The following is a 50,113-nucleotide window of genomic DNA, read 5'->3' as shown; positions in this document are numbered from 1 at the left end:
ATTTTATTTAAAACGTGGAAGCCATTCTTTCAAATTTGGGTCCCCCATGCCCTTAAAGTTAAGAAAAGCAAATACCTCCAAAACGGAAATTTTGTACATTTTGCTCGTTTTTATTATTTTGAGGTAACTAGTTCTTTTAGCTTGATGGGCAAGGGGTCCCCATGTCCAAAAAGAAAATTGTACGCTTAGACACAAATAAACATGTTTTCTGTACGTTAAGTATGCAACTTTTTGTTGGGGAAATACGCTTAATATCCAAGAAGTAAGGCTTACGCTTACGTTTTAACAAACTAGTCTTACTAGTTTTCAAAAAATAAATTCCTCTTAAAAAAAGATTTTATATAAGGTTCGTTTGCTAAGGGTGAGGCGGGATCCCTGGTTGAAATCTATTCTTTTTTTAGGGAATAGAGACGATGTTTATTACTTAAAAAAGTTAAAGTAAGTTCATTCATCAATTATTTAGAGTAGCTACATAAGAGTAGACCTTATTAAGGTTCTATATACTATTTAAAAATAGATGTGATTTTTTAAATAGGAAATTTCTTATATAGAAATTTCCTATATCTTTATAAAAACTTTAATTTATCTTTCTTTTAATTTAAATAATCTACTTTAAACTCAAGGAGAATTATGAAAAAAGGGCTGACAAAGAATTTATTAAAAAGATTAAGCAATGCGAACAAATCATTGCTTAAACATAGATTTTTTTAGGCGTATTAAATTTACGGAGGTAATAAAATGAAACAGAAAGTATTCGTACTATATGGAGGTAAATCTGCTGAACATGAGGTCTCATTAGAATCAGCTTTAAATGTATTAAACGAATTAAATAAAGATAAATATGATGTATTTGCTGTATATATTACGCCAGAAGGAAATTGGAGCAAACCAAGACTAACATGTAATGGGGAAATATTGAAATCTCAATTAATCGTAGATACAAAGGACAACTTGGGACAATCAATGTGCAGATTTTTACAGGAACTAGATGAAAATAGCATTGTGTTCCCAATGTTACACGGTACCTATGGAGAAGATGGGAAGTTGCAAGGAATGTTAGAAATGTTAAACATCGCATATGTTGGAAACGATGTATTAACATCCGCCGTTGGAATGGACAAAGTTTGGTCTAAAAAAGTATTTGCTCAACATTTGATTCCACAAACACCTTACGTATATTTCAATACAGAACAATATAATCACAATAAAAAATATTGTGTAAAGGTTGTTGTTACACAGATTGGATTGCCATGCTATGTAAAGCCTTCAAACATGGGTTCTAGTATAGGGATTAGCTATTGTAAAACTGAAGAAGAATTAGTACAAGCTATTGAAGTAGCCTTTTTATATGACAAAAAAATTCTTATTGAAAAAGAAATAGTAGGTAAAGAAGTAATTGTTGGTGTAATTGGAAATGAGAAGCCACATTGCTCTTTAGCAGGAGAATGGAAAAGAGAACAAACTTTCTTTAATTTTGAGGATAAATATGAAGATGAGCATTTAACACCACAAATTCCAGCACTTATTCCGGATACAACATATTTAGAATTGTGTAAATATGCAAAAGAAGCCTATACAGCTTTAGAGGGTTCAGGACTGATGAGAATAGATTTCTTTGTTACGGAGAGTAATACTATTTATTTAAATGAAGTTAATACACTTCCGGGATTTACAAAGCATAGCATGTTCCCTCTGTTATTCGATAAAACTGATGGTATGAAATATTCCGAGTTGTTAGATCACTTAATTCAATTAGGTTTATTAAAACACAGTAATAAAAATAATATTCAATTTAGGAGAGCAGAATTATGATTACAAGAACCATATCAGAAGTTACTAATATGATCAAAGAAAGTTATTTCACGGGTAAAAATGTTGTAATTAAAGGAGTTTCAATTGATTCGCGGAATCTGGTAGAAGGTTCTTTATTTATCCCAATTATTGGTCCAAATAGTAACGGGCATCATTTTATTCAAGGAGCTATTAAAAACGGAGCTGCAGCAACATTATGGAAAAAGGGGGAACCTAATTATCCTACTAATATTCCTGTCCTTTTTGTAGATGATACAACAGTAGCGCTACAGCAATTAGCAGCTTCTTATCGTCAACAACTAAAAGCTACTTTTATTGGTATAACGGGTAGTAATGGAAAAACATCTACAAAAGATATTCTGCATAGCATTTTATCTACTAGTTATAAAACCCAGAAAACTCAAGGGAATTACAATAATGAAATTGGTGTTCCATTAACCTTGCTGCAGTTAAATGAAGATGTAGAAATGGCGGTAATTGAGATGGGGATGGGACGTATAGGCGATATTACATTTCTAAGTAAAATGGTCCAACCAAATATCGGCATTATCACAAATATTGGTCATGCACATTTAAGTAATCTTGGATCACTAAAGAACATTGCATCAGAAAAAATGAAAATAATGATTGGACTAGATCCAGAAGGCATACTTTTTTTCAATGGTGATCATTCTTTACTAGTTGAAGAGGCGAAAAATTATCCGCATAAAAAATGTACTTTTGGGGTAGGAGAGATCAATGACATCTATCTAACTTCATGTAGAACATCCTCATCTTCCATAGTATTTACAGCTTCACAGAGTAGTGCACAGTATCGTTTACCACTTATAGGGGAACATCAAGCGGTTAATAGTTTAGTAGCCATCAGTGTAGCGAGATATTTTAATATGACAGATAAATGGATCCAACAGGGGTTAGATAATGTAATTTTATCTTCACAACGTAATGAAGTAATTCAAATTGGTAACATAACTATTATTAATGATACGTATAAGTCCAATCCAGAAAGTGTAAGAGTAGCTATAGATACCCTTGCTTCATTAGATGTTAGCTCTAGAAAGCTTTTTGTGATGGGTGATATGTTAGATATGGGAAGTCAGGATAGAATGCTACACGAACAAGTTGGTGAGTATGTAAAAAGAGCTAAGCTAGATACAATTTTTGGATATGGCGAATTAACATATCACACGATTGCTAGGGTACAAAAGGGATTTCTGCCAAACCAAGCCATACATTTTAAAGAAGAAACAGAATTAATTGAGGGTATTTTGGAGTATACAAAAGAACCAAGTACAATTTTATTTAAAGCTTCAAGAAATTTGCGATTTGAAAAATTAATTGAACTGTTAGAGCAGCGGGTGACCCAATGAAGCCTCAATTACAAATAAATATAAATAAAGTAAAGAAAAATGTATCAGAATTGGTCAAAAAAGCACACCAGTATAATATATCTATCGCAGGTATTACGAAAGGCGTTTGCGGTAATGAAGATTTTGCTAAAGCATTAATGGAAGCTGGAGTCGATTTATTAGCTGATTCTCGAATTGAAAATTTGAAAAAGCTTAGTCACTTGCCAATTGAAAAAATGCTATTAAGATCACCAAAATATAGTGAAATTGATGAGGTTATACAATATGCTCATTGCAGTTTAAACTCTGAGCTGAAAATAATAGAAAAGCTTTCAGAAGTAGCAGAACAACATAACAAAAAACACGACGTTATCCTTATGATTGATGTCGGTGACCTTAGAGAAGGGATATGGTATGAAGATGAAAAAAAGATTCATGATACCATATCAAAAGTTTTACAAATGAAAGGGATTAATCTAACTGGAATTGGGACGAATTTAACTTGTTTTGGTGGAATTATTCCGACAGAAGAAAATTATGGCTTCATAGCGGATCTAGCACAAAAAATTCGTGATAAATACAATATACCATTACCAATTGTATCAGGTGGAAATTCTAGTAGTTTACAAATGCTATATGATGGAATGGTTCCAAAAGGTATTACTAATTTACGAACTAACCAATCTATATTTTTAGGGAGAGAAATAGCATACGGCCAAAAGTTAGATAATTGGGAAACGGATGTCATCCGACTTCGCGCAGAAATTATCGAACTTCAAACTAAGCCATCATTACCTCGAGGAGCACGAGCTTATATGAATGCATTTGGAAAGCCTATTTCTCCAAGTGATAAAGGTCTACGTAAAAGAGCAATTGTTGCTATTGGAAAGCAAGATATAGATATCAATGGTTTAAAAGCTATGGATGAAAATATTACTGTTGAGGGTGGAAGTAGTGATCATTGCATTATAGATGTTACAGATAGCTCGCAAAACTTTGCTGTTGGCGATTGGGTGGAATTTAATATTATTACGTATAGTGGTGTTTTATCAGGAATGGCTTCTAACTATATAGAAAAGGTTTGTATAAATGAAACAGTATGTTGCAATTGATATAACACGAGTTATTGCAGCAATTTTAGTAATTACTGTTCACACGGACCCACTTTATCATTACTCACTGGACGGTAATTATTTTTTAGTTTCGGTATTAGCTCGTATAGCCGTTCCATTTTTCTTTGTAACATCTGGATTTTTTTTCGCCCAAAAGGTCCGCATAAACCATTCGTTTAAAGATGACTTACCACAAGTAATACCAGTGATAAGTAGACTCATAAAGCTTTATATTATATGGACACTCATATACTTCCCAATCCAAATGTATATTTGGATTAAGAGTGGAGAGTCATGGAGGTATTGGTTAGTATATTTACAGAAAGCATTCTTTGAAGGTAGTTACTATACACTTTGGTATCTATCTGCCCTAATTTTTGCAATGGCTTTTTCATTTGTGTTGTTTAAATTATGTAAACCTAAGATGGTGTTAGGAATCACTCTTATGCTTTTTGTTTGTGGTACCCTTTTACAATCTTATTTTGATATATTTCAATCAAAAAATTTCATTTCTTGGTACTACACTATATTTTTAACAACAAGAAATGGCTTATTTTTTGGTAGTTTTTTTGTAAGCCTAGGAATGTACATTGCTTATTCGAAAAAGAAAAGTTCACAAAAATATAATTTAGGTTGTTTATTTCTATCATTTGTGTTACTAACATTTGAAGCATTTAATGTGCAACATTTAGCCTTTACTAAAGGAAATGGCATGTGGTTTATGCTAGTACCAACTGTTCATTTTCTATTTATGACATTATTGAATGTGAATTTAGAAAATCATTCGAGTTATCACATTTTACGACCATTGAGTTTTCTCATGTATGTGTCACACGGATTATTTTTAATCCTTTTCTCAAAATTATATCGTATAGATTCTTTGTTGTATTTTATAGTTATATTATTGGGAACATGCATTTTTTCAATAGTATTATTGTCTGCTAGTAAAAAAATACCGTGTTTAAAAAAATTATATTAACTAAAATTTAGAGGTTTTTGGTTCAAATAAAAATTTCTTGTTATACAACGAAAGTATATATGAAAACAGCATGCGATAGAACGAGCAGAATTTCCTTATTCACCCAACTTCAAATCTGTTCTAATTATGAAAGGAATCTACTAGAAAGGTAGGTTCCTTTTTAATAGATAAGTGATTAGAATTCTATTGCAAAGCTAGTTTAAATGAATTACATGATGAAAAACCATTCATTATTCCATCTAGGGGTCTCACCACACATCCATCAAGAGGACAATAAAGATTGTAATCCACGTAATCAAGCTAATACATGGATTTTCTAAATCAATTTGTACATGTGAATTTTAATATAATCAGTTGTGCTATTCGGTATTTGAAAGGCTTTAATTCGATCATATTCTAATACAATTATCACTCTCTGTGTACCTATACCTTTTCTTTTATCAATCTTTATAAAATCTTTATTTTATCTTTCTTTCCTATTAAATATTTTGTTTTAAATTAATTATATAAAGAAATGGAGGCTAGAAAATGAAATTTTTAAAAAAATTCAAGTACCTTTTTATTGCGCTTATCCCTATGTATATAGTTATTCTTTATTTTCAATCGAATAAAAGAAAGCTAGGTATTCGAAAAAAAAGTGCGCTTTTAATGGATGTACCATATGGAGAAAACTCTCCCTTACAACAGTAAATGCGCCAAAAGTGATAAAAGCGGATGTTATATAGAAAGGAACCACGAATAATTACAATAAAAACCGCTACTTAATATAATAAAAACGGCATTTTTTCATTGCCACCTTTGTAAATTTAAATTTATATATATTGCATATATAACAAATGGAGAGAGAAATAATGAAACTATTAAAAAATAATAAAAAGAGAATATTTAAGACCGTACTATCATTAGGAATTCTTCTAACAACAGCATTTTTAGTGTACTTTACAATAGGTAAATTCAATTCTCCTTCTGCAATAGCGGGAGTTAAAGAAAATAATAAACAAGCTATAGAAAAACCAAAAGAGAAAGAAAAAATAGAGCATACAAAAAAGAAAAAACCTGATGGAAAGCTAGAAGGAAAAGTAGTGTATTTAACATTCGATGATGGACCGAGTACATTGACAGGTCAATTTTTAGATGTATTAAAAGAGCAAGAAGTCAAAGCAACATTTTTTATGATAGGAAAAAACCTACAAAATACGGGATTCCAAGAAAATGTTAAACGAGCGATAAAAGAAGGTCATTATATCGGTGGACATAGTATGACACATGATAGTAAGAAGTTATACACTAATGGACAATTTGTACCAGAGATGAAAGAAGCATTAGCGCTTATCCGTAATATTACAGGAACAAATCCTACATTGGTGCGTCCTCCATATGGCTCAGCACCGGGATTGAAAGACCAACAAACTCGGGACCAAATTGTAAAGGCTGGTATTAAAGTTTGGGATTGGACAATTGATTCTCATGATTGGGAGCTAAAAGATAATCCTAACCAAATTGTAGAAAATATTAAAAAGGGAACAACAGATGACGTGGAGGTCATTCTTGTGCATGAAAAGCCGCAGACATTACAAGCACTTCCAGAAATCATCAAATTTTATAAAGAAAAAGGATATGAGTTTGGTGTTTATCAGGATGCTGACCATTTTCACCTGAATTTCCAAAAAGACGCACGCTTGTAGGCTGACAATAATACAGAAGCTCTGTGCTAACAGGACTCTCTATTTATTTGATGAAGGAGATTACGATAAAGTCATAACAAATAGTAATGTAAAACCGGCTGGGGGTAGCAGTAATTAATGAAAAAGAGAACCATCAAATGATTAACGATTACGAGTTAATATCCCCCAAAAATATGATTATTAGTGACAATATTTGATACGAACAAGCGAGGTGATCTGGATGAGAGGAACATTAATAAAAATTGGAGTATTTATTTTGGTTTTAACAGTAGGGATATACATTTTTAAATACGCATATGACCAACATACCACTCTAGCTAAAGTAAGAACCACGATTAAACAAATATCAATAGAATATGGTATACCATCATGGATTCCCCTATCTATTGCATTTCATGAAAGTAAGTTTGATCCAAATGCAGTCGGAGATCAGGATACATCATTTGGACTATTTCAACTCCATCGAGGTGGATTAGCACCTGAGGATTTAACGGATGAAGAGTTAAAAAATGCAGAAACCAATACACGAATTGCGATATCTAATATGACAAATGCATATAACCGTGGTTTACAGCAAAAATTAAAAGGACTAGAGCTATTAAAACATGTTGCTAATACCTCAGGTTGGCCTGGGAATAAGGGTGTTCAATGGACAGAGAAACAGACAGACTATAACAAGGGATTAGAAAACAGTTTTAAAATGTTTTCTAAACGAATACACGATTTTATAGATTGAACTACCCCCACTTAACACTCGTACGAGATGTTTGAAGTGGGGGATTCCTGCGAACATGGATGTGTCCACCAAGTTATCGTAGCAGGCACTGCCCGTAGTTCCTACGGTGAGAACTGAAGTGTCTTATACGTTGACTCACCACGCTCCCTACTTTTGCTTGGTTTTCTCAACCTCGGCAAGCGTGGGACGATAGAAGGATAAAATTTTTCAGTAGAAGTAACTTTTACATGATTTAGGATTATAAACTTTTAACAATTTATATTAAACAAAACTGTAGGAAGGGTGTAATTGTATGAAGACGAAAATTTTAATTGTTGATGATGAAGCTGATATAGTACAGTTAATCGATTTATACCTCCGAAATGAAGGGTATACGATTCATACGGCTTCTAATGGTATAGAAGCATTAGATATCATGAAACACGAACAAATTGATTTAATGATACTAGATATTATGATGCCACATATCGATGGCATAGAAGTATGTAAACAAATAAGAAAATTTAGTGATGTTCCTATTCTTATGTTAAGTGCAAAAGCTGAAGATATGGATAAAATAATAGGATTAATGACAGGGGCTGATGACTATATGATCAAGCCTTTTAATCCTTTAGAATTAGTTGCTCGAGTAAAAGCTTTATTAAGAAGATCTTTTTTGGAAAATACTTCCAACCAAAATGTTGAAAAAAATATTATACAAATTCGATCACTTGTAATTAATAAGGAAAATCATATTGTTACAATTGGAAATACTATCATAAAATTAACGCCTATTGAATTTGAAATTTTATATGTATTAGCATCTACGCCTGGAAAAGTCTATAGTTCCGAAGAGATTTTTGAGCGGGTTTGGAAAAATGTAGCGTGTGATTCAAATAAAACCGTTATGGTTCATATTAGTAATATCAGAGAGAAATTAGAAAATGTTTTAGAAGGGGAAAGGATAATACAAAATGTATGGGGAGTGGGATATAAAATTGAAAAATAGTTCTTTACAAATTCTTAAATCCATTCCTATATGGAAAATATGTATATATGTTTCTCTTGCAATATGTCTATCCTATGGAACCCTTTATATAATAAATGTGATTTATTGGGGCTTAGATGCTACGTCAAGTACGTTTCATACGGTGCGTAGAGAAATTTCACAGGCTTATGGACCTAGGCATTTAGAACAGCTGTATGCTAATCTTTACTATCTCTTAAATTTTGTATTTATTTTATTTTATATTTCACTATGTTATGTTTATGAAAAAAGAAAATATTTCAAAAAATATTTCAATCAAATTTTAAATGAAATCAAGCATATTGGAAACATCAATTTTGAACATGAAATTATCATTATACCTGATACTCCACTAGGGGAACTGGCAAAAGAAATTAATAACATAGTAAAGCAATTAAAAACATCTATTGAAGAAGAACGTTTAATAGAGCAGACAAAAAAAGATTTGATTACAAATGTTTCACATGATTTACGGACACCGTTGACCTCAATTGTTGGATATTTAGCTTATATTCAGCAAGATAAATATAGGGATGAAATAGAATTACGTTATTATATAGAGATTGTATATGATAAGGTTTTAAGATTAACTACTCTAATAAATGATCTATTCGAATATACACGTTTTCAAAATAAAGGGACACACTTAGAAAAAACTAAAATCGATATCACTGAAATGCTTGAACAATTAGTAGTGCAATTTCGGTTTGAAATAAAGCAGGCCAACATGAATGTTCGGCTATCTATATTATCAAAAAAATTAAGTGTGCTTGCAGATGGTGACAAATTAGTAAGGGTGTTTGAAAATCTAATTACAAATGCAATTAGATATGGAAGTGATGGGAAATATATAGATATTGTAGCACGTGAAGAGAATAAATTAGTTGTGATAGATATTATAAATTACGGTAGTTCTATACCAACTACAGAATTACCTTATATATTTGAACGTTTTTATCGAGTTGAAAAATCTCGGTCTCTTCAGACAGGTGGTTCTGGGCTTGGTTTAGCAATCGTCAAAAGTATTGTGGAATTGCATGATGGAACAATTGAAGTATACAGTGATATAGAAAAAACAACTTTCTCAGTAAAGTTACATTTATTTTCAGAGGAAACTTCTTTATAAGAAGCTTCCTCTTTCTTTATTAAATCTTTATTTTTTCTTTTCTTCCAATTAAATATTTTATTCTAAACTAATTTTACACAAGAAAAAAGGAGATTAGAAAATGAAGATTTTAAAGAAACAGATTTATATTCCTATACTATGTATCTCAGCGATTATATTCCTCTATTTTTTTCAAACACATAATAATGAGCTGAATATTCAAGCAAAGGCTGCGATTCTAATGGATGCCGAATCAGGAAAAATCATCTATAAAAAAAATGAAGATATGCCTTTTGCACCAGCGAGTATGTCGAAAATGATGACAGAGTATATCGTATTGGAGCAAATCGAAAATGGCAGCATAAAATGGGATGATTCTGTTACGATTAGCTCGAAGGCTGTGAATAGCGAAGGTGTAAAAATTTATGTAAAAGATGGAGATCGTTTAACTGTTAGAGAATTATTTCATGCGATGGTAATATCATCAGCGAATAATGCTGCAATTGCATTAGCTGAACATATTTCTAAGAGTGAGAAGGATTTCACACTGCTTATGAATGAAAAAGCAAAGCAATTACAATTATCAACTCAGACGCACTTTGTTAATGCAACCGGCCTTGCCAATGAAAAAAATGAAGAATCCAAAATGACTGCATTAGATGCAGCAAAATTAGCACAACATTTGATAAAAAGTTATCCGAATATATTAGAAGTAACCAAACTTACATCTTTTAACTTACGTGGAACCACTGTAAATACAACCAATAAAATGCTTTATCCTTCTAATAGAAGATTATATTTTAAAGAAGTTGATGGATTAAAAACTGGATTTACAGATGCAGCAGGATACTGTTTTACAGGAACAGCAAAACAAGATGGTAAAAGGTTGATTTCTGTTGTAATGGGTACTAGTAATGGTTCTCAGCGTTTTATAGAAACCAAGAAACTATTCTCATATGGATTTGATAAACTTTATATACCTTTTCTTTAATAGGGTACCACCATATGCGTGGCACACTGGTTTGATTTTTTTGTAAATGTGGAACAAATGTATTACTTAGATTGTCTATTCAGTGTAATCCTAAAAAATATGAAAGTACGGTTCATTTCGAAAAATACAAGGATATTAAGAATAGGGATGTGTGTGGAAATACTGAGTGTTAATCTTACAAGGGTAAAACTTTTTACAGGTGAACCATTGCAGGCAAACGCAAAAAAGCTGAGAAAACTAAACTTGAAAATCATTCGATTCATCGAGAATTCGCTCAATTCAAGAAAAAGTTTGACGCTAGACTGGGTGCCTATACTATTGATACCGATACCGTACAAATCGGTAAGCGACTGTCCGATTTTATGAGCGCTTTCACCTATATGGTTTGGCTGCGGGAGTATAAAGTAAAATTCAATTGACAAACTTGATGAATTTATAACCTTCACGAAAGATGACTTAGTTGAATATTCACTAATCATAAAAAATACGTGGATATCGGTATGACTCTTGAAGAATTTGCAGGGACCGCTATTCGTTAAGGTAATAAAACTGCAGGAGACTAACTGATTCGTGTTAGCGCCTAAAATATTGAGATGAGATGGTCTATTTAAAAACGATCCTAATGTCATATATGTATATAGGATTTGATAACACTGTCTATTTTTTGGCGGATTATGTTAGAATAACGGTTTTTTGAGTACAAAGATATTGGAGGTAACAGAAGTGAAAGGTATGTTTTGCAAGAGATTCATTGTAATAGTAACAGTGCTTACACTATTTTGTAGCATGTTTGTTACATATGGAAGTGTATCAGCAGAAAAAGGATCTGCTTTAAATATTGAAGCAGGTGCAGCAATATTAGTAGAAGCAGATTCCGGGAAAATTTTGTATCAAAAAAATGCGGATGAACTATTAGCGATTGCTAGTATGACAAAAATGATGAGTGAGTACTTAGTTAGTGAAGCTATAGCTAAAGGGAAACTTAAGTGGGATCAGAAAATTAAAGTTTCTGAATACGCACACGAAATTTCACAAGATCGCTCATTATCAAATGTGCCTCTAGAAAACGGTGGTTATTATACGGTAAGAGAGCTATACGAGGCAATGGCAATTTGCTCTGCCAATGGTGCAACAATTGCTTTAGCTGAAGCAATTGCTGGAAAAGAAGTCGATTTTGTAAAAATGATGAACGATAAGTCGAAAGAGTTTGGATTGAAAAATTATAAATTTGTAAACTCTACAGGCTTAACAAACAATGATTTAAAAGGACAGCATCCTGAAGGGACAACTCCAGACGAGAAAAATAAAATGTCTGCAAGAGATTGTGCGATTTTAGCACAACGTCTTATTCAAGATTTCCCGAAAATATTAGATACAGCAAAAATCTCGAAAAAAACATTCCAAAAGGGCGGCAAGTATCCAATTGATATGGCGAACTCGAACTGGATGTTAAAAGGGTTAATTAAGCAATATGAAGGTGTAGATGGCTTGAAAACAGGAACAACTCCAGAAGCTGGGGATTGTTTCACTGGCACAGTAGAAAGAAACGGTATGCGTCTAATCTCTGTAGTGATTAAAGCAAACTCTCATACAGCACGTTTTGATGCAACAAAGAAATTATATGATTATGGATTTGCGAATTTTGAAGTGAAGAAGGCCTATGAAAAAGATTCAGCAGTAAAAGGGCATGAAACAGTGCGGGTAGAAAATGCAAAAGATAAAGATGTAGCAGTTCAAACGAAGCAAGCTGTTGCACTTCCAATGCCAAAGGGCAGCAAAGACGGTTATAAAAAAGAATTTAAAGTATTAAATAAAGAACAAGAAGCGCCTATTAAAAAAGGTGTAACAATTAGTCAAATGATTATATCACCTATAGATAATAACGATCCTGGGTTCTTATCAGGTAAATCATTACAAGTAGACCTTGTAGCAAAATCTGATGTAGGACAAGCTAATTGGTTTACACGTTTTATGCGTGAAATTGGATCTTTCTTTAGAGGTGTGTGGAATAGTGCAGTTGATATAGTAAAAGGTTAGTTTAATAAAGTTACATGATGAAAAACATTCATTATTCCATCAAGTGACAATAAAAATTGATACCTGGTACTTATTTCTGTTATCAAATTTTATAAAAATTTAATAAAATTTTTTCTTTCTATTAAATATTTTGTTTTAAAGTAATTACATAAAGAAATGGAGGCCAGAAAATGAATTTTTTAAAGAAATTTAAGTATCTCTTTATAGCGTTTATCCCTATGTATATAGTTATTCTTTAATTTCAATCGAATAAAAAACAAGGTATTCGAGAAAAAAGTACGGTTTTAATGGATGTACCCAAATGGAGGGACCCCCCTAATAATTTCACTTAAAAATTGGTAACTAATGAAACAAAGAATAATCAAATGATACACGTTTACGAGTTGATATATCGAAAAGATATGATTACTAGTGACAATTTTTGATACTGACGAGTGAGGTGACGTCGATGAGAGGGACATTAATAAAAAGTGGAGTATCTATTTTGGTTTTAACAGTAGGGCTATATCTTACAAAATACGCATATGACCATCATACTAACCGAGCTAAAGTAAGAGACACGATTCAACAAATATCAATAGAGCATGGTATAGCACCATGGATTCCTTTATCTATTGCATTCCATGAAAGTAAGTTTGATCAAAATGCAGTCGGAGATCAGAGCACATCATTTGGATTGTTTCAGCTCCATCGAGGTGGACTAGCACCTAAAAATTTAACGAACGAAGATTTGAAAAATGCAGAAACGAATACTCGAATTGCAATATCTAATATGACAAATGCATATAACCGTGGTTTACAGCAAAATTTAAAAGGACCAGAGCTATTAAAACATGTTGCTAATACCTCAGGATGGCCTGGAAATAAGGGTGTTCAATGGACAGATGAACAGACAGACTATAACAAGGGTTTAGAAAACAGTTTTAAAATGTTTTCTAAACGACAATACGATTTTATAGAATGAAATTTCTTTTTTCTTTCTATTATTATATTACTTACGCCTAAATACGAAAGTTCCCTTAAACAGATACATAGATTGACTTTGTACTGCTTATATTAGGAATTTAAAGAAACAATATGTACAATTCTCCCACTACACTAGTATAGTGGCCTTTATTAACAGCAAAATCTACAATTTACAAGGAGAACATTTTATGAGTAAGAGAATAAAAGAATTAGATTCCATACGAGGGTTAGCGGCACTTACAGTGGTATTTGGACATTTTTGTTTAATGCTACCATCGTTGCCTAATTCTATTAAATTTTCCCCGCTTAGGTTTTTATGGGCGGGTGGAGAAGCTGTAATCGTTTTTTATGTACTAAGTGGTTTTGTGTTATCTATGGCACTTTATCATTCAAAAACAAATTATTGGGGATATTTAATTAAGCGATTTGTACGAATTTATATCCCTTATTATTTTTGGATAATCATTACCTTTGCTTTATTTATTTTGTTTTCGTCGTATGAAGTGGCAGGACTACGGGATTGGTTCTATGATAGGTGGCAAGGGTCTATAACAAAAATAGATATTATAAACCACTTTGTGCTTCTTAATAACTTCTTTACGGAAAATTATAATCCAGTTATCTGGTCATTGGCTCAAGAAATGCGTATATCTATTGTGTTTCCTTTGTTATTCCTTCTTTTTTATAAACTGAGTTGGAAGAAAACGATACTATTTGCTTTGAGCTTTTCTTTAATTAGTGTTTTCCTTAATATGTTGCATATTGGGAAAGCAGAGGGATTTTATAATGGTTATGCCGATACACTGCATTTCACATCTATGTTTATGGTTGGAATGTTACTTTTTAAGCATCAGGAAAGACTTATTTACTTATATCAAAATATGAAAAAATTTAAAAAAGGATTTCTTATTGCATTAGGGATAATTCTATATTTATATTCCATTTTAATTTATGGTTTTTCCCGTAATGATACTACTTTCTTATTACAAGATTGGGGTGTCGTAATTGGTGTTAGTATATTTATTATCATGGCCATGAGTAACCTAAAAGTAAAAGCATTTTTAAATAAGAGTGTATTTGTATACTTAGGGGAAATTTCATATAGTATCTATTTGTGTCATTTTCCAATCATGATGGTACTATTTAAACTTTTGTATACAAAGATACCTATCTTTTTCCTTCTTACTTTATGTATTACAATGACAATACTTTTTTCTATAGTATCGTATCATTTAATTGAAAAGAAATGTATCAATTGGGCAAAACAAAGAACAACAAATTCCCCTAAAAAAGTGTAATACTGGAAGGGATCTTATTTCTTTAGTAAATATACGAATATTACCGGTTCCTAAGTAGATTAGGAATCGGTCAATTATGGATTCTGTATAAACATACTAAAATTGAACAAATTTTTAATTTTATACTTAACTCCAAAAATCCTCTTACTAAAGAGAAGCTTCGTAACGTTTATCCAAACATAGCCGAAAGTACAACCAGTAAAACGTTAGTGATCCTATAATATCTTTCAAAGCAGGTGATACATTAGTCATTACAGATTATAATATAGGTTACTACGCTGATACAAAAGGCTTTTCTCAACCTATATATGTTTTTCAAGTACGATTAAATGATAATGACAAAGATAGTTGGTCTCAACCTATTTCCGCGAGAAAATAACGTGAATTTTCTTATATTACGCTGTGGGCTATTGTATAGTGTAGATATGAATAATAAAAAAGGGGGAATAGATATGTGGAAGCGATTTGTAGCGATTGGTGATAGTTTTACAGAGGGGATAGGGGATGAAGTTGAGGGAATAGCATTAAAAAGCTGGGCAGATCATTTTGTTCAACTGTGTGAAAACGATTTAAAGTATGCTAATTTTGCAAAACGTGGGTTAGTAACTAAAGAAATTCGCTCGCAACAATTGGGAAAGGCATTAACTTTTAATCCAGATTTGGTTAGTCTAATTGCAGGTGCAAACGATGTTTTAAAGGGAAGTTGGAATCATCATGCATATAAGAACGATATGGAATTTATGATAGATACATTAAGTAAAACAGGTGCTGATATTATTATAGCAAACCTTCCAGATTTTACAGTTAGGCTTCCTCTTTCTTATGAAAAAAAACAAGTATTAAGAGAACAATTATTAGAGGCAAATGAAGTTATACTTTCACTGAGTAGAGAGTATAAGCTTCATCATGTTGACTTTTGGAATCATCATTTAGTTAATGACAATACGCTTTGGTCTACAGATTTAGTTCATCCGAACTCAAAGGGATATTTAAAAGTTGCTGAATTGATTTTTAATAGTTTGCCTGTACATGGCTCTTCTAAATAAGTTGTAGAATGAAATATGATGATACCGTCAAAAACCCCTGTCGCATACAGCGCAGGGGTTTTTGATGCGAAAAAAAAGGATATAGAGCGCCTATAAATTATACTTTAAGTAATTCTTTTTATTGTTTATATTTTTGTTATTTTCTGTTGCAGAATCCTTATTATAAGGATTCCTTTTTTGTATCAAAAATCTACAAAGAAAAAAGATAAGATTTGCGAACAAGCACTAAAAGGTATTTTAAATAAAATTGTTAAAACAACACTAATAATGATACCGATTGCTAAATAGATTCGCTTCTTTTGTTTGTAAGAATCTTAAAATCTTCCCCTTCGAATGCAACTTAACCATAAATTTAATTTTTTTGTAAATGTGGAACAATTTCATTACCTACACTGTCTATTAAGCGTTAAAACATTTTTTATTTAATAAATTAAGAAAGGAATAATCATTTATAACTAAGGGAGAAGATTGAATTGAAAAAAATATGGATGCTGCTTTTCTTTTGTTTCGGAATTATGTTGGTAGGATGTAATAAAAACGAACCGCCAAAACAAGCATTTGAAGAATATATCAATTTATGGAATGATAAAAAATTTACAAATATGTATGATCGTTTATCAGAACATGCAAAAAAAACAATTTCTAACAAGGATTTCACAGAGAAATATCAAAAAATCTATGAGGGTATTGGAGTTAAGAATTTAAAAATTAAAACGAAGGGAGAGAATGCTAAAGATAAAGAACTTTTTCTTTTTGAAGTTAATATGGATACGGATGGAGGAACGGTTTCATTCATCCATGAAGCAAAACTCGTGAAAGAAAAGGAATCTTGGAAAATAGATTGGACACCAGACTTCATTTTCCCAGGTATGAAAAAAGATTACAAAGTACGTATGCAAACAGAGCAAGGAAAACGCGGAGAAATATATGATCGAAATGGAAAAGGGCTTGCAACGAATGGAAAAGCGACTGAGGTTGGAATTATTCCGGAGAAACTAGGCGAAACGGCGGCGCAAACAAAAGAAATAGTAGCACAATTACTTGATATGTCTACAGAAGAGGTCAATCAGAAGCTCACAGCGAAATGGATAAAACCAGATTCCTTTGTACCAATTGGTATTTTAAAAGAGGGAACCAGACAGAATGATTATATTGAATTAGAAGGAGTTTCATCTCGCCCAGTAAATATTCGTACGTATCCATTAGGAGAAGCAGCGGCACACTTAACGGGATATATAGGAAAGGTAAATGCAGAGGAGTTAAAATCGCTTCAAAAAAAAGGTTATCAAGCAGATGATTTAGTAGGTAAGACAGGTTTAGAGAAAGTATTAGAGAATAAATTGCGTGGTGAAAAGGGTGGACGCGTATTTATGGAAGATGAGAATGGGAAAGAGATTAAAAACGTAGCAAAAAAAGAAGCAAAAGAAGGGGAAAATGTTACGTTAACAATTGATGCTGCAATTCAAGAAAAAATCTTTAATGAAATGAAAAATGAAGCAGGATCTAGTGCAGCGGTCAATCCTAAAACGGGTGAAACAATCGCACTTGTAAGTAGCCCCGCTTATAATCCAAATATAATTGTTAGAGGAGCATCAAAAGCCCAACGAGAAGCATGGAATAACGACTCGAAACTGCCAATGATGAATCGCTTCACACAAGCATTTGTACCAGGTTCCGTATTTAAAACGATTACAGGTGCAATTGGTTTGGAAACAAACACAATAAATCCTAAGGAAGAATTTAAAATTCAAGGATTAAAGTGGACAAAAGATTCATCTTGGGGAAATTATTATGTAACACGTGTGAAGGATGCTAGTCCAATTGATTTTGATAAGGCAATGAAGTACTCTGATAATATTTATTTTGCTCAACAAGCTTTGAAAATGGGAAAAGATCAGTATGTAAGTGAATTTAAGAAGTACGGGTTTCATGAAAAATTACCAATCGAATACGAATTTCCTATATCAATAATTGCAAAAGATGGGATAAAAAATGATATTCAACTAGCAGACACGGGATATGGACAAGGACAAGTATTAATGACACCACTTCATTTAGCATTAACATATGCACCGATTGTGAATGAAGGGAATATTCCGTCGCCTCATCTTTTAAAAGAAGCAAAAGGAGCGGGGAATTGGAAAGAAAATGTGGTTTCTAAAAAGAATCAAGAGATATTAAAGAGTGCATTAATAAAAGTCATTAATGACCCTGATGGCGCGGGGAGAATTGCTAAAGTTGATGGTGTAACTCTTGCTGGTAAAACTGGTACAGCAGAACTGAAAGAGTCGAAAGAAGCAGACGGAAAAGAACTTGGATGGTTTGCAGCTTTTGATGCGAATGCGCCAGACATGATTGTTACTATGATGATTGAAGGTGTAAAAGGAAGAGGGGGGAGTAATGTTCCAGGCGAAAAAGTAAAACATGTTTTTCAGAAATAATACTTAATTAGAAGGTGAAATTTACTTCTTTAGTAAATATACAAACTTTACCGATTCAAGATTTATAAAGCAATTATAAAGTTATTGAATTTTGTTATGAAATATATAAGCCTTGCACATTTTATTGTAGCGTTGGTTTAGATTTATGATTTTAATAATCGTATTTAATTACGTGTTTTTTACACAATTAAATACGATTATTTTTTATTTGAAAATTATAAAACAAAAAGTTTAAAATGTTAAATTAAATAATTGAAATTTAAAAAATAAGAGCTATTATGCTTAACTTTATTTTCAGAAACATTACAAAGCTGTTAGTTTGAAGTAAGGTTATTCAATATAAGTAAGAGGAAAATTTCTTTATACTAAAAGATAAAAGTATATTTTATATTCTTACAGATAATAAACATATACTTTAACTAGTCCCACTTAACGACCTTGCGGCGTGTTTGAAGAGGGAGATTCCTGCGGACACCGATGTAACCGTGGATTGATCGAACGTTGAAGCTTTTACAATTTCAACGATTTTTCTGCAACCAACCTCATATCTTCTGTTTTCAAAGAAAAATTTGTACAACTAAATCGGAGCGAACATGTTGGCTTACGCCAACCGACATTTATCTCCCACCTATTTGCTGGTGCCATCACACCCTTATCCAAACTGAGAAGGGAGTCTTCTGTCGGAAAAGATAAATAAAAGGAGCTTAACATATGTATAAAATTATGATTGTAGAAGATGACCAAAAAATTTCTAAATTACTTCAATCCCATATTAATAAGTACGGATATGAAGGGAATATTACAGAGGATTTTGAAAATGTTTTAGATAACTTTGTGAAAATTCAACCTGATTTAGTTTTATTAGATGTAAATTTACCTAGTTTTGATGGTTTTTACTGGTGCCGACAAATTAGAACGCTCTCAACTTGTCCCATTATATTTATATCAGCGCGTAATGGAGAGATGGAGCAAGTTATGGCACTTGAACATGGTGCCGACGATTATATCACTAAACCGTTTCATTATGAAGTTGTAATGGCAAAAATCCGAAGTCATCTTCGAAGAATCTACGGGGAATATGCACCTAAAGCGGAAGAAAGAGTTGTTCAGCAATCTGGTTTAATACTTTATCCAGAAAAAATGGAATTAAAGCTAAATGATAGCATGTGTATTCTATCTAAAAAAGAAACTGTTTTACTAGAAACTCTCTTACGACAATCTCCTAGTATTGTTAGCCGAGAGAAAATCTTAGAAAAACTTTGGGATGACTATACGTATGTGGATGATAATACTTTAAGTGTAAATGTTACACGTGTCCGAAAAAAATTAGAAGAAATCGGAATAAAAAATGCATTAGAAACAGTTCGTGGTGCTGGATATCGTTTGAAAATAACTTGGAAGAATGATGAGGTATAATAATGAATTTATTTTTACGTGAACATATCCCTTTCATCTGTTTCTCAATTATTCAGCTATTTGTCGTTTTAACTGTTTATTGGCTGGATGGATATAATCACTTATCTACTGCATTATATAGTGTGTTTTTAGGAGGATGCTTTTTAATTGGGTATTTAGTTTATCGCTATTATAGCCATCGTAGATTTTATAAAAAATTATCCACTCCTTCAGAAACATTAGAGGAATCCTTAGAAGAACTGGATTCTACTCCATTATCAGTTGCACTTCAGCGAGTATTGGAAACACAATATAGTCAATATCATCAACAGTTAAAGACTTGGGAGTATAAACAAAAAGAACACCTTACATTTATTAATCAATGGGTGCATCAGATGAAAACGCCTTTATCAGTTATTGAACTGATCACACAAGAAGAGAATGGGGAGGTTTTTGAAAGTATTGTAGAAGAAGTAGATCAAATGCAGTATGGATTAGAAATGGTCTTATATATGGCGCGATTACAAACGTTTGAACAAGATTTTTATGTAGAAAGAGTTTTGTTACAGGAAATCGTTCAAGAAGTAATCCGTGAAAATAAACGTCTGTTTATCCGTAGTTATGTATATCCAGAAGTAAAAGTAAAACAAACTATTATGGTAGAAACCGATAGAAAGTGGCTTCGGTTTGTTATTCATCAAGTTATATCCAATGCCATTAAGTATTCAGCAGGAAGTAGAAAAAACGTTACTATTACTACATTAGAAAAAGAGCGCTCTGTAATCCTTGAAATACAAGATCATGGTGTGGGAATTCCAAAAGAAGACCTTCCGAGAGTGTTCCGCCCATTTTATACGGGAATAAACGGTCGAAAATTTAAGGAATCTACTGGGATGGGATTATATCTTGTGAAAAATATTATAAAAAGATTGGAACATAATATTGAAATAAATTCGGAAGTAGGAAAAGGAACAACAATCCGTATCATTTTCCCTTATGCAAATCGTTAGAATGTCGGTTATTACAACTTTTCAGAAAACTTACAGACCTGTTAGATACATGAAAGGTTAATCGATATGAGAAGAAGGGAAGCTTAGATAAACTAAGGTTATCAAAAGATAATAAGGAGAAAAATGATATGGAAATATTAAAAGTTTGTGAACTGAGTAAAATCTATACAGGAAAGGTGTCTTATGAAGCACTCTCCGACATTAATTTGAGTGTGAAAAAAGGGGAGTTTGTAGGAATAATGGGACCATCAGGAAGTGGGAAAACTACTTTGTTGAATATGGTTTCTACTATTGATTCTCCAACATCGGGAGAGATATTGATAAATGGAGAAAATCCATATCAATTATCTCAAAATGAACTGGCATTATTTCGAAGACGTGAATTAGGTTTTGTGTTTCAAGCATTTAATCTTCTTACAACATTAACTGTAAAAGAGAATATTGTTCTTCCTCTGACGTTAGATGGTACTAAAGTCGAGGAAATGAATCAGCGTGTAGAAGGTATTGCAGAAAAATTAGGCATTCAAGATATATTAAATAAACGAACATATGAAATATCGGGTGGGCAAGCACAAAGAACAGCCATTGCACGTGCTCTAATTCATAAACCAAAATTACTACTAGCAGATGAGCCAACGGGAAACTTAGATTCAAAAGCGGCTAATGATGTAATGGATTTATTAAAACGATTAAATAAAGAACAAGATGCAACAATGATGCTAGTTACACACGATCCAGTGGCTGCAAGCTTTTGTGATCGTGTTGTATTTATTAAAGACGGAAAATTGTATAACGAAATTTATAACGGAGAAAACCAACAAATGTTTTATCAAAAAATTATAGATGTACTTGCATTACTAGGAGGTCGTAAGCATGACTTTTCAAAGATTCGCTTTTAATAATATCATTCGAAATAAGCGGACTTATGCTGCGCACTTTCTAAGTAGCTCATTTTCAGTTATGGTTTTTTTCACATATTCACTCTTACTTTTTCATCCTGATTTACAAGGAGAACTAGTCTCCACGAGTAAAACAATGAGTCTTTTAGGAACAATGGGGATGCGAATATCCCAATATCTCATTTTTGTATTTTCATTCTTCTTTCTTTTATATTCAGTGAGTTCTTTTTTAAAAACAAGAAAAAAAGAATTTGGAATTTTAATCATGCATGGTATGACGCCGGCGCAGTTAAATAAATTAATTTTTTTAGAAAATATGTTAATCGGAATCGCATCTATTACGTTTGGTATCTTAGTTGGATTGATATTTGCAAAGCTCAATTTATTAGCAAGTGAAAATATATTAGCGATTGATAAGGGGCTTCCTTTTTACGTTCCTATAAAAGCTGTCTTTATGACAACTGGCGCATTTTTGATTCTGTTCCTAGTCATTTCGTTGTTTACTTCTAAGATGGTAAAAGGAAACAAGTTGATTGATCTGATGAAATCAGAGGAAAAGCCAAAACCAGAGCCAAAGGCATCAAAAGGATTAGCATTCCTTTCCGTAATCTTCATTGGATTAGGGTATGGATGTGTATTCTATTTCGTACTAGAAAGAAACTTCATTATGCCTTACTTACTTGGAGGAGTAGTCCTTGTAGTGATAGGGACGTATTTTCTATTTTCTCAGTTGAGCGTGTATGTAATACGCGTCTTGAAGAAAAAAGACAAAGTGTTTTTTAATAAAACAAACCTTCTTACTATATCTGAATTGGCTTATCGTATGAAGGATAATGCAACTATGTTCTTTATGCTAGCGACCGTTTCTGCTGTGGCCTTCACAGGGATTGGTACATGCCTAGCAATGGGAAATAAGGGATTAACCGAAATGACCAACCCATTTGCATTTACCTATACCTCGTTAGGAGAGAATCCACAAGAAGAAGAGCACATTTCAGAAATAAAAAAACAACTCACTCGCTCAAATTTCTCTTATCAGGTAGGGGTTACGAATCCTAAATTTACGGAAAATAATTTAGTGCTAATCAAAGTATCAGAGTATAACAAGTTTGCAAAAATTTTCGGGTATGAAATGGAAAAGATTGATAATGATCAAGAAGCGATCATAGTACCATCAATCGTTTCGCAAAAAGAAAAGTATGCAAGAGGAAAAGATATTCCTGAGAAAATAGATGTAGTACAGGAAAATATGGAGATGTCCCTTCGGGTCAAAAAGGCAGTCCCTTATATAGTTCTCCCAAATACAATTGGAGCTATTATTGTTGTTTCGGATTCTTTGTACGAAAAAATCCCTAACAGAAAGACGGAAGATGATTCTTACGTAATGAAAAGTCAATATGGTTTTGTCGTGGAAAATTGGGAAAAATCAAGAGCGGTTACCAAAAAATTAGAAGCAACAATGGGTAATAATAATTTGGTGGAAGCACATCATTATTTTGAAGCATTGTATTCTGAATGGATTTCTTCGAAACAAAAGAATGGTATTTTACTTATCGTCAGTGTATTAGTAGGTATCGTATTCTTTACGTTTGCAGCCAGCCTATTATATTTCCGACTATATGCAGATTTAGAAAGGGAACAACAACAATATGAAATGATTGCGAAGGTCGGTCTAAGTAGAAGAGAGCTAAAGAAAATCGTAACGCGTCAGCTTATGTTAATGTTCTTCTTGCCTTTAATTATAGCGATTATTCATAGTGGTGTCGCTTTTATAGCCTTGCAACAGCTAATTGACTTCTCTGTTTTAAAGATGTCCATTTTAATTATACTAGCCTTTATATCCGTTCAAAGTGTGTACTTTTTCACTGTCCGTTGGCGTTATTTACAACGGTTATATAAAAAAATCATGTAGCGTATTGATAAAACAAGCAAAGAGGAGAAAAAGAAATGAAAAAAGTAATGAAAGTGTGTATGTCAGGAATTGTATCCATTTCTATGTTAGGAGCTTGTTCTTTTGGAAAGAAAGAAGAACCAAGGAATGCCGCTTTATTGATTGGGGAAGAGCAATCATTAAAAGAAATAGTAAATCAACATAAAAGTGAAATTAAGACCAACGCTTTATATAAAGTGAAAAAAGCAGAAAGTGGTGGCAAACAAGTATTAATTATGGATCAAAAAACTGCGGAGAAAATGGTTGAGATAGGTGTGTTGAGAGAATCAGATAATGATAATGAAGTATGGAGTTCAGACCCAATTAAGTCAGTACCTTCAGTTCCAAAAGGTAAAGCTGTATTACTAGCTAGTAAGAAAAATAAAAAAATTAAGGAATTAACAATTAATGAAAAGAAAATAGATGTGCAGTATGCTAGCGATACTTGGTTTGGTCACTATCGTAATTCAAATTATGAGGAACTGATTGTAATTGTAGACAAAGCTACATTCAATCAAATTCCTGTAAATGAAACATCAATGGAGATTCTTCATTTTAATAAATCGTATGGTGAAGATAGACCATACAACGAAGATGATGTTAAGGCTGTACAAGCAGAAACGGAATGGAAAAAACTCACTAAAACTATGGGGAGTCAAGTAGATGTATTAGATCCAGTCTCTATTATAAAAAAATAATGAAAACATATTTAATACAGAAAAACCAGGGTGATTTTAAGAATTTATCCTGGTTTTTTTCATTATATCTCCCATCTTTACATTTTTTAAGAAAGAGTTTTCTATCGAAAAAAGATAATTAATGGAACAAATGAAACTTGCATCATGTCTATATATTGAAACCATAATAAAAGTGAGGGCAGTTTTATGTTTATTCAAATAAGTTTGAGGTGTGGAAATGGAGCAGAAGTTTATTGAAAAATGTAATCATGATGAGCTTGACTATGTTATAAAAGACTATTGGCAAGATGTATGGAATTATTCCTTTATTATTACGAAAGATCCACACTTATCAGATGACATCACGCAAGATGTATTTATAAAGGTTTTTAAACATTGGCATTCATTTCGAAAAGAGTCATCTATAAAAACGTGGATATTAAAAATTACAAGAAATACTGCAATAAACTATTTGAAATCCTCCTATTTTAAAAGGATATCTTTAATAGGATTTTTTAGTGACGATAAGCAATCTTTGTCGGCGGAACAAGAATTTTTTAAGCAAGAGGAAATGAATGATGTGTGGGAGGTTGTATTAAAACTACCTAAAAAACACCGTGAAATACTAATATTGGACGCAAAATATGAATTATCTTATGAAGAAATGGCTGAAACATTAGGAGTGTCAATTGGAACTGTAAAATCTAGATTAAGCCGAGCGAGAAGTAAGGTTTCAAAATTAATAGGGGAGGGTAGAAGTGATGAACAGTAAAAAAAATCCTGACTGGTATAGCAAATTAAAAAATGGACCAATGGAGGATCGTAAAGATGAAGAAGAATTTATTTATAAAATAAAGCAATCGATATACCAAAATAGTGAAGTAGATTCTGTAACACACAAGAGACCATTTCGTAAAAAAGCATTGCCTATTGTAGTTGTTTTGGCTTGTACAATGTTATTTTTTATTATTCAACAACCTTGGCTTAATGATAATAAATCACCGGTACAAAGTAGTACTCAAATTAAGCCTAAAACAAAAGATGAGTCTGCTCAAGATCCTTCATTAAAACAATTTATGAATGATTTATATCGAACTACAGATTTAAAAAATGAAAATGACCTGTATAGAGCGTTAAATGATGAAGTTCTATTTAAAGGGAAGATTTATAAGAGGGATGAATTGAAGTTTGATGAAGATATTTTTCATGAGTTGCAAGTTGCTCTTACAATGGGAGGAGAATTTGTGAATGATACAAAGCAAGTATACAAAGTACCAAGTGGATTAACAGAAAGTGATCAGTCAAAGCAAGAACATTTTATATATGCAACTGTTATTGGAAACAAAACAAAGATTTTAGCTGAACCAAAACTAGAATCACAAGTTTTATATGAAGTATCTAATGAAATGGTAAAAGCTTGGATTCCAGAAAAAGTGCAGAATGATGGATTTATAAAAATATCGACTATTAACGGTCATACTGGATTTGTACAAAAAGAGTATGTTTTAACTGATATTAAGTATACTTTTATGTTCGAAAAGAATCATGAAGGTATATGGAAAATAATGAATATAGATTCTATATGGTAAAAGAGGAAGGTTCACTTTAATGAACCTTCCTCTTTATCTTTATCCTCTTTTTGAAGAGTATTCCAGGAATCTAAAATTTCTGCTGTAACAAGAGCGGCACTATTCTTTTCTGAATTACCACCAGGAATAACAACAGAAATGGCGATTTGTGGATCCTTGGCAGGAGCATATGCAATGAAAAGAGAATGATTTATCACTCTTTCTTGCTCATTCGGAGAACCTGTTATACCCGTTTTACCTGCGACATGAAAGGGCAAGTTTTTAATCTCCTCTATATTGTGACTCATCCCACCTTGCACGACGCTCCAAAATTCCATAGGATAACGATTTGAACTTTCTAAGATTGGTTTAAACTTTTTTGAATCATTACCGTCATGAGCAATAATAGAACTTACGATTTGAGGTTTATATTTATCACCTTTACTTGCCAAAGTTGCTGCATATTGAGCAAGTTGAAGAGGGGTGTGTACTTCATTTCCTCCCCAAGAAGCATTTAATAAAGCAGAGACTCCATTTTCAAACTTACTAGATGGATGAAATTCATATTGTCCGTCTTCTTCAAAGGGTAAATCAATCCCAGTTTTAGAACGGAGGCCGAATTGCATTAAATAATCTGTCCATATATTTGCTACTTTTTCTATATTCCCATTATTTTGGTTGAATAATGGTAAAGCTACTTTTGCTGTCATAAATGTATTAGATGAATTAATGATAGCCTGACTCGGTGTAATTTCACCTGTTGGCGTTCCAGGTGCATTCGTAATGTTATTTTGATTATCATACTGAAAAGTACCTTTATCTAAATAAGTATCTTCAGGTTGAAAAAGCTTTTCGTTTAATCCAATTAAAATAGTAAGAGGCTTTATAGTAGAGGCCATATTTACATAAGATTTACCATACTTTAATTTTTGAATTGCTTTATTTTGCGAAAGTGATTTGATGTTTTCTTTTTTAGATGATACATGTGTATGTAATGTATTTGGATCAAAAACTGCCGAGTTGGCCATAGTTAAAATTGCACCAGTTTTTACATCGGTCACTACAACATAACCAGCATTAGCATCAGGTATTTTCTTAATTTGAGATCTTAATTCTTCCTCTGTTTTTTGTTGCAGCTTAGAATCTATAGCTAGTTGAACATCTTTTCCGTTTTGTACTTTTTGAATGTTCCAAAAGAACTTTTTATTATTTATTTTAAAAATAAGAGTTTTTCCTGGTTTTCCTTTTAAATCATTTTCATATTGAAGCTCAACCCCACTTTTTCCAACAGGTGCGTACTTTGAATTAAGGTCATTTTCTACATACCCAATTACTTGTGATGCAATTTCGTGCTTTGGATAATATCGAATCCATTCATCTTTGATTATTACATTATTGGGTTTGTTTTTGTTTATGAATGTAAGTTCATCCTCATTTATGTCAGAGTATAACGGTATATCATTCATAGTCTGCTTTTTACAAGATTGTTGTAATTGTGATTTTATGTCCTCTGCAGAAATATCATGTTGAAACTCGCTTGAAAATTGATTGAAAAAAGCTAATGTGTTTGATGTATCTTGATTCGATAGCTTTTCATCATTAGAAGTGCAATATAGAGACTTAACTTTCTTATTTGTAGCTAGTATTACACCATTTTGATCAAGAATTTTTCCTCTTTCAGATGTAGAGGTAGTGATAGTAAATGAAATGGAATCGATTCTTAGCAAGATTATTAGAATTAAGCTTAAAATGGAAATAACTGCCAAAAGTCTCCATCTTTTTATTTTTGCATGTAACATAAAACCCTCCCTTATTTAGCTTATTTCATCTTATAGTTAATTATTTTTTTTGTAAATGTGGAACAACTTTATTACTTAGATTGTCTATTAAGTATTACAGCATGAAGAAAGGAATAATTAGTATGAAAAGTTACTAGCAAGTCTATGTGTAAGTTTAATATGAGTCATTATACAGTTTAGCATTTTTAATGCAAGCGACAAAAAATAGAGAGAAAAACAGGAAAGGAGATTTATCAATTACGCGGCTAAACGAAAAGGAATTGACGCTTACAAGGATTTAGAAAAAAAGATAAGACACTATTTATAACTGAATGGTGGTTTCTAATATATAGGGAACGTATTTAGTATATTTATTTACTAAGTATTAGTGAAGAGTTCCGGAAGAATTATATGGAGGATTTATGAAAAAACAAAAAGAAAAGAAGCAGAAGACATATATATCTATTCGATTAAATATAATGTTCCTTTGCATATTTGTACTCTTCTCAGCTATTATTATGCAGCTAGGAAAAGTACAAATCGTTGAGGGAGAGGCTTATAAGAACCAAGTGGAAAACAGTCAAAATGAAACAACTAGTATACCAGTTCCACGTGGACAAATTCTAGATCGAGAAGGGAAAACAGTCGTTAATAATAAATCTCTTCGCACAATTACGTATACAAGGGTGAAGGGGATTACGAGTGAAGATATTTTAAAAACAGCAAAAGACTTGGCGAAAGTACTTGAAATGCCCGAACAAGATATAAATAAGTTAACCGATATCGATAAAAAAGATTTCTGGATGCAGTTGAATACGAAACGTGCGGAGACAAAGATTACTAAAAAAGATATAGAAAAGTTTAAAGAAAAGGGAATAGAGGGAAAAGAGTTAGATAAAAAAATTGAAGACTTAAGACGAAGTCGCGTTACAGAAGTAGAATTGGCAGAATTAACAGCACAAGATTTAAAGGTGTTAGCTATTAAAAGTAAAATGAGTTCGGGTTATCAACTGACACCACAAATTATTAAAAAAGATGTAACAGATCAAGAGTATGCGCGGATAAGTGAAAGGCTTGCGGAGTTCCCGGGAGTAGATGCAAAGGTTGATTGGGAACGTAATTATGTAAATGGTAATTTATTTCGTTCTGTGTTAGGTAATATTACAAGCAGTGAAGAAGGATTACCGAAAGAAAACTTAGATTCTTATTTGGTACGTGGATATAACCGTAATGATCGTGTAGGAAAAAGTTATATTGAACAACGATATGAAGATGTATTACACGGTACAAAAGAAGAAGTGAAAAACATTACTGATAAATCAGGAAACATTATAAACACAGAAATAATCTCTAAAGGAAAAAGTGGTAATAGTTTAACATTAACGATTGATATGGAATTACAAAAGAAAGTGGAAGAAAGTATAGAGAAAAATTTGAGAGCTTTTAAGAGTTCAGAGCCATTGATGGACCGAGCTTTTGTCGTCATGATGAATCCAAATAACGGACAGATTTTATCTATGGCAGGCAAAAAGATTGTAGAAAAAGAAGGGAAAGTAGAGATTGAGGATCTGGCATTAGGTAACATGACAACTTCGTATGAACTAGGATCAGCTGTAAAAGGTGCTACTTTATTAACTGGATACGAGACAGGGGCAATACAGCCAGGAGATCAATTTTATGACGCACCGATGAAATTTAAAGGTACACAAGCTAAGAAATCATGGAATGTATCCGGATTTGGTAATATTAACGATTTACGAGCTTTACAAGTATCTTCAAATGTATATATGTTCCAGACAGCATTAAAAATTGCGGGGGTTAATTACGTACCAAATGGTTCATTGGATATTAAACAAGAAGCATTTGATACGATGCGTTATTATTTTAAACAATTTGGTTTAGGAGTGCCAACAGGTATTGATTTACCGAATGAAATAACTGGACAAACTAGAAAAGTAGATAGTCAGCCTGGGTTTTTACTAGATTTCTCTATCGGTCAGTATGATACGTATACGCCATTGCAATTGGCACAATATATTTCAACTATTGCTAATGGCGGTTATAGAATGCAACCTCAAATTGTACAAGAAATAAAAGAACAATCAATAAAAGAAGAGGTTGGCAAAGTTATACGCTCCATAGAGCCGGTCGTATTAAATCGAGTTGATATGAAGAAAGAACATATTGATCGAGTAAAAGAGGGCTTTAGATGGGTATTTCAAGAAGGTGATGGAACTGGCGTGAAGTATTTCAAAAACGCACCATACAAGCCAGCAGGAAAGACGGGGACAGCTCAAACTGTATATGGTGGAGATGATCCAATTGGTAGAAATGCAAAAGGTGAACGTATGGAATGTTATAACTTAACATTAGTTGGATATGCTCCATATGATAATCCAGAAGTAGCATTTTCTGTAGTAGTCCCATGGCTTCATAATGATAAAAGTGGAATTAATTCTGTAATTGGAAAGGAAGTTTTAGATGTATACTTTGATTTAAAAAAGCAACGTATACATGGTGAAGCTACTAGTACAGATAGTCCTAATCAAAAGCAGTAAAATTTATGCACTTTTCTTAAGGGGAGAGCCCCTGTTTATATAAAAGTCTTTCTAAGTTAGAGAAAAAGTTAGATTTGAAATGAGAAATAGCAGCTATCATAGTTGCTATTTCTTATTGTTGTTAATACCTCTGTTATTATTTAAAAAGTTTTTTGAATGAATGGAACAAACTTGTTACTTAGAGTGTCTATTATATGTACGTATAAAAACAGGTGTTCAAATGGGATACAGTGTATTGAATTTAATATTTATTTTCAGTATTAAAAATTTGAAAGGAATGATATTTTTGAAAAACAAGAGGCTGCTAAAAATAGGGATTTGTGCTGGCATATTAGGCTTAGGTCTTTCAAGCCTAGAAATTTTTACAGGAGGGTCATTGCAAGTTGAAGCGAAAGAAAAGACAGGACAAGTTAAACATAAAAATCATGCGACTTATAAAGAATTCTCTCAACTTGAGAAAAAATTTGATGCTCGATTAGGCGTGTATGCAATTGATACTGGTACAAATCGAACAATTGCTTATCGACCTAATGAGCGGTTTGCCTATGCATCAACCTACAAGGCTCTAGCTGCAGGAGTATTGCTACAGCAAAACTCAATTAATAAATTAAATGAAGTTATCACCTATACTAAAGAAGACTTAGTGGAATATTCACCCATTACAGAGAAAAATGTAGGTACAGGCATGAAACTTGGGGAAATAGCAGAGGCTGCTGTTCGTTCCAGTGATAATACTGCAGGGAACCTTTTGTTTAATAAAATAGGTGGACCTAAAGGATATGAAAAAGCGCTTAGACAGATCGGTGATCGAGTTACAATGGCTGAACGCTTTGAGACAGAGTTAAACGAGGCTACTCCAGGAGACATTCGTGATACAAGTACAGCCAAAACACTTGCTACCAACCTTAAGGAATTTACGGTCGGAAATGCGCTTCCAGCTGACAAACGAAAAATTCTTACAGATTGGATGAAAGGAAATGCTACAGGAGACAAACTTATCCGTGCTGGTGTACCAACCGACTGGGAAGTTGGAGATAAATCTGGAGCTGGAAGTTATGGGACACGAAATGACATTGCTATCGTTTGGCCGCCGAATAGAGCACCTATTATCATCGCAATTCTATCCAGTAGAGATGAGAAAGAGGCTACCTATAATAATGAACTAATTGCGCAGGCTGCTGAAGTTGTAACAAATGCTCTTAGGTAATAAACTCTCAGTTTTTTCATTTCATTACCTTATGTAATCAAAAGCATAAAATTAGAAAACCGACTCTTTTTCGTGTGAAATGAATCGGTTTTTGTATGTAGGCAGAATCTTATGAGGGAAATAAGTGGGGAAGACTAGAGGTAAAAAAAGACATGTAATTAGGAAGGTATAAAATTATTTAAGAATAATAAAAAAATAAAACGGACAATCTCAAGTAAGCATGAATTTGTCCGTTTTATTTACTACTGATAATAAGGGATTATCTAAAGCAAATGTGAATATGGTCTACAACTATTTCAAGGTATACACAATTGTGCAATTTTATCTTAATTGTTTTCCGTTAAACTAGATAATTCAGCAGATTTTTGAGTACAACGTTTCATAGCTGAAATGATGGCTGTTCTCAAGCCTTTTTCTTCTAATGTTGCTACAGCCTCTATTGTCGTTCCACCTGGAGAACAAACCATATCTTTCAATGCACCTGGGTGTATTCCTGTCTCTAGTACCATTTTTGCAGAACCTAATACAGCCTGGGCTGCGAATTTATATGCTTGATTTCTTGGCATACCATCCAGTACAGCAGCATCTGCCATGGCTTCTATAAACATATATACATAGGCTGGCGAAGAACCACTTACAGAAGTTACAACATCCATTAATTTTTCATTTACTATCTCTGTTTGGCCAAAACTATTAAAAATGTGTAGTATATCTTCTAAATCTTTTTCTTTAACCATTTCATTAGGACATAATGCAGACATTCCTTCGCCAACAAGAGCTGGTGTATTAGGCATTACTCTTACAATCCTTAACTTTCTACCAAAAGCATTCTCAGTACTCATAATGCTTTTTCCTGCAGCGATAGTTACGACTATTACATCGTTTTTTATTTGCTCTTTTATTTCGTTAATTACTGATAAATATAGGTCTGGCTTGATTGACAAAACTAAGATGTCAGCATTTTTAGCTACCTCATTGTTGTCAGTAGTTATAGTTATGCCATATTTTTCACTAGCTTTCTTTAAATTAGTAACGTTTAAATCTGAACAAATTATTTTATCTGAAGACACTATATTTTTGTTTATCATCCCGCCGATCATAGCCATCCCCATATTTCCGCATCCGATGAATCCAATTTGTTTGTCCATAATAACTCGATCTTGCTCCTTTTATAATCAATTTTATCGGTTTGAAATTATTATTCTGAAAAAATTAAATAATATCCCATACAATATAAAGAAACATTTTAAGAGAGTATATTCCTTTTTGCAATACCAAAGATAAAGAAATTAATTTTATTTGATACTATATAAGTACATGCAGTATAATTAAATTTTTTGTATTATCTACCACCTGATAACATTAAAAATCATGTTGGATAATAGCAACACATTCTATTATTTATATAAAGGATTAGGAGAAGTTGGAGGATTTGTGACATGACTTGCTCTATTTGTTGCATGCTAAGAGATGTTTAGAAGGCTTTATGTTGATGAATAATCAATAAGGTATAGTTATATCAACGTTCTCTAGATATGATGATATTCATACAGTCTGTACATAATTTCATACTAAAATCTTGTCGCTCTATTAAATTTTCGAAATATCTCTTGACACAAAAACAAACTATATCGCATAATATATAAAAATTAAATTGAAAATCGTTGAAGGGAACTAGTACATATGTCTTCTTGCGAAAGAGAGTGGAATTCACCGGCTGAAAGATTCCTCGTATAGAAAGTATCGAACCTATCCCTGAGTCTTAAATGAAAGTTTAGGCGTACGCCTGCGTTATAGGCGCTAAGTGGATATATATGTGTATATCAATGAAGGTGGTACCGCGGAACAATGACCGTTTCGTCCTTTTTATTAAGGGCGAAGCGGTCATTTTTTATTTTGCTCTTTATTTTAATAGGCGTAGCATTGATGAGAGGAAACATTGCTGCAAACTGCATGTATAGAAGTGCAATTTATAAAAGCTGTGATTTTAGACTAGGGGGTACAAAAGTGAAAAAACAACGAATTGTTGTAAAGATCGGGAGCAGTTCCTTGGCGACTAATCATGGAGGCATCTCTGCGGAACAACTTTCAGATCACGTTGCAGCTTTGGCGAGATTGAAACAGGAAGGACATGAAGTTTTGCTAATTACATCTGGGGCCGTCGCTGCAGGTTTTTCTGCTCTAGGGTACCCTAACCGACCTGTAACAATTAAAGGTAAACAGGCTGCTGCTGCTGTCGGACAAAGTTTGTTAATGCAGGCATACACGGAGGAATTCCGTAAATATGATATCGTTACCGCGCAACTCTTACTAACGAGAAGTGATTTTTCTAGAAAAGAACAATACAGTAATGCTTATGCTACTTTAGGGGAGCTACTAAACCGTTCCGCTCTTCCTATAATCAATGAAAATGATTCTATTTCTTTAGAGGAGTTGACTTTTGGTGATAATGATATGCTGTCAGCTTTAGTAAGTGGGCTTGTTTCGGCGGATATGCTCATGATTTTTACGGATGTGAATGGTTTATATGACCAGAATCCCCAGAAAAATGCAGACGCGAAAAAATATTATTTCCTCCCTGAGGTTACGAAAGAAATCGCTTCTCTTGCTGGTGATGCTGGCTCAAAACTGGGAACTGGCGGTATGAAATCGAAAATCGATGCTGCAAAGACGGCAATTTCTCTTGGGGTGAGTGTATTTATCGGGACAGGTCGTGGACATGAGAAGTTTTTAGATGTTTTGAAGGGGAAAGGTGATGGAACGTATATCGGTAATGCCCCTCAAAAAGTGATTAAGATGAATAAGCAGTGGATTGCGTTACATTCGCTTGTCAGCGGACAAATCGAAGTGGATGCTGGAGCAGCCGCTGCCATCATTCAGCATGGAAAGAGTCTTCTTCCTGCTGGTGTTACTAGTGTGTCTGGGTTCTTCCAAGCAGACGAAGTTGTGGAGGTCGTAACGCAACAAGGGCGCGTAATAGGGAAAGGGCAATGCAGATATAGTGCAGAGGAACTAAGGGATCTAAAAGGTATGCAGAGCCAAGACATTCAAGCGCGATGTGAAAGGCATAGCTATGAAGTCATCCATAGGGATAATTGGGTTTCATTTTAAGAATAGAGTGGACTCATCCAAGTGTAGAGCGAAGAGTCGACCGTTATAAATCTGACTCTAAATCTTCAATAAATTCAACGCATATCTAGGCAGGAAAGGCTTAGATGATAGTGCTTTGCTGGAGTTAAACGGGTCTCAAATGTTACCTTTTAATCTTTAAAAAGGAGGAAATGAAAATGAATGAAGTGTTGGCAAAAGGACAAAAAGCAAAGAAGATTGCTAGAGAACTTGTGCTCAAATCTACAGATCAAAAAAACGAAGCACTTGCCGCGATTGCTGATCAATTGATAATAGAAACAGCTTATATTTTAGAGGAGAACATACGGGATATTGAAGGAGGTAAGGCAAAAGGATTTTCTGCTTCTCTCCTTGATCGCCTTATGCTGAATGAACAGCGTATTATTGATATGACAGAGGGTATCAAGCAACTAATTGATTTGCGTGATCCTGTTGGAGAGTGTGTAAGTGCATGGGAAAGGGTCAATGGATTATCTATTCAGGAGATGCGTGTGCCACTAGGTGTTGTCGGGATGATATACGAGGCGCGGCCAAATGTGACGGTAGATGCGGCCACAATTTGCTTAAAAACAGGAAATGCAGTGATCTTGCGTGGTAGTTCTTCCGCTACGTATTCCAACAAAGCCATCGTGGCTGTTATTCACCGAGCGCTCAAAAAAACGAGCTTACCTCCAGAAAGCGTACAGCTCATAGAAGATACGTCACGAGATAGCGCAAAGCAGCTGTTTACATTAAACGAGTACTTGGATGTTCTAATCCCAAGAGGTGGCAAACAGTTAATAGATACTGTAGTGAGAGAAGCTTCTGTTCCAGTACTAGAAACAGGTGCGGGAAATTGTCACGTTTTCATTGATGAAACAGCAGATAAACAAATGGCATTTGATATTATCATAAACGCCAAAACGCAGCGTCCATCTGTTTGTAATGCAATTGAAACGATTATACTTCATGAAAATTGGGCGCAGCGATTTGGTAGCATACTATTTTCTTCCTTGAAGGAAAGAGGAGTAGAGCTACGTGGAGATAATAAAGTATTAGAAATTGATTCTTCTATTATACCGGCTTCAGAAGAAGACTGGGGAACAGAATTTTTATCTCTCACGCTGGCAGTCAAAGTGGTTTCCTCTGCCGAAGAAGCAATTAATCATATAAATACTTATGGATCCATGCATTCTGAAGCGATTATTACAGAGAATGAGGAAAACGTCAGCAAATTTTTTACATCCGTCGATGCCGCGGCACTCTACCATAATGCTTCGACTCGTTTTACTGATGGTTTTGAATTTGGCTTCGGCGCAGAAATCGGCATCAGTACGCAAAAGTTACACGTAAGGGGACCAATGGGGCTTCCTGCATTGACTTCCACAAAATATGTGATTCGTGGAAATGGACAGATTCGGAGATAATAAATATAGGGGAAGAGAAAAAAGCTACATGCCTACTAAACTGACAAGACAGGTTGAGCCTAAAGCAAAATGCGTATGCTGAAGGTTTTTAAATTGACAACATATAAATAGAAAGAGGACTGGAATACGGTCCTTTTTTGTTTCTTCTCGAAGCATTATGCTTGTGTAAATCTTTTAATAAAAGGGCATGTCTATAAGGTGAAATGACCAATGCTTTTTCTATTAAGGTTACATTAGTGTTAATATCGAAATTAAGTACAAACATTCCTTTTTGAAAATTAACATCTATCGCCCTTGTCGCATTCAGTACCAGTATAAAAGTGTTTAGTTTTTGGTTGGAGTTTTTAAGCGGAAGCGCAAGGTGTAAGATTATCCGGCCTATATTTTGGGGCTTATTTATAAGATTGAAAAACATAACATCTTTTTTAAGGATAGGAATTAAATATTTTCCTTGCAAATCTAAAAATGGAATTCCAATCGTGTCAATTTCATTCATTGTTTTCTTGATAATTGGAACGACTTTTATCATTTTAAGAATGGAATCCGAAATCTTCATTTGTAAAATTTGATAAGGTAATATATAACAGGAAGACATACGAAGCCATTCAAGATTCCAATGATATGGTGATCCGAACTCGATATTTGTGTTATCGTTATGGAAAGCAGTTTAATACATATTGAAGTAATAAAGTAGTAAGGAAATATTAATGGATTTTGGTGCTAAAAATAAAAAAGATAAATAATTCTATATGTTAAATTAATGAAAATCTTTTAGGAGAAACTATGAAAAAAAATATTAATAGAATCATATTGATTATTGGTACGTTAGTGGGTATTAGTATATTTTTATATTTGCAGAACAATTTAATAAGTGTAAGTGAAATTAAAACAACATCTAGTAAAATTCCCTCCTCTTTTAAAGGCTATAAAATCCTCCAGCTTTCAGACTTACATAATAAAAAATTTGGCGATAATCAAGACGTGTTAATTAAAAAAGTAAAAAGTATTAAACCTGATATCATTACTATAACGGGTGATTTAATAGACAGTAAATCATACGATGCAGAAGTTAGTTTGCAAGTAATACGAGAGCTTGTAAAGGAATATCCGGTATATTTTGTGACAGGAAATCATGAAAAGTGGTCAGGGAAATATAGCAGTTTAGAGAAAGAATTGAAGAAAAACCATGTCACTGTTTTAAGAAATGAACATATAAACATTCAAAAAGACGGACAGGAAATATATTTGTTAGGTATAGATGATCCTGAATTTACTAGTGGAAACCATAATGAAGGATCTATAGTAAAAAATGAGATTGTTAAAGTGAAAAATGAAGTAAATCCAGATGGATATAAGGTACTACTTTCTCACAGACCTGAATTTTTGCTACCATTTATAGGTGGGCTGGTTGCTCCTAATCAGGGTATATTGCCTAAATATACTGCAGGTTTATACATGAAGCAAAATACGTCCATGATAGTCAGTAGAGGACTGGGGAATAGTATAATCCCGCAAAGAATTTTCAATAGGCCAGAAATTGTAGTCGTACAGTTAAATTAATCTGTGCGGCTTTTTTATTTTGAAGGGAAATTAATTATTAAGTAAAGATACCTTTACTTTAGTACAAGTTTCTATTACAAATTTGTTAAAATTTTTCCAGGCTACATAAAGTAACAAAATTTGACCTAATGAGTTTGTTATAGTGTAAATAATCAAAAAAATCAAAAATTAGTCGAGTTAAAATGGTTATTATTAAACGATATTAAAAATATAAAGGGGTGTACACATGCATAAAGAATTTGAAATTGAAGAATATACGGCAATTGAAGAACAAATTCATTATTATTGTAAATGTTTATTGGTAAGTCATCCTGAACAAATTGTAAAATATTTAGAAAAAAGATTAGAAAAGTATACGGAAACATTGCAATATGCACATTTATATCCTGAAACGGTTATTTTACCAATACAGCAATTAATTATCGAATATTCTTTAGATGTAGCTAGAATTAGAAAATATATGAATTTAAAAACATAGATAAGAAGTAATGGTTCAAAATGAAACAGAGTCGACTTTAAGAAAAATTATTCTAATGTCGACTCTGTTTCATTGTGTAGTTGTTGGCCAAAAATAAATAGTAATAAATAGTAATGAATTAAGTTTGACATATAACAACTCGAGAGTAAAATAAAAGTGAGTACTCACTCATTTTATGAAAAAGGGGGATTTTGAGTGCAGCAACCTTCAATTATTTTACGAGATGTATCAAAAAAATTTGGAAAAAAAGAAGTTTTGCACAATCTTTCGTTGCAAGTAGAAAAAGCGGAAATTTTTGGATTGGTTGGACCTTCCGGATCAGGGAAAACGACGCTTATTAAAATGATTGCAGGTATTAATGAGTCAACTACAGGGGATGTAATTGTTTTCAATACAAACATGCCTAATTTAAATGAAATGAAAAGAATTGGTTATATGGCTCAGGCTGATGCTTTATACGAAGAACTATCAGCATATGAAAATGCAGATTTTATTGCAACGATGTATGGATTGAAAGGTAAGCGAAAAAAAGAGAGAATAGAAGAAGTTTTTGAACTTGTACAATTGTCACAGCATCTGAAAAAGCAAGTGCAGCATTTTTCAGGTGGAATGAAAAAGCGTTTATCATTGGCGATAGCACTTCTTCATGAACCAGAAATATTAATTTTAGATGAGCCAACAGTTGGGATAGATCCGCTTCTTCGAAAGTCGATTTGGGAGAAGTTTTATGATCTTAAAAAGAAAGGCACAACTATTATTGTAACAACACACATTATGGATGAAGCTGAGTTTTGCGAACGACTAGGGTTAATTAGAGAAGGGGATTTAGTTGCGATTGGCACACCCGAGGAATTGAAAAAACAAACATCATCTGGACGAATTGAGGATGTCTTTTTGTTAGAAGGAGTGATTGAATCATGAGAGTTAATGGTGTAATTATCCGTATCATTCGTCAATTTTTTCGAGATAAGCGTTCTTTAGCAATGATGTTTGGGGCACCTATGTTATTGCTTTGGTTATTGTCTCTAGTATTTACACAAAAAGATTATATACCGCATATAGCTGTAGTTGATGTGCCTGCTCCTATAGTAAAAGCGATGAAGAATCAAGAAGCATCAATTTATGAATATAGCAAAGAGAAAGCAATTTCGGAGTTAGAAAAGCAAAAGGTAGATGCAGTAATTCATTTAGAAAATGGAAAGATGAATCTTCTATTAGAAGGCAGTGATTCATCAAAAAATCGTGCTGTACTTCAAGTATTGCAAAAAAGCACAGAGAAAAATGATGTATCAATTATGAAGCCTGAAGTTAATTATTTACATGGATCTAAAGACTTTACGATGTTTGACGGACTTGGTCCCGTATTAATCGGTTTCTTTACATTTTTCTTTGTATTCATATTGTCAGGAGTATCTTTTGTAAGAGAACGTTTAAGTGGTACATTAGAGAGATTATTGTCCACACCAGTGAGAAGATGGGAAATAGTTGTAGGATATATTATTGGTTTTGGAATCTTTGCATTTATACAATCTATCATTATCGTAAGTTTTTCGGTTTATATTTTAGACTTATATGTAGCAGGCTCCATCTGGTTGACTTTACTTATTACATGTATGCTTTCTTTAACTGCCCTAACATTAGGTACATTTCTATCGGCATACGCAAATAATGAATTTCAAATGATCCAGTTTATACCGCTTGTTATCGTACCGCAAGTTTTCTTTTCTGGGTTGTTTCCAATTGAATCCATGAATAAGTGGTTACAAATGTTAGGAAAATTATTTCCCCTCACATATGGTGCTGACGCAATGAGACAAGTGATGATTCGAAATCAAGGATTTAAAGAGATTGCAGTAGATCTTACTGTTTTACTTCTTTTTTCACTATTATTTGCAGTAGGAAATGTATTTGCTTTAAAGAAACATCGTAAAATATAATGATGACAAAAAGGAGCTTTATAAATGAGGAAGGATTGGCTTGAAGAATTAATTGCTGCAACAAATACTGATAAACGAAATGAACGTCAAATGCGTATATTAGAGGCAGCTGTTGATATGTTTGGGCAAAAAGGGTACGCTGCAACTTCAACAAATGAAATTGCAAAGCGAGCGGGTGTAGCGGAAGGAACGATCTTCCGCTACTATAAAACGAAAAAAGATTTATTGTTAGCGGTCGTAATGCCAACTTTAACAAAGTTCGCTGCACCATTTTTCGTACAAGCTTTTGCAAAAGAAATATTTAAAACTAATTATGAATCATATGAAGGACTTTTAAGAGTAGTAATTAATAATAGATTTGAATTTGCCAAAAAGCACTTTCCAATGATAAAAATATTAATTCAAGAAGTACCATTTCAACCAGAACTAAAAAGTGAAATACAGCAATTAGTGGAAACAGAACTACTTTCACATTTTAAGAAGTTAATTGTGAAGTTTCAAGAAGATGGGAAAATTATTGAAATACCACCATCTTCCGTATTACGTCTTACTTTATCAGCTGTACTAGGATTACTCTTAACTCGATTTTTATTATTGCCTGAAGAGAAATGGGACGATGAAGTGGAAATTGAAAATACGATTCAATTTATATTATACGGATTAATACCGCGGAGTTAATAAAATAAATCATGCAAAATCCTCCGATTGTTCAAGTTGCTCAAAGGAATGAATTACTATCAGGTCCGATTAATACACACCTACCGTTAATTCTTCTAGGAAATTTAAAATCAAGCAAAAATAGAACGTTAACGGCTCTATGGCTATCTGATTACACTGGAGTAGTCTAATAAGGACTTTCAATTGAACATTATAATATGGTATAAGAACTACAAAAGAAACACAAAATTTAAGGCGATCGATTTAAAATCGATTGCCTTTTTTCTATTTCAGAAAAGAGGCGTAACGTAATATTGGCTAAGTTAAACGAGTGAAAACAATAAATCACAACAATAGACTACAGGATGAATTAACATAAGAACTCAGTGTTAATCGGAGAACGTTCTGTGGGTGCTGTAAAAAATAGCGGGCTTTATCGCTTTCAAAAGCGAAAGCGTTGATAGTTTTCTAGCAGAAGTAAGTATGCGCACAGTTTATGAATTTAATCGGATTAACTTTAAGGTAATATTCGGAGTAATAAAGGTTCTTTTACACGACATGAAATGAAATCGAAAAAAATCGATTAAATTAAAAGTTAAAATTAGGTGATTAAGAAAATAGATTGTCGAATTTTATTACTCGTGAACATTTGTTTAAATATCTATTAACAATCGCGCATTTTAAAAGGTTAAAAATTAATTGAAATATGAATGTCATTTTAATTTTAAACCTGATTAAAGATCTATATTTATGACATATAACAAAGTGAAGGATTAAGAATTAGGATGTAATGTTGCTAATGCAGAAGGTAGTGTTTAAAAATTATAGGAAGAATTTTTATTAGTTATTAATGCATACGCCGCGTTATTTATCAAATTGAAATGTATGTGAGCTTATTTTTAGGTATTATAAAACACAGCTTTAAAATGTATGAGCATATGCTAGAAGAACTTTATAAATATGCAGAGAAGCGAAAAACAGTTAGCAGTTTGATTACCATATTAAAATCGTAGGCAATACGGTTTGATGAAAAGTATTTATTAAAATAAACATATTTCGAATCACATCCTAAGGTGTTAGTGAAAATCTTTGATTCGGGAAAAAATAGAGATTATTAAACAAAAAAAATACATAATTCGACATGAAACTACCTATGTTGTTGTAGAACAATGTAGGAATTTTTTTGTGCATTAGTACAGAATCTGTTTTAAAATTGAGTTATGACAGAATTGTAGCAATTGTCTAACTAATTTTTTTGTCTTTTAAGTAGTAATGTTTGTAGTACAAACTCGCACGCTGTCGAAACTCAATATTCGATAAGGGGTGTGTAGCGGAATGGAATTTACTCTAACTCGCGAAAAACAAATGATTAAAGAAATGGTACGTGACTTTGCTGAAAAGGAAATCGCACCGAAGGCTGTATATTATGACAAAACTGCGGAATTTCCATATGAAACATTTCAAAAAATGGGCGAACTAGGATTATTAGGCATCCCATTCCCAGAAGAGTATGGAGGTTCAGGTGGCGATACAGTATCGTACGCGTTAGCAGTTGAAGAAATTGGTCGTGCTTGTGGTGGGACAGGTTTAAGCTACGCTGCAACAATTTCATTAGGAGCTTCTCCAATTTATTATTTCGGTACAGAAGAACAAAAGCAAAAGTATTTAGTTCCAATGGCATCAGGTAAAACATTAGGTGCCTTCGGATTAACGGAGCCAAACGCTGGATCTGATGCAGGAGGCACACAGACGAAAGCAATTTTAGATGGCGATGAATATGTAATTAGTGGCGAAAAGTGTTGGATTACAAATGCAGAGTATGCAAATACAATCATTGTAACCGCTATCAACGGTGTTGAAGAGAATGGTAAAAAACGTATTTCTGCATTCATTGTACCGACTACTAGTGAAGGATTAACGATTTCAAGTCCTTACGATAAGATGGGTGTTCGCGCTTCTAATACTTGTGAAATCGTACTTGATGGTGTGCGTGTACCGAAAGAAAATATACTTGGTGATGTAAATAAAGGATTTAAACAATTCTTATATACACTTGATGGAGGACGTATTTCAATCGCAGCATTAGCAGTAGGTATTGCACAATCTGCATTTGAACGTGCTCTGCAATATGCGAAAGAACGTCAACAATTTGGAAAAGCAATTTCTAATTTCCAAGCGATTCAATTTAAATTAGCTGATATGGCGACTGAAGTGGAATTAGCGCGTAATTTAGTACATAAGGCAGCTTGGTTAAAAGATAATGATAAACCTTTCGGTAAAGAAGCGGCTATGGCAAAACTGTTTGCCTCTGAAGCAGCAAGTCGTATAGCAAATCAAGCAGTACAAATTCATGGTGGATATGGCTATATGCGTGAATATGAAGTTGAACGACATATTCGTGATGCAAAACTGTTAGAAATTGGTGAAGGAACTTCTGAAATTCAACGTCTCGTAATTGCAAGACATTTAGGATGTAGATAAAAAGGAGGAATCACTATGTTTCAAAAAATATTAATTGCTAATCGCGGGGAAATCGCAGTTCGCATTATGAAAACTTGTCAAAAACTTGGAATTCGTACCGTTGCTATTTATTCTGAGGCAGATGAAAATGCCCTTCATGTGAAAATGGCAAATGAGGCTTACTTAGTAGGTGGGCCACGTGTCCAAGAAAGCTATTTAAATCTTGAAAAAATTATTGAAATAGCTAAGAAGACAAATGCTGAAGCAATCCATCCGGGGTACGGATTATTATCAGAGAATCCATCTTTTCCGATTCGCTGTAAAGAAGAAGGAATCGTATTTATTGGCCCTTCAGAAGAAATCATTACGAAGATGGGAAGTAAAATTGAATCACGTATAGCAATGCAAGCAGCAGATGTACCAGTAGTTCCAGGTATAACTACAAATATTGAAACTGCTGAAGAAGCAATTGAAATTGCAAAACAAATTGGTTATCCATTAATGCTTAAGGCATCCGCGGGCGGCGGAGGCATTGGAATGCAGTTGATGGAAACTGAGCAAACGCTCACCAAAGCATTTGAAAGTAATAAAACAAGAGCACAAAACTTCTTTGGTAACGGTGAAATGTATTTAGAGCGCTATATAGCAGATGCACACCATATTGAAATTCAGCTTTTAGCAGATACTCATGGTAATACAGTGTATTTATGGGAACGCGAATGTTCAGTACAGCGCCGAAATCAAAAAGTAATTGAAGAAGCACCTTCACCATTTTTAGATGAAGGTACACGAAAAGCTATGGGAGAAGTTGCTGTACAAGCTGCTAAAGCTCTTGGTTATACAAATGCAGGTACAGTTGAGTTTCTTGTAGATGATCAGAAAAACTTCTATTTCTTAGAGATGAATACGAGATTACAAGTAGAACATCCAGTTACGGAAGAAATTACTGGTTTAGACCTTGTTGAACAACAACTCCTTATTGCATGCGGTGAAAAGCTATCATTTACACAGGATGATGTAAAACGTAGTGGTCATGCCATTGAGGCTCGTATTTATGCAGAAGATCCGAAAACATTCTTCCCATCACCAGGGAAAATTACAGATTTAACGCTACCGACAAGTGTACGTATTGATCACTTTTTAGAGAATAATGTAACAATTACACCTTTCTATGATCCAATGATTGCAAAAGTCATTGCTCATGGTGAAACTCGTGAAGAGGCAATTTCAAAATTAGAAAATGCTCTAGAAGAGTTAAAAGTAGAAGGTATTAAAACAAATACACCGATGCTACTGCAAGTATTGGAAGACGATGTATTCAAAAGTGGTATTTATACAACGGGTTTTGTAACGAAACAACTTGTTAAAAAATAAGGTTTATGAATATTAAGGGGGAAAAAATGATGACGAAAGTATATGCATCGATGGCAGGAAATGTTTGGAAGATAGTTGTAGGAGTAGGAGATACAGTAGAGGAAGAGCAGGATGTCGTCATTTTGGAATCTATGAAAATGGAAATTCCAATCATTTCAGAAGACGCTGGAACGGTTATGAAAATAAACGTGCAAGAAGGCGATTTTGTAAATGAAGGAGATGTATTACTAGAAATTGAATAGGGAGATATAGGGGGAAGCGAATTGAAACTACCTAATTTTGCTGTCATTAAAGAAGTAGGGCCACGTGATGGCTTACAGAATGAAAAAAAGATTGTTGGCACAAAAGATAAAGTAAAATGGATTCAACTACTTACAGAAGCGGGATTGTCGTACGTTGAAGTTTCCTCATTCGTTCACCCTAAATGGGTTCCTGCATTAGCAGATGCAAGTGATGTATTTTCTGAGCTAAAAAGGGATCCAAATGTTACATATGCAGCGCTTGTTCCAAATCAAAATGGTTTGGAACGAGCTTTTTTGCAAAATGTAGATGAGGTGAATGTTTTTTTATCAGCAAGTGAATCTCATAATAAAAGTAATATTAATAAATCAATCAAGGAAGCATTAGCAGTGATCGAAGATTTAACGAAACAAGCAATGTTTGAAGGGAAAAAAGTAAGAGGATATGTTTCTACTGTGTTTGGCTGCCCTTATGAAGGGGATATAAGTGTAGAAGCTGTTGATGAATTATGTAATCAACTATTTTCATATGGCATTTATGAAATCTCTCTTGGTGACACGATTGGTGTAGCAAATCCGTTACAAGTAGAGCAAGTATTGGAGCACCTATTAAAGAAGTATGATGCTTCGCAGTTTGCAATGCATTTTCATAATACGTATGGAATGGCACTTGCAAATGTAGTTAAGTCTTTAGAATATGGTATTACAACGTTTGATAGTTCTTGTGGTGGACTTGGAGGCTGTCCTTATGCACCGGGAGCATCGGGTAATGTTGCAACTGATGACTTAGTACATATGCTCCATAAGTTAGGGGTCCAAACAAATATAGATGAAGAAAAGTTATTGAGGGCTAGTCAATTTATTCAAAGTAAATTAAACATCCAATTACCGAGTCATGTGTATAGAGCGCTTCAACATAAAACGATAAGTAGGTGAGAAGATGCTACAACTACAAAACATATCAGTTGAATATGTTACACCGCACGTTGTAAAGATTTCGTTAAATCGTGAAAAACAAGCAAACTCATTATCTTTAGCATTATTAGACGAATTACAAACTATATTAACTCAAATAAACGAAGAAACGAATACACGCGTAGTTATTTTAACAGGGGCTGGTGAAAAAGCGTTTTGTGCTGGTGCTGATTTAAAAGAACGCGCTGGCATGAATGAAGAACAAGTTCGCCATGCTGTTGGTATGATTCGTTCTACTATGGAGATGGTTGAACAATTACCACAGCCTGTAATTGCCGCTATAAATGGAATCGCTCTTGGTGGTGGTACTGAATTAAGCTTAGCTTGTGATTTTAGAATGGCTTCTGACTCCGCAAGCCTTGGTCTTACGGAAACTTCACTTGCAATTATACCAGGAGCAGGTGGTACGCAGCGCTTGCCAAGATTAATAGGGGTAGGTAGAGCGAAAGAGTTAATTTATACAGGAAGACGTATTTCAGCGCAAGAAGCGAAAGAATATGGTTTAGTAGAATTCGTCGTACCAGCTGATTTACTAGAGGAGAAAGCAATTGAAATTGCAGAGCGAATTGCTAGTAATGGTCCAATTGCTGTTCGATTAGCAAAAGAGGCAATTTCAAATGGTATTCAAGTAGATTTACATACCGGATTACAAATGGAAAAACAAGCGTATGAGGGTGTAATCCATACGAAAGATAGATTAGAAGGATTACAGGCATTTAAGGAAAAACGCAAGCCTATGTATAAGGGGGAGTAAATATGTTAGACCAAAAACAACAATCTAATTCATTTGAGGAACGAGTTGAAACAATTAAGCAAGGCGGAGCACCGAAATATCATGAACAAAACAAAGCAAAGGGAAAACTTTTTGTTCGCGATCGTTTAGCTCTTTTATTTGATAATGGCGAATATGTGGAAGATGCATTATTTGCAAATTGTGAACAAACAGGACTACCAGCTGATGGTGTTGTAACTGCGACTGGTAAAATACATGGTCGTACTGCGTGTGTAATGGCAAATGATTCAACAGTTAAGGCCGGATCATGGGGATCACGTACAGTTGAAAAGATTTTACGTATTCAAGAAACGGCTGAGAAGTTACGCGTGCCGTTATTTTATTTAGTTGACTCTGCTGGGGCACGTATAACAGATCAAGTTGAAATGTTCCCTGGACGCCGTGGTGCAGGAAGAATCTTTTATAATCAAGTGAAATTATCAGGTAAAGTTCCGCAAATTTGCTTATTATTTGGACCTTCAGCAGCTGGTGGTGCGTATATTCCAGCATTTTGTGATGTTGTTATGATGGTTGAAGGAAATGCATCAATGTATTTAGGCTCCCCGCGTATGGCTGAAATGGTTATCGGTGAGAAGGTAACTTTAGAAGAAATGGGTGGAGCTCGTATGCATTGCTCAGTATCAGGATGCGGAGATGTTTTATGTAAAACAGAAGAAGATGCAATTACTCAAGCAAGACAATATATTTCATATTTTCCAAGTAACTATTTAGAAAAGACTCCTTTGATTACACCTCAAGAACCGAAACAGTTCGATAAAACGTTAGAAGAAATCATTCCAGAAAATCAAAATGCTCCTTTCAATATGAAGGATCTTATTAATAGAATTATTGATGAAGGCTCTTTCTTTGAAGTGAAAAAATTATTCGCTCAAGAACTAATTACAGGTTTAGCACGCATCGATGGTAAGCCTATCGGCATTATTGCAAATCAGCCGCGTATGAAGGGCGGCGTTTTATTCCACGATTCAGCTGATAAAGCAGCGAAATTCATTAATTTATGTGATGCATATCATATTCCATTATTATTCCTTGCAGATGTACCTGGATTTATGATTGGTACAAAAGTAGAACGTGCTGGTATTATTCGTCACGGTGCAAAAATGATCTCTGCAATGAGTGAAGCAACTGTACCGAAAATTTCTATCGTTGTTCGTAAAGCATATGGCGCTGGTTTATATGCAATGGCAGGTCCAGCCTTTGAACCAGATTGCTGCTTAGCATTACCGACAGCTTCTATTGCAGTAATGGGTCCAGAAGCAGCGGTCAATGCTGTATATGCAAATAAAATTGCAGCTTTACCAGAAGAAGAACGTGCAAGCTTCATTGCTGAAAAACGTGAAGAGTATAAGAAAGATATTGATATTTATCATTTAGCATCAGAGATGGTGATTGATGGTATTGTTCATCCAAACAATTTACGTGAAGAGTTAAAAGGACGATTCGAAATGTATATGAGTAAATATCAAGTGTTCACGGATCGCAAACATCCTGTATATCCAGTTTAAAAGCCCTATTTAGGGCTTTCTTGCTCAAAAAGTCAAGGAGGGGAAAACATTGAAACAAGCAGTTTGGTTTCCAACAGAAGAATATAAAGAAAAAACGCGTTTATTTAGTTGGATGAAATCATTAGGCTATGAAGATTACGAAGCTTTTTATAATAAGTCGATTGAAGAAACAGCGTGGTTTTGGGGAGAAGCTGAGAAAGCGGTTGGCTATCAGTGGATGAAACCATATACAGAAGTATTAGATTTAGAAAATGGTACACCTTTTGCACAGTGGTATAATGGGGGAACTTGTAATGTAGTAGAATCTGCTTTATCTCGCTGGCTTGCTGACGATGAAACAAAAACACAGCCAGCACTTATGTATGAAGGAGAAAATGGAACAACGAAGTCATTTACGTATGAAGAGCTTGATAGCTGGGTAAGCCGTGTTGCAAATGGCTTAAAACATGCAGGTATTGAGAAAGGCGATCGTGTAACAATTTATATGCCGATGATTCCTGAAACAGTTGTTGCTATGCTAGCTGTAATGAAAATTGGAGCGATTATTTCGCCAATATTTTCAGGATTTGCTGCTGATGCAGTTATGACTCGCGTACAAGCAGCTGGTTCAAAAATGATTATTACTGCAGATGGATTTTCACGTCGTGGGAAAATTGTTTCTTTAAAAGATGAAGTAGATAAAGCTTGTGAACATTGCCCAACAGTTGAAAAGGTTGTAATTGTTCGTCATGCAGGAAATGATTTTACACCGCATAACTATGATTTTTCATGGAGTACGTTAGAAAAAGAAAAACCATTCACACATGCTGAAGAAATGCATAGTGATGATCCGTTAATGCTCATTTATACATCAGGAACGACTGGAAAACCGAAGGGAACAGTACACACGCATGCTGGTTTCCCGCTAAAATCTGCATTTGATGCGGGATTTGGTATGAATATAAAACAAGGCGACCGGGTATTATGGGTAACCGATATGGGCTGGATGATGGGGCCATTTTTATTATTCGGTTCTTTTATTAATGGAGCAACGATGGTTATGTACGAAGGCGTTCCAGATTTCCCAGAGGCAGACCGCTTATGGGAGACAGTCGATAAATATAAAATTACTCATCTTGGTATTTCACCAACATTAATCCGTGCGTTAATGTCAAAAGGTGATGAGTATGTAAATAAACACTCGTTAAAGAGTTTAGAAGTATTCGCATCAACAGGAGAGCCTTGGAATCCAGATCCATGGATGTGGCTATTTGAAACGGTTGGAAAAGGGAAAGTACCAATTTGTAACTATTCAGGAGGAACAGAAATTTCTGGTGGGATTTTCGGGAATGTCCTTATTAAGCCGATTGCACCAATTAGTTTTAACGCATCTTTACCAGGAATGGCAGCAGTTGTACTCGATGACCAAGGTAAACCGATTCGTGATGAAGTTGGAGAATTATGTTTAGAAAAACCTTGGGTGGGTATGACGAAAAGTTTCTGGGAAGATGATGAGCGTTATGTAAACACATATTGGTCACGTTTTGAAAATAAATGGGTGCATGGTGACTGGGTCATTTATGACGGTGAACAATATATCATAACAGGACGTTCAGATGATACGCTAAATATTGCTGGAAAACGTATTGGACCTGCTGAATATGAATCTATTCTTGTGAAACATAATGATGTAATAGAAGCAGCAGCAATTGGTGTCCCTGACGAAGTAAAAGGTGAGGTTTGTCATTGCTTCGTAGTATTGCGAGACGGTGTAATCTTCTCGGGAGAATTAAAGAAAGAATTAATGAGCTTAGTAAACTCTCATATTGGAAAAGCATTATGCCCTAAAGATATTCACGTTGTAGAAGATTTACCAAAAACTCGTAATTCCAAAGTTATGAGACGTGTCATTAAAGCTGCATACTTAGGAAAAGAATTAGGAGACTTATCGTCACTTGTAAATCCTGAAGTGGTTCAGTTTATTCAGGGGTTACAGTCTAGCAAACTATAAAATTAAAAATATAAAAACTGACCTC

General features: G+C 33.7%; 41 protein-coding genes, 3 pseudogenes and 1 other annotated feature. Of the genes and pseudogenes, 41 read left to right on the top strand and 3 right to left on the bottom strand.

The window, feature by feature from the left end; translation table 11 throughout:
• Nucleotides 1-738: 738 nt before the first annotated feature.
• The 24 genes and pseudogenes from U860_RS0124465 to U860_RS0124360 all read left to right on the top strand — a co-directional run bounded on the left by U860_RS0124465 (nucleotide 739) and on the right by U860_RS0124360 (nucleotide 26,063).
• A complete protein-coding gene (locus U860_RS0124465) occupies nucleotides 739-1,812 on the top strand; it encodes a D-alanine--D-alanine ligase family protein (RefSeq protein ID WP_025150583.1) in 1,074 nt (357 codons plus the stop codon).
• Entirely contained in the window at nucleotides 1,809-3,182 is a 1,374-nt protein-coding gene (gene murF, locus U860_RS0124460) for a UDP-N-acetylmuramoyl-tripeptide--D-alanyl-D-alanine ligase (protein WP_025150582.1), read from the top strand. The genes U860_RS0124465 and murF overlap by 4 nt, the downstream gene beginning before the upstream one ends.
• A complete protein-coding gene (locus U860_RS0124455) occupies nucleotides 3,179-4,273 on the top strand; it encodes an alanine/ornithine racemase family PLP-dependent enzyme (protein WP_025150581.1) in 1,095 nt (364 codons plus the stop codon). Before murF ends, U860_RS0124455 begins: the two co-directional genes overlap by 4 nt.
• Nucleotides 4,251-5,252, top strand: coding sequence for an acyltransferase family protein (locus tag U860_RS0124450; RefSeq protein WP_025150580.1), 1,002 nt, complete (start codon nucleotides 4,251-4,253; stop codon nucleotides 5,250-5,252). Before U860_RS0124455 ends, U860_RS0124450 begins: the two co-directional genes overlap by 23 nt.
• A gap of 528 nt (nucleotides 5,253-5,780) precedes the next feature.
• Nucleotides 5,781-5,942, top strand: a complete 162-nt coding sequence (locus tag U860_RS36020; RefSeq protein ID WP_205206358.1) for a hypothetical protein — start codon at nucleotides 5,781-5,783, stop codon at nucleotides 5,940-5,942.
• Between the two features lie 161 nt (nucleotides 5,943-6,103).
• Nucleotides 6,104-6,937 (top strand): polysaccharide deacetylase family protein, encoded by an 834-nt coding sequence (locus U860_RS0124440; RefSeq protein ID WP_025150579.1) that lies wholly within the window; start codon nucleotides 6,104-6,106, stop codon nucleotides 6,935-6,937.
• Nucleotides 6,938-7,157: 220 nt separating this feature from the next.
• Nucleotides 7,158-7,673, top strand: coding sequence for a transglycosylase SLT domain-containing protein (locus U860_RS0124435; RefSeq protein ID WP_025150578.1), 516 nt, complete (start codon nucleotides 7,158-7,160; stop codon nucleotides 7,671-7,673).
• A 292-nt stretch (nucleotides 7,674-7,965) separates the two neighbouring features.
• Nucleotides 7,966-8,661 carry a response regulator transcription factor gene (locus tag U860_RS0124430; protein ID WP_025150577.1) on the top strand — a complete coding sequence of 232 codons (696 nt, stop codon included), beginning with the start codon at nucleotides 7,966-7,968 and terminating at the stop codon, nucleotides 8,659-8,661.
• Nucleotides 8,651-9,805 (top strand): ATP-binding protein, encoded by a 1,155-nt coding sequence (locus U860_RS0124425; protein ID WP_025150576.1) that lies wholly within the window; start codon nucleotides 8,651-8,653, stop codon nucleotides 9,803-9,805. The genes U860_RS0124430 and U860_RS0124425 overlap by 11 nt, the downstream gene beginning before the upstream one ends.
• 100 nt (nucleotides 9,806-9,905) lie before the next feature.
• On the top strand, nucleotides 9,906-10,775 hold the full coding sequence (locus U860_RS0124420) for a D-alanyl-D-alanine carboxypeptidase family protein (protein ID WP_025150575.1): 870 nt from the start codon (nucleotides 9,906-9,908) through the stop codon (nucleotides 10,773-10,775).
• Between the two features lie 723 nt (nucleotides 10,776-11,498).
• Nucleotides 11,499-12,812, top strand: coding sequence for a D-alanyl-D-alanine carboxypeptidase family protein (locus tag U860_RS0124415; RefSeq protein WP_025150574.1), 1,314 nt, complete (start codon nucleotides 11,499-11,501; stop codon nucleotides 12,810-12,812).
• A gap of 448 nt (nucleotides 12,813-13,260) precedes the next feature.
• Complete coding sequence (locus tag U860_RS0124410) at nucleotides 13,261-13,776, top strand: transglycosylase SLT domain-containing protein (protein ID WP_025150573.1); 516 nt, start codon at nucleotides 13,261-13,263, stop codon at nucleotides 13,774-13,776.
• 190 nt (nucleotides 13,777-13,966) lie between these two features.
• Nucleotides 13,967-15,076, top strand: coding sequence for an acyltransferase (locus U860_RS0124405; protein WP_025150572.1), 1,110 nt, complete (start codon nucleotides 13,967-13,969; stop codon nucleotides 15,074-15,076).
• A gap of 83 nt (nucleotides 15,077-15,159) precedes the next feature.
• A pseudogene (locus U860_RS37045) lies at nucleotides 15,160-15,285 on the top strand (Fic family protein); the annotation flags it as partial.
• Nucleotides 15,286-15,287: 2 nt separating this feature from the next.
• A pseudogene (locus U860_RS34095) lies at nucleotides 15,288-15,455 on the top strand (VanZ family protein); the annotation flags it as partial.
• A 73-nt stretch (nucleotides 15,456-15,528) separates the two neighbouring features.
• Nucleotides 15,529-16,122 (top strand): SGNH/GDSL hydrolase family protein, encoded by a 594-nt coding sequence (locus tag U860_RS0124400; protein WP_025150571.1) that lies wholly within the window; start codon nucleotides 15,529-15,531, stop codon nucleotides 16,120-16,122.
• 473 nt (nucleotides 16,123-16,595) lie between these two features.
• Nucleotides 16,596-18,563, top strand: a complete 1,968-nt coding sequence (locus U860_RS0124395) for a penicillin-binding transpeptidase domain-containing protein (RefSeq protein ID WP_025150570.1) — start codon at nucleotides 16,596-16,598, stop codon at nucleotides 18,561-18,563.
• A 711-nt stretch (nucleotides 18,564-19,274) separates the two neighbouring features.
• On the top strand, nucleotides 19,275-19,979 hold the full coding sequence (locus U860_RS0124390; RefSeq protein ID WP_000276753.1) for a response regulator transcription factor: 705 nt from the start codon (nucleotides 19,275-19,277) through the stop codon (nucleotides 19,977-19,979).
• A gap of 2 nt (nucleotides 19,980-19,981) precedes the next feature.
• A complete protein-coding gene (locus U860_RS0124385) occupies nucleotides 19,982-20,968 on the top strand; it encodes a sensor histidine kinase (protein WP_025150569.1) in 987 nt (328 codons plus the stop codon).
• A gap of 128 nt (nucleotides 20,969-21,096) precedes the next feature.
• Nucleotides 21,097-21,867, top strand: a complete 771-nt coding sequence (locus U860_RS0124380) for an ABC transporter ATP-binding protein (RefSeq protein ID WP_025150568.1) — start codon at nucleotides 21,097-21,099, stop codon at nucleotides 21,865-21,867.
• Nucleotides 21,842-23,779, top strand: coding sequence for an ABC transporter permease (locus U860_RS0124375; RefSeq protein ID WP_025150567.1), 1,938 nt, complete (start codon nucleotides 21,842-21,844; stop codon nucleotides 23,777-23,779). The genes U860_RS0124380 and U860_RS0124375 overlap by 26 nt, the downstream gene beginning before the upstream one ends.
• Before the next feature lie 35 nt (nucleotides 23,780-23,814).
• Nucleotides 23,815-24,495, top strand: a complete 681-nt coding sequence (locus U860_RS0124370; protein WP_025150566.1) for a lipoprotein BA_5634 family protein — start codon at nucleotides 23,815-23,817, stop codon at nucleotides 24,493-24,495.
• A gap of 217 nt (nucleotides 24,496-24,712) precedes the next feature.
• On the top strand, nucleotides 24,713-25,246 hold the full coding sequence (locus U860_RS0124365; RefSeq protein WP_025150565.1) for a sigma-70 family RNA polymerase sigma factor: 534 nt from the start codon (nucleotides 24,713-24,715) through the stop codon (nucleotides 25,244-25,246).
• Nucleotides 25,236-26,063 carry an SH3 domain-containing protein gene (locus U860_RS0124360; RefSeq protein WP_025150564.1) on the top strand — a complete coding sequence of 276 codons (828 nt, stop codon included), beginning with the start codon at nucleotides 25,236-25,238 and terminating at the stop codon, nucleotides 26,061-26,063. Before U860_RS0124365 ends, U860_RS0124360 begins: the two co-directional genes overlap by 11 nt.
• Before the next feature lie 11 nt (nucleotides 26,064-26,074).
• Here the strand turns inward: U860_RS0124360 and U860_RS0124355 are convergent, their stop codons facing one another.
• On the bottom strand, nucleotides 26,075-27,841 hold the full coding sequence (locus tag U860_RS0124355) for a penicillin-binding protein 2 (RefSeq protein ID WP_025150563.1): 1,767 nt from the start codon (nucleotides 27,839-27,841) through the stop codon (nucleotides 26,075-26,077).
• 401 nt (nucleotides 27,842-28,242) lie between these two features.
• On the opposite strand from U860_RS0124355, the gene U860_RS0124350 reads away from it, so the two are divergent.
• A complete protein-coding gene (locus U860_RS0124350) occupies nucleotides 28,243-30,378 on the top strand; it encodes a penicillin-binding protein 2 (protein WP_025150562.1) in 2,136 nt (711 codons plus the stop codon).
• Nucleotides 30,379-30,646: 268 nt separating this feature from the next.
• Nucleotides 30,647-31,585: a class A beta-lactamase Bla1 gene (gene bla / locus U860_RS0124345; protein WP_081806897.1), complete on the top strand. Its 939-nt coding sequence runs from the start codon at nucleotides 30,647-30,649 to the stop codon at nucleotides 31,583-31,585.
• A 326-nt stretch (nucleotides 31,586-31,911) separates the two neighbouring features.
• On the opposite strand, the gene proC is transcribed toward bla, so the two are convergent.
• Nucleotides 31,912-32,733, bottom strand: coding sequence for a pyrroline-5-carboxylate reductase (gene proC, locus U860_RS0124340; RefSeq protein ID WP_025150560.1), 822 nt, complete (start codon nucleotides 32,731-32,733; stop codon nucleotides 31,912-31,914).
• Nucleotides 32,734-33,240: 507 nt separating this feature from the next.
• Nucleotides 33,241-33,453 (top strand) — a binding site (T-box leader).
• A gap of 139 nt (nucleotides 33,454-33,592) precedes the next feature.
• Here proC and proB point away from each other — a divergent pair.
• Complete coding sequence (proB, locus tag U860_RS0124335; RefSeq protein WP_025150559.1) at nucleotides 33,593-34,696, top strand: glutamate 5-kinase; 1,104 nt, start codon at nucleotides 33,593-33,595, stop codon at nucleotides 34,694-34,696.
• Between the two features lie 176 nt (nucleotides 34,697-34,872).
• Nucleotides 34,873-36,120 carry a glutamate-5-semialdehyde dehydrogenase gene (locus U860_RS0124330; RefSeq protein ID WP_025150558.1) on the top strand — a complete coding sequence of 416 codons (1,248 nt, stop codon included), beginning with the start codon at nucleotides 34,873-34,875 and terminating at the stop codon, nucleotides 36,118-36,120.
• A gap of 214 nt (nucleotides 36,121-36,334) precedes the next feature.
• Here the strand turns inward: U860_RS0124330 and U860_RS31920 are convergent.
• Nucleotides 36,335-36,649, bottom strand: a pseudogene (locus U860_RS31920) (spore germination protein XA); the annotation flags it as partial.
• 254 nt (nucleotides 36,650-36,903) lie between these two features.
• Here U860_RS31920 and U860_RS0124320 point away from each other — a divergent pair.
• From U860_RS0124320 to U860_RS0124265, 13 genes are all read left to right on the top strand, one after another.
• Nucleotides 36,904-37,680: a metallophosphoesterase gene (locus U860_RS0124320; RefSeq protein ID WP_025150556.1), complete on the top strand. Its 777-nt coding sequence runs from the start codon at nucleotides 36,904-36,906 to the stop codon at nucleotides 37,678-37,680.
• A gap of 226 nt (nucleotides 37,681-37,906) precedes the next feature.
• Nucleotides 37,907-38,158: a hypothetical protein gene (locus tag U860_RS0124315; protein WP_002172024.1), complete on the top strand. Its 252-nt coding sequence runs from the start codon at nucleotides 37,907-37,909 to the stop codon at nucleotides 38,156-38,158.
• Nucleotides 38,159-38,353: 195 nt separating this feature from the next.
• Entirely contained in the window at nucleotides 38,354-39,079 is a 726-nt protein-coding gene (locus U860_RS0124310; RefSeq protein WP_025150555.1) for an ABC transporter ATP-binding protein, read from the top strand.
• Complete coding sequence (locus U860_RS0124305) at nucleotides 39,076-40,095, top strand: ABC transporter permease (RefSeq protein WP_002172026.1); 1,020 nt, start codon at nucleotides 39,076-39,078, stop codon at nucleotides 40,093-40,095. Before U860_RS0124310 ends, U860_RS0124305 begins: the two co-directional genes overlap by 4 nt.
• 24 nt (nucleotides 40,096-40,119) lie before the next feature.
• On the top strand, nucleotides 40,120-40,773 hold the full coding sequence (locus tag U860_RS0124300) for a TetR/AcrR family transcriptional regulator (protein WP_025150554.1): 654 nt from the start codon (nucleotides 40,120-40,122) through the stop codon (nucleotides 40,771-40,773).
• Nucleotides 40,774-40,784: 11 nt separating this feature from the next.
• Nucleotides 40,785-40,943 carry a hypothetical protein gene (locus U860_RS35695; RefSeq protein ID WP_162791016.1) on the top strand — a complete coding sequence of 53 codons (159 nt, stop codon included), beginning with the start codon at nucleotides 40,785-40,787 and terminating at the stop codon, nucleotides 40,941-40,943.
• A 1,144-nt stretch (nucleotides 40,944-42,087) separates the two neighbouring features.
• Nucleotides 42,088-43,233 carry an acyl-CoA dehydrogenase gene (locus U860_RS0124295; RefSeq protein ID WP_002172028.1) on the top strand — a complete coding sequence of 382 codons (1,146 nt, stop codon included), beginning with the start codon at nucleotides 42,088-42,090 and terminating at the stop codon, nucleotides 43,231-43,233.
• Nucleotides 43,234-43,248: 15 nt separating this feature from the next.
• Nucleotides 43,249-44,586, top strand: coding sequence for an acetyl-CoA carboxylase biotin carboxylase subunit (locus tag U860_RS0124290; RefSeq protein ID WP_002172029.1), 1,338 nt, complete (start codon nucleotides 43,249-43,251; stop codon nucleotides 44,584-44,586).
• 26 nt (nucleotides 44,587-44,612) lie between these two features.
• Nucleotides 44,613-44,828 (top strand): acetyl-CoA carboxylase biotin carboxyl carrier protein subunit, encoded by a 216-nt coding sequence (locus U860_RS0124285; RefSeq protein WP_025150553.1) that lies wholly within the window; start codon nucleotides 44,613-44,615, stop codon nucleotides 44,826-44,828.
• Nucleotides 44,829-44,849: 21 nt separating this feature from the next.
• Nucleotides 44,850-45,761, top strand: a complete 912-nt coding sequence (gene mvaB, locus U860_RS0124280) for a hydroxymethylglutaryl-CoA lyase (RefSeq protein ID WP_025150552.1) — start codon at nucleotides 44,850-44,852, stop codon at nucleotides 45,759-45,761.
• A gap of 4 nt (nucleotides 45,762-45,765) precedes the next feature.
• Nucleotides 45,766-46,554, top strand: coding sequence for an enoyl-CoA hydratase (locus tag U860_RS0124275; RefSeq protein WP_025150551.1), 789 nt, complete (start codon nucleotides 45,766-45,768; stop codon nucleotides 46,552-46,554).
• Nucleotides 46,555-46,556: 2 nt separating this feature from the next.
• On the top strand, nucleotides 46,557-48,098 hold the full coding sequence (locus tag U860_RS0124270; protein WP_002119534.1) for an acyl-CoA carboxylase subunit beta: 1,542 nt from the start codon (nucleotides 46,557-46,559) through the stop codon (nucleotides 48,096-48,098).
• A gap of 49 nt (nucleotides 48,099-48,147) precedes the next feature.
• The gene (locus U860_RS0124265; protein WP_025150550.1) at nucleotides 48,148-50,088 is read left to right on the top strand and encodes an AMP-binding protein; all 1,941 of its coding nucleotides are present in this window, start codon (nucleotides 48,148-48,150) and stop codon (nucleotides 50,086-50,088) included.
• Nucleotides 50,089-50,113: the final 25 nt, after the last annotated feature.

Source organism: Bacillus sp. H1a (genome assembly GCF_000633475.1).
Lineage (GTDB): Bacteria > Bacillota > Bacilli > Bacillales > Bacillaceae_G > Bacillus_A > Bacillus_A paramycoides.
The sequence above is the reverse complement of the archived record's forward strand: the minus strand, read 5'-3'. Positions and strand labels throughout refer to the sequence as shown.

Coding starts and splice junctions, on each gene's coding strand:
- U860_RS0124275 (WP_025150551.1), top strand. CDS start 45,766: ATGCTACAACTACAAAACATATCAGTTGAATATGTTACACCGCACGTT.
- U860_RS0124290 (WP_002172029.1), top strand. CDS start 43,249: ATGTTTCAAAAAATATTAATTGCTAATCGCGGGGAAATCGCAGTTCGC.
- U860_RS0124390 (WP_000276753.1), top strand. CDS start 19,275: ATGTATAAAATTATGATTGTAGAAGATGACCAAAAAATTTCTAAATTA.
- U860_RS0124315 (WP_002172024.1), top strand. CDS start 37,907: ATGCATAAAGAATTTGAAATTGAAGAATATACGGCAATTGAAGAACAA.
- U860_RS0124430 (WP_025150577.1), top strand. CDS start 7,966: ATGAAGACGAAAATTTTAATTGTTGATGATGAAGCTGATATAGTACAG.
- U860_RS0124295 (WP_002172028.1), top strand. CDS start 42,088: ATGGAATTTACTCTAACTCGCGAAAAACAAATGATTAAAGAAATGGTA.
- U860_RS0124380 (WP_025150568.1), top strand. CDS start 21,097: ATGGAAATATTAAAAGTTTGTGAACTGAGTAAAATCTATACAGGAAAG.
- U860_RS0124305 (WP_002172026.1), top strand. CDS start 39,076: ATGAGAGTTAATGGTGTAATTATCCGTATCATTCGTCAATTTTTTCGA.
- U860_RS0124320 (WP_025150556.1), top strand. CDS start 36,904: ATGAAAAAAAATATTAATAGAATCATATTGATTATTGGTACGTTAGTG.
- U860_RS0124420 (WP_025150575.1), top strand. CDS start 9,906: ATGAAGATTTTAAAGAAACAGATTTATATTCCTATACTATGTATCTCA.
- U860_RS0124300 (WP_025150554.1), top strand. CDS start 40,120: ATGAGGAAGGATTGGCTTGAAGAATTAATTGCTGCAACAAATACTGAT.
- U860_RS0124455 (WP_025150581.1), top strand. CDS start 3,179: ATGAAGCCTCAATTACAAATAAATATAAATAAAGTAAAGAAAAATGTA.
- proC (WP_025150560.1), bottom strand. CDS start 32,733: ATGGACAAACAAATTGGATTCATCGGATGCGGAAATATGGGGATGGCT.
- U860_RS0124370 (WP_025150566.1), top strand. CDS start 23,815: ATGAAAAAAGTAATGAAAGTGTGTATGTCAGGAATTGTATCCATTTCT.
- murF (WP_025150582.1), top strand. CDS start 1,809: ATGATTACAAGAACCATATCAGAAGTTACTAATATGATCAAAGAAAGT.
- U860_RS0124465 (WP_025150583.1), top strand. CDS start 739: ATGAAACAGAAAGTATTCGTACTATATGGAGGTAAATCTGCTGAACAT.
- U860_RS0124440 (WP_025150579.1), top strand. CDS start 6,104: ATGAAACTATTAAAAAATAATAAAAAGAGAATATTTAAGACCGTACTA.
- U860_RS0124360 (WP_025150564.1), top strand. CDS start 25,236: ATGAACAGTAAAAAAAATCCTGACTGGTATAGCAAATTAAAAAATGGA.
- U860_RS0124330 (WP_025150558.1), top strand. CDS start 34,873: ATGAATGAAGTGTTGGCAAAAGGACAAAAAGCAAAGAAGATTGCTAGA.
- U860_RS0124405 (WP_025150572.1), top strand. CDS start 13,967: ATGAGTAAGAGAATAAAAGAATTAGATTCCATACGAGGGTTAGCGGCA.
- U860_RS0124400 (WP_025150571.1), top strand. CDS start 15,529: ATGTGGAAGCGATTTGTAGCGATTGGTGATAGTTTTACAGAGGGGATA.
- U860_RS0124385 (WP_025150569.1), top strand. CDS start 19,982: ATGAATTTATTTTTACGTGAACATATCCCTTTCATCTGTTTCTCAATT.
- U860_RS35695 (WP_162791016.1), top strand. CDS start 40,785: ATGCAAAATCCTCCGATTGTTCAAGTTGCTCAAAGGAATGAATTACTA.
- U860_RS0124375 (WP_025150567.1), top strand. CDS start 21,842: ATGACTTTTCAAAGATTCGCTTTTAATAATATCATTCGAAATAAGCGG.
- U860_RS0124450 (WP_025150580.1), top strand. CDS start 4,251: ATGAAACAGTATGTTGCAATTGATATAACACGAGTTATTGCAGCAATT.
- U860_RS0124365 (WP_025150565.1), top strand. CDS start 24,713: ATGGAGCAGAAGTTTATTGAAAAATGTAATCATGATGAGCTTGACTAT.
- U860_RS0124410 (WP_025150573.1), top strand. CDS start 13,261: ATGAGAGGGACATTAATAAAAAGTGGAGTATCTATTTTGGTTTTAACA.
- U860_RS0124350 (WP_025150562.1), top strand. CDS start 28,243: ATGAAAAAACAAAAAGAAAAGAAGCAGAAGACATATATATCTATTCGA.
- U860_RS0124270 (WP_002119534.1), top strand. CDS start 46,557: ATGTTAGACCAAAAACAACAATCTAATTCATTTGAGGAACGAGTTGAA.
- U860_RS0124355 (WP_025150563.1), bottom strand. CDS start 27,841: ATGTTACATGCAAAAATAAAAAGATGGAGACTTTTGGCAGTTATTTCC.
- U860_RS0124285 (WP_025150553.1), top strand. CDS start 44,613: ATGATGACGAAAGTATATGCATCGATGGCAGGAAATGTTTGGAAGATA.
- U860_RS36020 (WP_205206358.1), top strand. CDS start 5,781: ATGAAATTTTTAAAAAAATTCAAGTACCTTTTTATTGCGCTTATCCCT.
- U860_RS0124435 (WP_025150578.1), top strand. CDS start 7,158: ATGAGAGGAACATTAATAAAAATTGGAGTATTTATTTTGGTTTTAACA.